The organism is Novosphingobium sp. UBA1939 (assembly GCF_002336885.1).
Classification (GTDB): domain Bacteria; phylum Pseudomonadota; class Alphaproteobacteria; order Sphingomonadales; family Sphingomonadaceae; genus Novosphingobium.
The window spans coordinates 45,190-102,860 of record NZ_DDFB01000034.1 but is presented as its reverse complement, the minus strand read 5'-3'; the positions used below and the strand labels follow the sequence as shown (position 1 = coordinate 102,860).

Annotated in this window: 51 protein-coding genes and 1 pseudogene (2 of these 52 only partly in view); 33 read left to right on the top strand and 19 right to left on the bottom strand. The window is 66.5% G+C overall.

The window, feature by feature from the left end; translation table 11 throughout:
* On the top strand, window positions 1–208 hold the end of the coding sequence (locus B3547_RS05730) for a lysine--tRNA ligase (RefSeq protein ID WP_292961079.1). Its footprint begins 1,418 nt before the window's first position; 208 of the gene's 1,626 nt are visible here — the last part of the coding sequence; its start codon lies beyond the left edge, outside the window; it ends in the stop codon at window positions 206–208.
* Window positions 209–243: 35 nt separating this feature from the next.
* Here B3547_RS05730 and B3547_RS05725 read toward each other — a convergent pair whose 3' ends face one another.
* Together B3547_RS05725 and B3547_RS05720 are read right to left on the bottom strand one after the other, a co-directional pair.
* Window positions 244–2,154 (bottom strand): DUF885 domain-containing protein, encoded by a 1,911-nt coding sequence (locus B3547_RS05725; protein ID WP_292961077.1) that lies wholly within the window; start codon window positions 2,152–2,154, stop codon window positions 244–246.
* The gene (locus B3547_RS05720; RefSeq protein ID WP_292961076.1) at window positions 2,145–2,822 is read right to left on the bottom strand and encodes a prolyl hydroxylase family protein; all 678 of its coding nucleotides are present in this window, start codon (window positions 2,820–2,822) and stop codon (window positions 2,145–2,147) included. Before B3547_RS05720 ends, B3547_RS05725 begins: the two co-directional genes overlap by 10 nt.
* A gap of 327 nt (window positions 2,823–3,149) precedes the next feature.
* Here B3547_RS05720 and B3547_RS05715 point away from each other — a divergent pair, with 327 nt between their 5' ends.
* Window positions 3,150–3,512, top strand: a complete 363-nt coding sequence (locus B3547_RS05715; RefSeq protein ID WP_124807966.1) for a winged helix DNA-binding protein — start codon at window positions 3,150–3,152, stop codon at window positions 3,510–3,512.
* 158 nt (window positions 3,513–3,670) lie between these two features.
* Here the strand turns inward: B3547_RS05715 and B3547_RS05710 are convergent, their stop codons facing one another.
* A complete protein-coding gene (locus tag B3547_RS05710; protein ID WP_292961074.1) occupies window positions 3,671–4,741 on the bottom strand; it encodes an RcnB family protein in 1,071 nt (356 codons plus the stop codon).
* 193 nt (window positions 4,742–4,934) lie between these two features.
* The gene (gene ettA, locus B3547_RS05705) at window positions 4,935–6,608 is read right to left on the bottom strand and encodes an energy-dependent translational throttle protein EttA (RefSeq protein ID WP_292961073.1); all 1,674 of its coding nucleotides are present in this window, start codon (window positions 6,606–6,608) and stop codon (window positions 4,935–4,937) included.
* A gap of 135 nt (window positions 6,609–6,743) precedes the next feature.
* Between ettA and B3547_RS05700 the strand changes: the two genes are divergently transcribed.
* Entirely contained in the window at window positions 6,744–8,081 is a 1,338-nt protein-coding gene (locus tag B3547_RS05700; RefSeq protein ID WP_292961071.1) for a M28 family peptidase, read from the top strand.
* A gap of 120 nt (window positions 8,082–8,201) precedes the next feature.
* Here B3547_RS05700 and B3547_RS05695 read toward each other — a convergent pair whose 3' ends face one another.
* A complete protein-coding gene (locus B3547_RS05695) occupies window positions 8,202–9,449 on the bottom strand; it encodes an acetyl-CoA C-acetyltransferase (RefSeq protein ID WP_124807962.1) in 1,248 nt (415 codons plus the stop codon).
* Between the two features lie 171 nt (window positions 9,450–9,620).
* On the opposite strand from B3547_RS05695, the gene B3547_RS05690 reads away from it, so the two are divergent.
* The 5 genes from B3547_RS05690 to trxB all read left to right on the top strand — a co-directional run bounded on the left by B3547_RS05690 (window position 9,621) and on the right by trxB (window position 13,794).
* Window positions 9,621–10,844, top strand: a complete 1,224-nt coding sequence (locus B3547_RS05690) for a M20 metallopeptidase family protein (RefSeq protein WP_414690500.1) — start codon at window positions 9,621–9,623, stop codon at window positions 10,842–10,844.
* A complete protein-coding gene (locus B3547_RS05685; protein ID WP_124807960.1) occupies window positions 10,841–11,275 on the top strand; it encodes a hotdog fold thioesterase in 435 nt (144 codons plus the stop codon). Before B3547_RS05690 ends, B3547_RS05685 begins: the two co-directional genes overlap by 4 nt.
* 129 nt (window positions 11,276–11,404) lie before the next feature.
* Entirely contained in the window at window positions 11,405–11,824 is a 420-nt protein-coding gene (locus tag B3547_RS05680) for a response regulator (RefSeq protein ID WP_292961068.1), read from the top strand.
* Window positions 11,825–11,904: 80 nt separating this feature from the next.
* Window positions 11,905–12,696, top strand: a complete 792-nt coding sequence (locus B3547_RS05675) for a tyrosine-protein phosphatase (protein WP_292961066.1) — start codon at window positions 11,905–11,907, stop codon at window positions 12,694–12,696.
* Between the two features lie 126 nt (window positions 12,697–12,822).
* A complete protein-coding gene (trxB, locus tag B3547_RS05670) occupies window positions 12,823–13,794 on the top strand; it encodes a thioredoxin-disulfide reductase (protein ID WP_292961064.1) in 972 nt (323 codons plus the stop codon).
* Here the strand turns inward: trxB and B3547_RS05665 are convergent.
* The 4 genes from B3547_RS05665 to B3547_RS05650 form a co-directional block, all read right to left on the bottom strand.
* Window positions 13,791–14,576 carry a hydrolase 1, exosortase A system-associated gene (locus B3547_RS05665; RefSeq protein WP_292961062.1) on the bottom strand — a complete coding sequence of 262 codons (786 nt, stop codon included), beginning with the start codon at window positions 14,574–14,576 and terminating at the stop codon, window positions 13,791–13,793. The genes trxB and B3547_RS05665 overlap by 4 nt on opposite strands.
* Complete coding sequence (locus tag B3547_RS05660; protein ID WP_292961060.1) at window positions 14,573–15,244, bottom strand: hypothetical protein; 672 nt, start codon at window positions 15,242–15,244, stop codon at window positions 14,573–14,575. Before B3547_RS05660 ends, B3547_RS05665 begins: the two co-directional genes overlap by 4 nt.
* A gap of 5 nt (window positions 15,245–15,249) precedes the next feature.
* The gene (locus B3547_RS05655) at window positions 15,250–15,525 is read right to left on the bottom strand and encodes a phosphopantetheine-binding protein (protein WP_124807955.1); all 276 of its coding nucleotides are present in this window, start codon (window positions 15,523–15,525) and stop codon (window positions 15,250–15,252) included.
* A gap of 69 nt (window positions 15,526–15,594) precedes the next feature.
* A complete protein-coding gene (locus B3547_RS05650; RefSeq protein ID WP_292961056.1) occupies window positions 15,595–16,596 on the bottom strand; it encodes a GNAT family N-acetyltransferase in 1,002 nt (333 codons plus the stop codon).
* Between the two features lie 36 nt (window positions 16,597–16,632).
* Between B3547_RS05650 and B3547_RS05645 the strand changes: the two genes are divergently transcribed.
* From B3547_RS05645 to B3547_RS05585, 13 genes are all read left to right on the top strand, one after another.
* The gene (locus B3547_RS05645) at window positions 16,633–18,168 is read left to right on the top strand and encodes an acyl-CoA ligase (AMP-forming), exosortase A system-associated (protein WP_292961054.1); all 1,536 of its coding nucleotides are present in this window, start codon (window positions 16,633–16,635) and stop codon (window positions 18,166–18,168) included.
* Window positions 18,165–19,391, top strand: coding sequence for a pyridoxal-dependent decarboxylase, exosortase A system-associated (locus B3547_RS05640; protein ID WP_292961051.1), 1,227 nt, complete (start codon window positions 18,165–18,167; stop codon window positions 19,389–19,391). Before B3547_RS05645 ends, B3547_RS05640 begins: the two co-directional genes overlap by 4 nt.
* Window positions 19,392–19,601: 210 nt before the next feature.
* Entirely contained in the window at window positions 19,602–20,249 is a 648-nt protein-coding gene (locus B3547_RS05635; protein ID WP_124807951.1) for an XrtA/PEP-CTERM system exopolysaccharide export protein, read from the top strand.
* Between the two features lie 31 nt (window positions 20,250–20,280).
* Window positions 20,281–21,801: an XrtA system polysaccharide chain length determinant gene (locus tag B3547_RS05630; protein WP_194920219.1), complete on the top strand. Its 1,521-nt coding sequence runs from the start codon at window positions 20,281–20,283 to the stop codon at window positions 21,799–21,801.
* 16 nt (window positions 21,802–21,817) lie between these two features.
* Window positions 21,818–22,822, top strand: a complete 1,005-nt coding sequence (locus B3547_RS05625; protein WP_292961045.1) for an AAA family ATPase — start codon at window positions 21,818–21,820, stop codon at window positions 22,820–22,822.
* Between the two features lie 2 nt (window positions 22,823–22,824).
* A complete protein-coding gene (locus B3547_RS05620) occupies window positions 22,825–24,558 on the top strand; it encodes a preprotein translocase subunit YajC (protein WP_292961043.1) in 1,734 nt (577 codons plus the stop codon).
* Between the two features lie 16 nt (window positions 24,559–24,574).
* Window positions 24,575–25,819 (top strand): XrtA/PEP-CTERM system-associated ATPase, encoded by a 1,245-nt coding sequence (locus B3547_RS05615; RefSeq protein ID WP_292961041.1) that lies wholly within the window; start codon window positions 24,575–24,577, stop codon window positions 25,817–25,819.
* 16 nt (window positions 25,820–25,835) lie between these two features.
* On the top strand, window positions 25,836–26,756 hold the full coding sequence (locus B3547_RS05610) for an XrtA system polysaccharide deacetylase (RefSeq protein WP_292961091.1): 921 nt from the start codon (window positions 25,836–25,838) through the stop codon (window positions 26,754–26,756).
* Window positions 26,753–27,814: a FemAB family XrtA/PEP-CTERM system-associated protein gene (locus B3547_RS05605; RefSeq protein ID WP_292961039.1), complete on the top strand. Its 1,062-nt coding sequence runs from the start codon at window positions 26,753–26,755 to the stop codon at window positions 27,812–27,814. Before B3547_RS05610 ends, B3547_RS05605 begins: the two co-directional genes overlap by 4 nt.
* Complete coding sequence (locus tag B3547_RS05600) at window positions 27,748–29,052, top strand: TIGR03087 family PEP-CTERM/XrtA system glycosyltransferase (RefSeq protein ID WP_292961036.1); 1,305 nt, start codon at window positions 27,748–27,750, stop codon at window positions 29,050–29,052. The genes B3547_RS05605 and B3547_RS05600 overlap by 67 nt, the downstream gene beginning before the upstream one ends.
* Entirely contained in the window at window positions 29,042–30,598 is a 1,557-nt protein-coding gene (gene xrtA, locus B3547_RS05595) for an exosortase A (RefSeq protein ID WP_292961034.1), read from the top strand. The genes B3547_RS05600 and xrtA overlap by 11 nt, the downstream gene beginning before the upstream one ends.
* A gap of 10 nt (window positions 30,599–30,608) precedes the next feature.
* Complete coding sequence (locus B3547_RS05590) at window positions 30,609–32,498, top strand: XrtA/PEP-CTERM system amidotransferase (RefSeq protein ID WP_292961032.1); 1,890 nt, start codon at window positions 30,609–30,611, stop codon at window positions 32,496–32,498.
* Between the two features lie 188 nt (window positions 32,499–32,686).
* The gene (locus tag B3547_RS05585; RefSeq protein WP_292961030.1) at window positions 32,687–34,927 is read left to right on the top strand and encodes an EAL domain-containing protein; all 2,241 of its coding nucleotides are present in this window, start codon (window positions 32,687–32,689) and stop codon (window positions 34,925–34,927) included.
* Between the two features lie 145 nt (window positions 34,928–35,072).
* Here B3547_RS05585 and B3547_RS05580 read toward each other — a convergent pair whose 3' ends face one another.
* From B3547_RS05580 to B3547_RS05565, 4 genes are read right to left on the bottom strand one after another with little or no spacing between them, the layout of a single operon-like run.
* Window positions 35,073–35,246, bottom strand: coding sequence for a hypothetical protein (locus B3547_RS05580; protein WP_292961028.1), 174 nt, complete (start codon window positions 35,244–35,246; stop codon window positions 35,073–35,075).
* Between the two features lie 30 nt (window positions 35,247–35,276).
* A complete protein-coding gene (gene zapE, locus B3547_RS05575; RefSeq protein WP_292961026.1) occupies window positions 35,277–36,395 on the bottom strand; it encodes a cell division protein ZapE in 1,119 nt (372 codons plus the stop codon).
* Window positions 36,392–36,847, bottom strand: coding sequence for a PaaI family thioesterase (locus B3547_RS05570; RefSeq protein ID WP_125955054.1), 456 nt, complete (start codon window positions 36,845–36,847; stop codon window positions 36,392–36,394). Before B3547_RS05570 ends, zapE begins: the two co-directional genes overlap by 4 nt.
* A gap of 7 nt (window positions 36,848–36,854) precedes the next feature.
* A complete protein-coding gene (locus tag B3547_RS05565) occupies window positions 36,855–37,637 on the bottom strand; it encodes a succinate dehydrogenase iron-sulfur subunit (protein ID WP_124807940.1) in 783 nt (260 codons plus the stop codon).
* A gap of 237 nt (window positions 37,638–37,874) precedes the next feature.
* Here B3547_RS05565 and B3547_RS05560 point away from each other — a divergent pair, with 237 nt between their 5' ends.
* Window positions 37,875–38,507, top strand: a complete 633-nt coding sequence (locus B3547_RS05560; protein WP_124807939.1) for a class I SAM-dependent methyltransferase — start codon at window positions 37,875–37,877, stop codon at window positions 38,505–38,507.
* 73 nt (window positions 38,508–38,580) lie between these two features.
* On the opposite strand, the gene B3547_RS05555 is transcribed toward B3547_RS05560, so the two are convergent.
* Both B3547_RS05555 and B3547_RS05550 read right to left on the bottom strand, forming a co-directional pair.
* Entirely contained in the window at window positions 38,581–41,325 is a 2,745-nt protein-coding gene (locus B3547_RS05555; RefSeq protein ID WP_292961020.1) for an Rne/Rng family ribonuclease, read from the bottom strand.
* 526 nt (window positions 41,326–41,851) lie between these two features.
* Window positions 41,852–42,064 carry a hypothetical protein gene (locus B3547_RS05550; RefSeq protein ID WP_292961018.1) on the bottom strand — a complete coding sequence of 71 codons (213 nt, stop codon included), beginning with the start codon at window positions 42,062–42,064 and terminating at the stop codon, window positions 41,852–41,854.
* On the opposite strand from B3547_RS05550, the gene B3547_RS05545 reads away from it, so the two are divergent.
* The 6 genes from B3547_RS05545 to B3547_RS05520 all read left to right on the top strand — a co-directional run bounded on the left by B3547_RS05545 (window position 42,054) and on the right by B3547_RS05520 (window position 49,491).
* On the top strand, window positions 42,054–42,857 hold the full coding sequence (locus B3547_RS05545) for an N-acetylmuramoyl-L-alanine amidase family protein (protein ID WP_292961015.1): 804 nt from the start codon (window positions 42,054–42,056) through the stop codon (window positions 42,855–42,857). The genes B3547_RS05550 and B3547_RS05545 overlap by 11 nt on opposite strands.
* Window positions 42,858–42,909: 52 nt before the next feature.
* The gene (locus tag B3547_RS05540) at window positions 42,910–45,423 is read left to right on the top strand and encodes a penicillin-binding protein 1A (protein ID WP_292961012.1); all 2,514 of its coding nucleotides are present in this window, start codon (window positions 42,910–42,912) and stop codon (window positions 45,421–45,423) included.
* 88 nt (window positions 45,424–45,511) lie between these two features.
* Complete coding sequence (locus tag B3547_RS05535; RefSeq protein WP_124807935.1) at window positions 45,512–46,060, top strand: peroxiredoxin; 549 nt, start codon at window positions 45,512–45,514, stop codon at window positions 46,058–46,060.
* 114 nt (window positions 46,061–46,174) lie between these two features.
* Window positions 46,175–47,302 carry a peptide chain release factor 2 gene (prfB, locus tag B3547_RS05530; protein WP_124807934.1) on the top strand — a complete coding sequence of 376 codons (1,128 nt, stop codon included), beginning with the start codon at window positions 46,175–46,177 and terminating at the stop codon, window positions 47,300–47,302.
* Window positions 47,299–48,060: a class I SAM-dependent methyltransferase gene (locus B3547_RS05525; protein ID WP_292961006.1), complete on the top strand. Its 762-nt coding sequence runs from the start codon at window positions 47,299–47,301 to the stop codon at window positions 48,058–48,060. The genes prfB and B3547_RS05525 overlap by 4 nt, the downstream gene beginning before the upstream one ends.
* 9 nt (window positions 48,061–48,069) lie before the next feature.
* A complete protein-coding gene (locus tag B3547_RS05520) occupies window positions 48,070–49,491 on the top strand; it encodes an NAD(P)H-dependent flavin oxidoreductase (protein ID WP_125955059.1) in 1,422 nt (473 codons plus the stop codon).
* 40 nt (window positions 49,492–49,531) lie between these two features.
* On the opposite strand, the gene B3547_RS05515 is transcribed toward B3547_RS05520, so the two are convergent.
* The 3 genes from B3547_RS05515 to B3547_RS05505 form a co-directional block, all read right to left on the bottom strand.
* Window positions 49,532–49,987, bottom strand: a complete 456-nt coding sequence (locus B3547_RS05515; protein ID WP_194920238.1) for a PilZ domain-containing protein — start codon at window positions 49,985–49,987, stop codon at window positions 49,532–49,534.
* Between the two features lie 140 nt (window positions 49,988–50,127).
* Window positions 50,128–51,435, bottom strand: coding sequence for an ammonium transporter (locus B3547_RS05510; RefSeq protein WP_370449657.1), 1,308 nt, complete (start codon window positions 51,433–51,435; stop codon window positions 50,128–50,130).
* Window positions 51,436–51,543: 108 nt separating this feature from the next.
* Complete coding sequence (locus B3547_RS05505) at window positions 51,544–52,587, bottom strand: 2-hydroxyacid dehydrogenase (protein WP_292961001.1); 1,044 nt, start codon at window positions 52,585–52,587, stop codon at window positions 51,544–51,546.
* A gap of 91 nt (window positions 52,588–52,678) precedes the next feature.
* On the opposite strand from B3547_RS05505, the gene B3547_RS05500 reads away from it, so the two are divergent.
* Window positions 52,679–53,182 (top strand): SH3 domain-containing protein, encoded by a 504-nt coding sequence (locus B3547_RS05500; RefSeq protein WP_292960999.1) that lies wholly within the window; start codon window positions 52,679–52,681, stop codon window positions 53,180–53,182.
* A 28-nt stretch (window positions 53,183–53,210) separates the two neighbouring features.
* Here the strand turns inward: B3547_RS05500 and B3547_RS05495 are convergent, their stop codons facing one another.
* Entirely contained in the window at window positions 53,211–54,407 is a 1,197-nt protein-coding gene (locus B3547_RS05495; RefSeq protein ID WP_292960997.1) for an acetyl-CoA C-acyltransferase, read from the bottom strand.
* Window positions 54,408–54,605: 198 nt separating this feature from the next.
* On the opposite strand from B3547_RS05495, the gene B3547_RS05490 reads away from it, so the two are divergent.
* From B3547_RS05490 to B3547_RS05475, 4 genes and pseudogenes are all read left to right on the top strand, one after another.
* Window positions 54,606–55,376: a prepilin peptidase gene (locus B3547_RS05490; protein ID WP_292960995.1), complete on the top strand. Its 771-nt coding sequence runs from the start codon at window positions 54,606–54,608 to the stop codon at window positions 55,374–55,376.
* A 38-nt stretch (window positions 55,377–55,414) separates the two neighbouring features.
* Window positions 55,415–56,845 (top strand): coniferyl aldehyde dehydrogenase, encoded by a 1,431-nt coding sequence (locus tag B3547_RS05485; protein WP_125955063.1) that lies wholly within the window; start codon window positions 55,415–55,417, stop codon window positions 56,843–56,845.
* A 161-nt stretch (window positions 56,846–57,006) separates the two neighbouring features.
* Complete coding sequence (locus tag B3547_RS05480; protein WP_124807926.1) at window positions 57,007–57,381, top strand: NADH-quinone oxidoreductase subunit A; 375 nt, start codon at window positions 57,007–57,009, stop codon at window positions 57,379–57,381.
* Window positions 57,378–57,671, top strand: a pseudogene (locus B3547_RS05475) (NADH-quinone oxidoreductase subunit B); it runs 146 nt beyond the window's last position. The gene B3547_RS05480 and the pseudogene B3547_RS05475 overlap by 4 nt, the downstream one beginning before the upstream one ends.

Genomic DNA, 57,671 nt, shown 5'->3' with positions numbered 1-57,671 from the left:
CGCCGAGACCACGGCCGAGGAACTGCAGAACATCGTCTACGAGATCGGCAAGGACCCGCATTACGGCTTCGAAAGCCTGCGCGACTGGTTCAAGGCGCTTTACGAGACGCTGCTGGGCTCCAGCCAGGGGCCGCGCATGGGCAGCTTCATCGCGCTCTACGGCATCGAGAACACGCGCAAGCTGATTGCCGAGGCGCTGGAAGGCTGAGCGCGCCCTTCGGGGCGGACGCGCCGCCCTCGCGACTATCCCCGCTGCCCCGCGATCCAGCGGTCGACCTTCGCTTCCAGAACCGGCATGGGCAGCGCGCCGCTGCCCAGCACCTGATCGTGAAACGCGCGAATGTCGAAGCGCGGGCCGAGTTCCGCTTCGGCCTTGCGGCGCAGGCGCTGGATGGTGAGCGCGCCGATTTTGTAGGATAGCGCCTGCCCCGGATTGGCGATGTAGCGTTCGACTTCGGCGGTCGCATCGCTGCAACCCATGCCGGAATTGGCGAGCATGTAGTCGATCGCCTGTTCGCGCGTCCACCGCTTGGCGTGGATGCCGGTGTCCACCACCAGCCGCATGGCGCGCAGCATCTCGTCGTCCAGCGTGCCCCAGTGCTGCATCGGGTCCTTGTAGAACCCCATTTCGTAACCCAGCGTCTCGGCATAGAGCGCCCAGCCTTCTACATAGGCGGTATTGCCCCCGAAACGCTGGAAATCGGGCAGGCTGGCGTTCTCCTGGGCCAGGCTGATCTGGAAATGATGCCCCGGCGCGCCTTCGTGGAGGTAAAGCGTGGTGATGCCCGTCAGGAAGCGGCTTTTGAGGTCGTAGGTGTTGTAGAAGAACACGCCCGGCCGGCTGCCGTCCGGCGCGCCCTGGCTATAGCTGCCGCCGGCTTCGTAGCGCGCGCGATAGGCGGGGTAGGGCTGGATCAGCAGCGGCGTGCGCGGCAGGTGCAGGAAATAGCGCGGCGCCTGCGCTTCGACTTTGCGGCCCACGGCGCGAAAGCCCTCGGCAAGCTGCGCGTCGGTCCGCGGATGGTATCGGGGGTTCACCCGCAATTCGTCGAAGAACGCCTTGAGCGGACCGGCATAGCCCAGTTCCGTCTTCACCCCTTCCATCTCGCGCTGGATGCGCGCCACTTCACCAAAGCCCAGATCGTGCACCGCATCGGGATCGAGCGGCAGGGTCGTGTGATTGCGGATGAGCAGCCGATAGAGCCTGTCTCCGCCCTTCATCGCCCACAATCCGGCATCCTCGCGCGCGACAGGGTAGTATTCCTCCGCAAGGAAAGCCCGAAGTTTGTGATAAGCGGGGTACACCGATTGACTGATTGTCTGCCGGAAGGCGGCGGCGATGCGCCGTTTGGCGCCGGTGCCATATCGCGCGGGATACTGCGCGACGGGCGAATAGAACGGGGATCGCTGGACCGGCTGCGCCAGGATCGTATCGATCTGCGCGATCATGTTGCGCACGGTCAGGCGGGATTCGATCGCGCCGCCCGCCATGCCTTCGCGGAACCGGGCGATCGCATGGTCGAAGACCTGCGGCAGCGCCCGGTCACGCGCCAGAAGCGCGTCGAAATCGGCGGGCGTTTCCAGCGGGACAGGCGTTTCGGACGAAGCAAGGCCGGGAAACTCGACGTGAAAGCCGCCGAAGTGGTTGAACGGGCGAACCGCGGTGAGCGCCTCCACCTGCGGAGCCAGCGCATCGCGTTCCTGGAGCTTGGCATCGCGGAACACGTCGTAGGAAATGCGGTGCGCGTCATCGAGCTGATTGCGATCGATCCTGTCCAGCCGGGCCAGCGTGGCAGCGTTGGTTTCGCGCAGGCGATGGACGAGTTCCGGCGTGAACAGCAGCAGGAAGCGGTCGAGCGGAATCTGTTCGCCCTGTTCCAGCGCACCGAGCGGGTCGAGCGCCTGTTCCGCCCGGCTGTCGTCCATGAACAACCGGTCGAGCGCCAGGGCTGCTTCGCTTTGCCGGACGAAGCCGGCCTTCGCGGTGGCTTGCGGGACCGGCCGATCTGCCAGTGAGGAGGTCTGCGGGGCGCTTGCCGCTGCCGTCAACCCCAGGGCAAGGACCAATGCGGTGCCGCGAAGCAGGCGCCAGCTTGCAGCCCCGCTTGCCGGAACCATCGGGTTTGCCGTGCCCGCCCCCCGGATCAGCCCCATGCGCGTGTCCGGTACCACTTGGTGAGGACGTACTTGGTGCCTTTGACGACCGGCCGGCCGGCATGAAGGCTGTTGGGGTTGGGAGTGCCATCCACGGCCATGTTGTTCCACACCAGCAACGCGCCGCGTTGGGGGGGAATCGACAGGTCGACCTTTGGGAAATCGGTTGAACCGCCTTCCTCGACGGCGTTGAGATAGGCCATGGCGGTCCAGCTTCGCTGACCCCCACGCCCCATCTCCCGATCCCAGAACGGCTGGTCCGGATTAAAATGGTCAAAATGGGGACAAAATTCCTGTCCGGGGGTGTAACGCTGCCCCTGAATGGTCTCTCCGGTGTCGGGATCGAGCCCCACCAGGTCATCGATTCTGCGCTGCAACATCAGGGTGAACGGGTCCCACGGATCGACGTCGCCGGAGTAGCTCGTGCGGCCCCCGCTGCGGTTGCCATCGTAGGTAAGCGATGGGCGCGCGACGTCGTCAATGGTCGCGATCAGCCGCTGGCATTCCGCTTCGGAAAGGAAGTTGGAAACTCCATATATTTCAAGACCTTCAACCGGAAGGCGATAGGCCGCGGGATCGGCATCCAGACGGGCGCGAACGGTCTGGCCGATACGCTTGAGAAGGGCGGCGTCCGGATGCGGACGGGACTTGCGAGACAGGGAGATCATGGGCGCCGCTTTCATGACCCAAGGCGGGACGGGGAGCAAGAGGCGTGGGCGCCTTGTGACGGATGTCACACCCCGCGTTCAGGGGCGATTTAAGGTTAATGCGGTTTTGATCCGATCCGGTGGCGAGCCGTTGCCAGTCAGGGCAAATACTGTGAATATTGGCGTAGGAAGAAGTCGTTAAATAAATACCGGGAAGTAGGAATCGAAGTCCTAACTTTGCGGAAGGGTCGAATTGGAATGCTATGCCTAATAGCGGGCAAGGAATTCTATGTTCTTCTTTCGCTAATTTGGGATGACCTACTTTTGATATAGGGAGGTCGTATTCCATTGGAAGCCCTGATCGATACTGAGGCCGAAGCTTATCGGCTCGCTCAAGCCCTGTATAACTTGCGCCGTAAGCGCGATTCCGCCCTGGGGCCAAGGCGGATTTTCGGCGAGCCGGCGTGGGATATACTTCTGGACCTGTACATCGCCAGCAAACGCGGCATGGAAATCCAGGTTTCCAGCGTGTGCATCGAGGCCGGTGTCCCTTCCACCACCATCCTGCGGTGGATTGCCCGGCTGGAAAAGGAAGGCCTGCTTTACCGCAAGGCTGACCGGGGAGATGCGCGCCGCCGCTTCGTGCGCCTGACCGATGAAGGCCATGCCGTGATGCGGCGCGTGTTGCGCGCGATCGGGCCGATCAGCTGAGAAGCGGCGGACCGCGGTGATTCCCGACGGTCGCCGCGAGCCGTCGCTGGCGCGTCCTTGAAGCGTTCGACCCGCCGGTTGGCACGGGCCACCGGCGGGTCGTCGCGTCTTTAGAACCGGCGGTTTCCGGTCTGGATGTCACCAGAAGTATCTGGGCGTTACCAGAAGAAATCGTAGATCACGTCCACGACCTCGCCGGAATAGACATCTACCAGCAGGACGTCGTTGTAGTAGCGAACCCAGCGATAGGGGCCGTACACGTCCGGCAGACGATAGGACCACGGATCGTTGATCCAGTACTGGTTGCCGAAGAACACGCTATCCAGGAAGAAGCCTACCCTGAGGCGGCTGTACGAATACCCGCGATAGGGCGCATAGTAGGGCCGGGACCGGAAAATGCTGCGGTTTTCAGCACGATAGCCGCGCCAATCGTAGCGCCGGTCACGCCGCCAGTCGCTGTTCCAGCCACCGCCATTGTTCCAGCGTCCGCGGTCCCCCCGCCAGCTTTCACCCGAGCGCCAGCCGTCGTTGCCGCGCCAACCATCGTTGCCACGCCAGCGATTGTCCCGCCCGCGATCGTATCCGCGATTGTCGTTCCGCCACTGGCCGTTGCCATAATGGACGCCCACGCCATCGCGATAGGTCGGCCCGGGGCGGGTATTGTCGGGACGCGGGCCATCGGGCCGGCGACCGTCCGGGCGCGGGTTCGGATTGCCGCGCTGCCAGTCGCCATTGCGGCCTCCCTGCCAGCCACCCCCCTGCCAGCCACCCCCCTGCCAGCCACCCCCTTGCCAGCGATCACCGCGGTCCTGCGGCGCCGGACGGACACCACCATCGCCGCCTCCCTGCCAGGAGCGGGGCGCGCGTGGCGCCTGCTGCTGGGGCATGGAGGGTTGTGATTGGGGGCGATTCTGGTTCCAGCCGCCCGGATTGCCGCCACCCCAGTTGCGTTGCGGCTGAGGTTGGGGCTGGGGCTGCGGTTGGGCCTGTTGTGGAGCGGGGCGATTCCAGCCGCCTCCACCGCCGCCGCCTCCACCATTGCCCCCTCCGTTCCAGCCGCCACCCCGGTTGCCACCACGGCCCGGACCGGGCTCAGTCCCACGCGCCTCGCGCCCCGCGCCCCGCCAGTCGCCCTGCTGGGCGAAAGCGGCCGTGGGAAGCGCGGCCACCGTCGAGGCGAGCGCGGCTGCCGCCAGCAGGCTGTTCCTGAAGAATGTGATCCCGGCCATGGCCGCTCTCCGATGCACCTGTGGTCACGGCCCATCCCGTGACGTCATGTGACACAGTGTTACCGGAGTCGCGCTGTCGCGCCGCTGAACCGCTTGCAAGGGCATTCGTTCAGCTTTCCCGAAACGGCACAGCGAAACGGGGCGGGAACCGTGCTCCCGCCCCGCACCGTGTTTCAGGCTCCGCCGATGGAAATCAGCGTGTCAGTTTCTTGTAGGCCAGCGCGGTGGGCCGGTCGGCCGCGTCGCCCAGGCGACGGCGCTTGTCTTCCTCGTAAGCCGCGAAGTTGCCTTCGAACCATTCGACATGGCTGTTGCCCTCGAACGCCAAGATATGCGTGGCCAGACGGTCGAGGAAGAAGCGGTCGTGGCTGATGACCACGGCGCAGCCGGCGAAGTTCTCGATCGCGTCTTCCAGCGCCGCCAGCGTTTCCACGTCGAGGTCGTTGGTTGGTTCGTCGAGCAGCAGCACGTTGCCGCCGGCCTTTAGCATCTTGGCCATGTGCACGCGGTTGCGCTCACCGCCCGAAAGCTTGCCGACGTTCTTCTGCTGGTCCGGACCCTTGAAGTTGAACGCGCCGACGTAGGCGCGCGTCGACATGTCCTGCCCGTTGACCTTCATGTAATCGAGGCCGTCCGAGATTTCCTGCCACACGTTGTTGGCCGGGTTCAGGTCGTCGCGGCTCTGGTCGACATAGCCCAGGTGGACGGTCGAACCGATTTCCACCGAACCGGTGTCTGGCACTTCCTTGCCGGTCAGGATCTTGAACAGCGTGGATTTGCCCGCGCCGTTCGGGCCGATCACGCCGACGATGCCGCCGGGCGGCAGCATGAACGACAGGTCTTCGAACAGCAGCTTGTCGCCATAGGCCTTCGAGATGTTCTTCACCTCGATCACCTTGCCGCCAAGGCGCTCGGGCACCTGGATCACGATCTGCGCCTTGCCGACCGGACGGTTGTCCTGGGCGTTCTGCAGTTCCTCGAACTTGCGGATACGTGCCTTGGACTTGGTCTGGCGCGCGGCCGGGGTCTGGCGGATCCACTCGAGTTCGCGCTGCAGCGCCTTCTGCTTGCCGCTTTCCTCGCGCTCTTCCTGGGCCATGCGCTTGGCCTTGGTTTCGAGGTAGGTCGAGTAGTTGCCCTCGTAGGGGAAGTACTTTCCGCGGTCGAGTTCGAGAATCCAGCCCACCACGTTGTCAAGGAAGTAGCGGTCGTGGGTGATCATCAGCACCGCACCGGCATAGTCCTTGAGGTGGTTTTCCAGCCATTCGACGGATTCGGCGTCGAGGTGGTTGGTCGGCTCGTCGAGCAGCAGGATCGAAGGCTTCTGGATCAGCAGGCGGGTCAGCGCGATGCGGCGCTTTTCACCACCCGAAAGGCTTGCCACCGACCAGTCGCCGGGAGGGCAGCGCAGCGCTTCCATGGCGATTTCGAGCTGGTTGTCGAGCGTCCAGCCATCGACCGCGTCGATCTTGTCCTGAAGCTCGGCCATCTCCGCGCCCAACGCGTCGAAGTCGGCGTCTTCCTCGGCCATTTCCATGCCGATCTGGTTGAAGCGCTCGACCATGTCCGCCGTCGCGCGCGCACCGTCCTTGACGTTTTCGAGCACGGTCTTGCTCTCGTCGAGCTGCGGCTCCTGCTCGAGATAGCCGACGGTGATGTTCTCGCCCGGCCATGCTTCGCCGGTGAAGTCCTTGTCGATCCCGGCCATGATCTTGATCAGGGTCGATTTACCGGCGCCGTTCGGGCCGACGATGCCGATCTTGGCGCCCTGATAGAACTGCAGGTTGATATTGTTCAGCACCGGCTTCGGTGCGCCGGGGAAGGTCTTCGTCATGTCCTTCATGACGTAGGCGTATTGGGCGGCCATGATCGTTCCTTGGTGGAATGGCGTGCGAACTCGGCACTTGATGCGGCCTCTAGCCAAGCGGGAAGGGCCGGGCAAGCGGGCGTTTTGGCGGATAGGGTGTTGGCAGGAGAGCACCCCAAAGATAGGAGAGGTTTCATGCGAAACAAGCTCCGCGCGCTCGCGCTCTCCGCCGCCTTCGTTCCCCTCGTTGCCGCGCAGGCGGAACCGCCGAAGGACGATGTCGCGTGGAACATCGTGGCGGGGCTGACCACCGATGTCGGCCCGCGCCTTGCTGGCAGCGAGGCAGAGGCCCGGGCACGGGTATGGGCGTCGGAAAAGCTGAAGGCGCTGGGCTTCCGCAATGTCGCGGTCGAGCCGTTTCCCATCCGCGGCTATGTGCGCGGCGTGGATCGCGCGCGGCTGGTAGCGCCGGTGCCGCAAAATCTGGCCGTGACCGCGCTAGGCTATAGCGGCACCACGCCGGATGCCGGGATCGAGGGCGAACTCGTCTATTTCCCCACACTGGACGCGCTGAAGGCCGCGCCGGACGGCTCGCTCGCCGGCAAGATCGCCTACATCGACCACGCCATGCGCGCGGCGCAGGATGGCAGCGGCTACGGCCCCTATGGCAATGCCCGGCGGCAGGGCCCGGCCATTGCAGCGCGCAAGGGCGCGATCGGCGTCGTGATCCGCTCGATCGGTACCGACAGCCACCGCAACCCGCATACCGGCGCCACCAACTGGCCCGACGGCGTGAAGCCGATCCCGGCCGGGGCGGTTTCGAATCCCGATGCCGATCTGATCGCGCGCACGGTGGCCGGCGGCAAGGCGGTGCGCATCGCGCTCACGCTAACCGGCAAGACGGCAGACAACCTGCCGTCCGGCAACGTGATCGGCGAACTGCCGGGCAGCGATCCATCGCTGCCGCCGATCCTGGTCGGCTGCCATCTCGATAGCTGGGATCTCGGCACCGGGGCCATCGACGATGCCGCCGGCTGCGCGATCGTGACGGCCGCCGCGCTGAAGGCGCAGGAAGGGGGCAAGCCCTTGCGCACGATCCGCGTGCTGTGGGCGGGGAGCGAGGAACTGGGCGGCTTCGGCGGCAAGGCCTATGCGGACAAGCATGGGGAACCGCACGCGCTGGCGATGGAAAGCGATTTTGGCGCGGATCGGGTGTGGCGCGTGATCACGAAGTTCGCCGCGGGCAACAAGGCGCTGGGCGATCGCATCGCCATCGCACTTGCGCCGATGGGCATCGTCGCCGGCCATGGCGAGGTTGAGGGCGGAACCGACGTGGGCTTCGTGATCGCCAGGCAGAAGCTGGCCGTGGTCGATCTCAACCAGGACGGCACGCACTATTTCGACCTGCACCACACGCCCGACGATACGCTCGACAAGGTCGATCCGCAGGCGCTGGCGCAGAACGTGGCGGCGTGGACGGCGGTGCTCAAGGTCGTGGCCAACGCGGCGGAGCCGATCCAGCCGGTCGAATGACGCGGGTGGCATGAAGCCCGTCGACCCCGCGAAGGCGGGGATCTCGTGAGGTCGGGCGGTGCCTTGTTCCCCTGTAAAGGCCTGAGGCCCCCGCTTTCGCGGGGGCGACGGTGTACTGTATCAGATTCGTTCGATGATGATCGCGGGCGCCATGCCGCCGGCGGCGCACATGGTGACGAGGCCATAGCGGCCGCCGGTGCGCTCCAGTTCGTCGAGCGCGGTGCCGATCAGGATCGAACCCGTGGCGCCGATCGGATGGCCCAGCGCCATCGCACCGCCGTTAGGGTTCACCTTCGAACGGTCGAGATCGAGATCGCGGATGAACTTTTCGGCGACCACGGCGAAGGCTTCGTTGATTTCCCAGACGTCGATGTCGTCCTTGGTCAGTCCGGCCTTGGCGAGCACCTTCTTCGCCGCCGGAACCGGGGCGTTGAGCATCAGCGTGGGATCGTCACCCTGGTTGGCGTAAGCAACGATGCGGGCGCGGGGCTTGAGCCCGTGCTTGTCGGCATAGTCCTTCGACGTGACGAGGATGGCGGCGGCGCCGTCCACCACGCCCGAGGAGTTGCCAGCATGGTGGAAATGCTGGATTTCCACGTCGGGATAACGGCGGTTGATCTGCTTGCGGAAGGTGGTTCCGCCAAGGTCGAAATCGGCCAGCCCGGCGAAGCTGGGCTTGAGCGCGGCGAGGCCCTCGGCGGTCGTTTCGGGGCGGGGGAACTCCTCGCGATCGAGCGCGACCGAGCCGTCCTCGTTATAGACCGGCACGACCGATTTGGCGAAGCGGCCTTCCTTGATCGCCACGTCCGCCCGCTGCTGGCTGACGAGCGCGAGCGCATCGAGCGCCTCGCGGCTGATGCCCTCGATCGAGGCAATCGCATCGCCGCACACGCCCTGGTGCGATTGCGGGTGGATGGCGTCAAGCGCCGCGTTGCCCGAACCCATGCCCAGCGGCTTGATGCCGGCATTGGCCTGTTCCGCGCCGTGGGCGGCCGTGAAGCTCATCATTTCGGTGCCCCCGGCGATCACGCAGTCTTCCATGCCCGACATGACCGAGGCGCAGGCGAGGTTCACCGAGGTAATGCCACCGCCGCAGAACCGGTCGAGCGTGGTGCCGCTGGCGGTGATGTCGTAGCCGGCGGCCAGCGCCGACATGCGGCCAAGGTCGCCACCCTGTTTGCCGACCTGCGACGAGGTGGACCAGATGATGTCGTCCACGGTGGAGGTGTCGAGGTGGTTGCGGTCCTTGATCGCCTTCAGCACGGTGGCGGCAAGGTGCTGCGGATGCAGGTGCGAAAGCGCGCCCTTGCCGGGCTTGCCCACGCCGCGCGGCGTGCGGACGGCGTCGATGATATAGGCTTCGGCCATGGTCAGTCTCTCCCTGTGGCGGTGCCGGGCAACGGTGTCCGGCGGCTCGCTGGATGAAGTATTTAATCGATCGATTAATACGTGTGAGCGGTCTCTGCAAGTCCAATTCGCCGGGCGCAACCATGCGGCATCCGCATCCGCCCCTCTCGACACCGTTTCGGCGGCGTGCCTATGATGTCCGTCATGCTCACCGACCAACTGCTCGATCAGGCGCGTGGACTGTCCGAACGGATCGTCTCCTTGCGCCGCGCGATTCACGCCGAACCGGAACTGGGTCTGCAGACGCCGAAGACGCGCGACAAGGTGCGCGCCGCGCTGGCCCATCTGCCGCTCGAATGGCGGGAAGGGCCGTCCACCACCGGCCTTGTTGCCACGTTGAAGGGCGGCGCGGGGGAAGGGCGCACCGTACTGCTGCGGGGCGACATGGATGCCCTGCCGATGCCCGAGGAAACCGGGCTGTCCTATGCCTCGACCATTCCCGGCGCGATGCACGCCTGCGGGCATGACACGCATACCGCGATGCTGGCCGGCGCCGTCGAGTTGCTGGCCGCGCGGCGGGAAAGCTGGGCGGGCGAGGTCCGTTTCATGTTCCAGCCGGGCGAGGAAGGCTGGCATGGCGCGCGCTTCATGCTTGAAGACGGTCTGCTGGGCGGTGATGATCGCCCGCTGCCCGAAGCGGCGTTCGCGCTGCACATCATGCCCAACAGCCCGCATGGCCTTGTCGCCGGGCGCGCCGGCCCGCTGATGGCCTCGGCCGACCAGTTCGAGATCGTGGTGCGCGGCAGTGGCGGCCATGCCTCCATGCCGCATTACACGCTCGATCCCGTGCCCGTGGCCTGCGAGATCGTGACGGCGCTGCAGGCCATGGTCACGCGCAAATTCCCGGTCGCCGATCCCGTCGTCGCCACCGTGGCCAAAGTGGAAGCGGGCACGGCGCACAACGTGATCGCCGACACTGCGACGCTGGGGGGCACGCTGCGCACGCTTTCGCCCACCAACCGCGAGGCGCTGCGCGAGGGGCTGCGCACGCTGGCAACGCATATTGCCGCCGCGCACGGCATGACGGCGGAGGTTACCCTGACGCCCGGTTTCCCGGTCACGGTCTGCGATGCCCGCGCAGTCGATCTCGGCGAAAAGGTGGCGCGGCAATTGCGCGGACCGGACGCGTTCCACCGCCTGGCCGATCCGATCATGGGTGCGGAGGACTTCTCCTACGTGCTCGAAAAGGTGCCGGGCGCGATGTTCTTCCTGGGCGTTGCGCACGAGGGAACCGACTGGCGCCACGCCTGCGGCATCCATTCGACGCGGATGGTTGTGGATGAGGCTGTTCTTCCATTGGGAACGGCATTGCTGGCGGGATGTGCCGAAGCGTTTCTGGCGGAAGGTTTCGCATGATCTGGTGGAATGGGGAGATGCCCTCGCTCGAGCGGCTGACGCGCATGGGCACGAAGGCCATGCCCGCGCTGCTGGGTATCGAGTTCGACGATTGCGGGCCGGACTGGATCCGGGCGCGAATGCCGGTGGACGAACGCACGCACCAGCCGTTCGGGCGGCTGCATGGCGGCGCTTCGGTGGCACTGGCGGAAACAGTCGGCTCGATGGCGGCGGCGATGACCGTCGATCCGGACAAGTTTGTCGGGGTCGGGATGGAGATCAACGCCAACCACGTCCGTCCCGTCCGCGATGGATGGGTCTATGCGACAGCCCGGCCGGAGGCGCTGGGCCGCACCACGCACGTCTGGTCGATTCGCATCGAGGACGGGGAAGGCCGGCTGGTGTGCGTTTCACGCCTGACCGTGGCGATCATTCCACTCGACCGGAAGTAACGTGCCGCCAACTATCAACACGGTCGCTGTCAAAATTTACCGTGTGCTGGAACCATCCGGCGGGAAAAGCATTGTGGGCGGTATCGAAGACCAGCGGCAATGCGGCCGCGCCCGGGACAAATCGGTTTGGTGACGCAGGACAACAGCTATTCGGGCATGACCGGTGCCGGTGACCATGAAAGTCCCAAGCGGATTCTGGTTCTGGACGACGAGCCGTTGATTCTGCTGGATCTGGAATGTGCCGTCGCCGATGCCGGGTGTGTGCCGCTGACCGCCCTTGAACCTGACGAAGCTCTTCAAATCCTTGATATCGAGCCGGTCTGCGCGGCCATTCTCGATGTGTCGCTGGGGCAGGGCAAGACCTGCGAGCCGGTCGCGCGGGCGCTCGCCGCGCGCGGCGTGCCCTATGTGCTGCATACCGGGGATGTCGAGCGGCTGGACATGGCGGTGCGCGATCTGGGCGGGATTCTCGTGCCCAAACCGACGCCGGCCTCCGTCGTGGTGACGCGTGCCCTGCAATGCGCTTGCGGTGACGCCCGGCAGATATGAACCACCCGCGTTAACCGTCACTGTCTTGCAATCGGCCTGCCGCAGGGCAACAAGGCATCCCGAACGAGGAGCCTGACTAGATGATCGATGCGGACACCCGCGTCCTGCCCATGCAGGGTATTCACAACTTTCGGGACTACGGCGGGTATCGCGCGCGCGGCGGTGCCATCCGCCAGGGCGTGCTGTGGCGATCGGGCCAGCATGGCGATGCCACGGCGGACGATCTCGATGCGGTGCATCGGCTGGGCATCGCCACCGTGATCGACTTGCGCGGCGATAGCGAGCGCGAAGCCTGTCCGTGCCTGCGCCATCCCGAATTCGAAGGGCATGTCCTGTTCCACCCGGGCGAGACTGCCAGCGCTCATGGCCGCGCGGCGCACGAGGAAGCGGCCGAGCAAGTCCGCACTGCCGCCGACGCGCACGCCGCGATGACCCGGCTCTACGAAACCCTGCCGTTCCGCCCCGTGCTGGTCGGCACCTATCGCCTCTATCTGCGCGCGCTGGTCGATCGGGACGGGGCAGGCCTGCTGCATTGCCTGGCCGGCAAGGACCGGACGGGCGTGGCCGCCGCGTTGGTGCATCACCTGCTGGGGGTCCATCCCGACGATATCGTGGAAGATTACCTGCTGACCAACACGGCGGGCAACGCCGAGGCACGTATCGCGGCCGGCGCGCGCCACGTGCGCGCCGGGTTCGGCCGGCACATGGATGATGCGGCGGTGCGGGTGCTGATGTCGGTCCATGCTGATTACCTCGACACGAGCCTTACCGCGATTCGCGAACAACATGGCTCGGTAGAGGCCTATGCCGATGCGGTACTGGGCTTCGGCAAAGCCGATATCGCGGCGCTGGAGCGGCGCCTGATAGTCTGACCTCGCCGATCACAAGGCGAATTTGCCGGATAACCGGACCGCGCGGACTCGCATTCCGCGCCCCGGTTTCCTATGTCGCGTGCCCAGTTTCGGCATCCGTTGCCAAGGCCCCGACCGGAGTTCACCATGGCCACCACGCACAAGACCCGCATGCTCATCATAGGTTCCGGCCCTGCCGGGCTCACCGCCGCGATCTATGGCGCGCGAGCGGGTATGGAGCCGATCGTGGTGCAGGGGCTGCAGCCGGGCGGCCAGTTGACCATCACCACCGATGTCGAGAACTATCCCGGTTTCCGCGAAGCCGTGCAGGGGCCGTGGCTGGTGCAGGAAATGCAGGCCCAGGCCGAGCACGTCGGCACGCGGATGCTGTGGGACACGATCACCGAGGTCAGCCTGGAAGGCCCGCCGTTCCGCGCCGTGGGCGATAGCGGCGACATCTACGAAGGCGATACGCTGGTGATCGCCACGGGCGCGCAGGCCAAGTGGCTGGGCGTGCCGGGTGAAGTCGAGTTCGGTGGCAAGGGCGTTTCCGCCTGCGCCACTTGCGACGGGTTCTTCTATCGCGGCAAGAAGGTCGTGGTCATCGGCGGCGGCAACACGGCTGTCGAGGAAGCGCTCTACCTCACCAACCATTCGCAGGACGTGACGATCATCCACCGCCGCGATTCCTTCCGCGCCGAAAAGATCCTGCAGGACCGCCTGTTCGCGCATCCCCATGTGAAGGTGCTGTGGAACAAGAAGGTCGACCGTTTCGTGGGCGAACCCGGCAAGGGCCTGACCGGCGTGGCAGTGATCGATACCGAAACGGGCGAACAGTCGGTGGTGGAGACGGACGGCGCCTTCGTCGCGATCGGCCACGCCCCGGCCACCGAACTGTTCAAGGGCAAGCTGGAACTGGACGAGAGCGGCTATATCGTCGTCCAGCCCGGCACGCCCAAGACCGCGATCCCCGGCGTGTTCGCGGCCGGCGACGTGATGGACCACACCTATCGCCAGGCGGTGACGGCGGCCGGCACCGGTTGCATGGCGGCGCTGGATGCGGAACGGTTCGTGGCCGAACTGGATTTCGCCGCGACCAAGACGGAAGCGGTCGGCTAATCCAGAACGTCCAGCAGGCGCGCGAACAGCCATTCGCGGGCCGCATCGTCGGAAAAGCTGTGCGATGCGCTGGCGATCCGCTGGACGCGCGCATCGTCTTTGGGCCACGCCGCCTCGAACAGTTGCGCGGTGCGGTCGCCGCTGGCGATCAGGATGGTGAGCGGCCCGGCGAATGCGTCGGCCCCCGCGCGTAACGCGTCCACCAGGGAGGAGGGCGCGGCCGCCGGCGCGGCGGCGCTGCGCAGGCCCCGGAACAGCTTGGCGAGGTTTACGCCGCCCGTCAGCAGGCGCAGCACTTCGCGCGGGTTCTTCAGCTTGGCGAGATAGCGTTGGCGGATCGCGGTGGCGGGCATCGCTGCGGGCGCTTCCTCGCCATCGATCGTCCACGGGTTCGCCAGCACCAGCGCATCGATGCCCAGCCCGGCGTGGTGCAGCAGCAGCGCCGCGGCGGCATCGCAATTGCCGAAAGCGACCACACGGCGGACTTGCGGCGCCGCCTTGCGGAACGCGGCGAGCGCGGCGGCCAGATCATCGCGGCTGGAGCGGAACCCGCCGTTGGCGCCTTCGCTGTCCCCCACGCCGCGCCGGTCGAAGCGGAACACGGGAACGCCATGGCGCGCGAGCCGGGCCGCGAGTTGCGCCTGTCCGGCCCACGCTCCGGCGCGTATCTCGTTGCCGCCTGAGAGGATGAGCAGGCCCGTGGTCCCCGTGGCGGCGGCCATGTCCAGCGTGCCCGCCAGCGCCGCGCCTTCGCACGGGAAGGTCAGGTGCAGGCGGTTCACGCGGCGATCTCGCGCGCGATCATGGCGGCCAGGGCATCCGACTGCGCAGCATCCTCGCCCGGTTCGGCGCGCAGCCACAGCGCGCTGCCGCCAAGCTCAGCCTGCCGGATCGTGCGCTGCCCCTCGTCCGCTGGCAGGGCCGTCTCCAGCCCCGCGATCAGCGAGGCGCCGCAGCGGTATCCGGCGAGGTCCAGCCCTTCGGCGCGGCCGTGCTCCAGCAGCGTCGCGCTGTCCTCATCACGCCCGGCCTCGCGCGCGGAGAGCGTGCGGGCGCGGAGCATCTGGCGCAGGACCGTGGCGCCCTTGACCGGCTCCAGCACCCAGCCCGGCAGCGAGGTGGGAAAGACCAGCGCCCCGCCACGCACCGCCAGCACATGCGATACGGCGAAGTGCGCCGCCGCCTGTATCATGGCGGTGCGCCAGGCGTGGAGGCTCTGGGCGGCAAAGTCCTGCGGGCTTTCGTTGCAGCCGGGCAGGTCGGGCAGGAAGCTGTCGATCCCGGCGGCGTCGAGCCGGCGCATGGTTTCGACCAGGAAGCGCCGCGTGCGGTTCGCTTCCTCGAACAGCGCGGGCACGATCAGCAGGCGGTGCGCGCGGTCACGGTCGAACGCGAGCGCCTGTTCGCTGGCGGGGCCTTCCGGGCCGGGGCAGGGCCAGTCGGCGAACACCGCGATCAGGCGGCCGCGCGCTTGGCCTGCGCGAAGGCGAGCAGGTTGCCGTAGGTTTCCAGCAACTCGCCATCGACTTCGTCATCATCGATCACGATGTCGAAGCGGTCTTCCATTTCGGTGAGCAGGCCGGCCACGGCCATCGAATCGAGTTCGGGCAGCGCGCCGAACAGCCCGGTATCCGCATCGAACGCGGCAACGCGGTCCGCCGCGAGACCCAGAACGTCGCGCAGGATCGCGCGGAGCAGCGTGTCGGTTTCGTCGTTGGCCAGACCGGTCACTATCGAACCTTCCCTGATATCATGGTTTTCGCGGCGTCTAGCCAGCGCGGGAGTCCGGAGCAAGGGGCGTTACGTCCGCCCGCCGCGCACGAGCGCCTTGGCGATGGCCGGCCAGCGGCGCGGAGCGAGCGGACGGTAGAACGCCACCTGCCAGCGCGTGCGGGTGCTTTCCATCCAGTCGCGCTTGTAGGGATCGTCACCGGTGCCGAAGTCCACTTCGCGCACGCGGTCGCGATCGATCACGTGTTCGAACAGCGCGGCGGTCAGCAGCGTGCCCGGCGAATGGGCCTTGGCGCTTTCATCGTGCGCCAGCTTGTGAATGAAGGCGGTGCCGCCTTCCACCGTCCAGAACTGCGCTGCCACAGGCTTGCCGTCGATCGTGGCGATGCCCAGCCGCAGATTGCCGGCCGCGCTTTCGGCTTCGGCGAAGCGGCGCAGGAAGGCGGGGCTGCCTTCTTCCGGCTTCCAGCTCAGCCGATAGATCGTTTCATAGGCGGCCCAGTCCGCTTCGTTGAACGCGGTGGCGATGCGCAGATCGACCACCCCCTTCTTGCCCTTGCGGCGCACGGTTTCGCGCAGGCGGCCGGGGCGGGCGGCCCAGTATTCGGCAAAGCTGCGGCCATCGACCGGCAGGATATGGTTGGTATCGTACGGGGTGGCGAACGCCAGCCAGCCCGCCTTGCGGAACGCGGCGGTCAGCGGCGCCACGTCTTCCTCGGGCAGCGGTGACAGCACGATCCCGTCGTGCGTGCGTGACAGGTCGCGCGCGATGCCTTCGAGCAGCGCGGCGCCCTGATCGGTCCAGCGCGCGCGGGTGAAGAAGCTGTACCAGTTGCCGAGCGGTTCCAGCGTGCCCGGCGCGGTCTGGCGCACCGGCAGCACCGCGCGTTCGTCCCCATCGCGGGCGGTCGCCAGGAAGCAGCGCGCGGGATCGAGGCATTCGCGTGCCAGCAGCGCGTACCAGTCCAGCCGGTCGAACGGCGCGTGCTGCATCTCGCGCCCGAGCAGGCGCGAAAGCGCGGCGTCTTCTTGCGCTTCGTTAAGACTGGCGTGATAGACGATGGCGCCCAAGAACCGAATTCCCCGTTGCGAAGGTCCGAAAGCCGCGTGTCCGCCGATCCCGATCCTACCGTTCATCCGCTGGACCATCTGCCGTTGCGCGGCGCGCCGGAAGCCCCGGCGCTGGTCCTGCGGAACGAGACCCTTAGCTTCGAGGCGTTAAATGACCGTGTAGGCCGGCTTGCTGCATGGCTCGCCCGGCAGGTGCCGGAAAAGGGCGCGCGAGTGGCGACATGGCTGGCCAAGACCGAACTGGCGTGCCTGATGCCGCTGGCGGCGGTGCGCGCCGGGCTGGTGCATGTTCCTGTGAACCCGCTGCTCAAGCGGGCGCAGGTGGCGCATATCCTGGCCGACAGCGGCGCGCGGCTGATGATTTCCAACACGGCGCGGCTCGATACGCTGGAGCCGGGCGATGCCGGGCAGGCCGCGCTGTGCGAGGAAGCCGGCGTGCGCGCGGGTCTTGCCGGGGAGGCCGATCCGCTGCCACCGAGCCAGTCCATGTCCGACGATCTGGCGGCGATTCTCTACACCAGCGGATCGACCGGCCGGCCCAAGGGCGTGGTGCTCAGCCATGCGAACCTGTGGCTGGGGGCGGTCAGCGTGGCGTATTACCTGAAGGTGACGGCGGCGGACCGCGTGCTGGCGGTGCTGCCCTTCGCGTTCGATTACGGCCAGAACCAGCTGCTTTCGACGTGGTACGCCGGGGGCGCGGTGGTGCCGCTCGATTACCTGACCCCGCGCGATGTGGTGAAGGCCGTGGCGCGCGATGGCGTGACCAGCATTGCCGCGGTTCCGCCGCTGTGGCTGCAACTGGTGGAGCAGGACTGGCCCGAAGACGCCGCCCGGCAACTGCGCCGGCTGACCAACAGCGGTGGCGCGCTGACGCCCTCGCTGGTGCGCGCCTTGCGCGCGAAGTTTCCCGAAGCCCGGCTCTATCCGATGTACGGGCTGACCGAGGCGTTCCGTTCCACCTATCTCGATCCCGATCTGGTCGATCGCCACCCCACCTCGATCGGCCGGGCGATTCCCTTTGCCGAGATCATGGTCGTGGCCGACAGCGGCGCCGAAGCCGCGCCGGATGAGGAAGGCGAACTGGTGCACGCCGGGCCGTTGGTGGCGCAGGGCTATTGGCAGGACACCGTACGCACCGCCGAACGCTTTCGCCCCGCGCCGGCGTTCTCCGCGCTTGGCGGCATGGCGGTCTGGTCGGGCGACCGCGTGCGGCGCGACGCCGAAGGGCTGCTGCATTTCGTGGGGCGGCGCGATGCCATGATCAAGACCTCGGGCAACCGTGTCAGCCCGCAGGAAGTGGAGGAAGCGGCGGTGGCCACTGGCCTGGTCGCCGAAGCCGTCGCGCTGGGCCTGCCCGATCCGCACCTGGGGCACGCGATCCATCTTGTCGCCCGGCCCGCCGTGGCGCCGGAGAAAGCCGAGGCGGAACTGCTGCCCGCGCTGACCCGCGCGCTGCCCAATTTCATGGTGCCGCGCCTCGTCCACTGGCGGGCGGACATGCCGGTCAGCCCCAACGGCAAGCTGGACCGCGTGGCGCTGGCCGCCGAACTCGCGGGCGGAGATAACGCATGAAGCCGCTCGGCCCCATCCCGCCCGGTTTCGCCGCGATCGACGGGGAACTGGCCATCGCTGGTCGCAAGGCGAGCGATCTTGCGGCGGACGCGGGGAATACCCCGCTGTTCGTCTATGCGCGCGAATTGCTCGACCGGAAGATGGCCGGGTTGCGCGCCGCGATGCCGGAGCGGTTGGCGATCCACTATGCGGTGAAGGCCAATCCGTTCGGGCCGCTGCTCGCGCACATGGCCGGGCTGGTCGACGGATTCGATATCGCGTCGGGCGGCGAACAGGCGATAGTGGAAGCCGCCGGTATCGATCCGGCGCTGGTGAGCTTCGCCGGGCCGGGCAAGCGCGATGCAGAGCTGGAAGCGGCGATTGCGAGGGGCGTGACGCTCAATCTCGAATCGGAAGGCGAGGCGGAGCGCGCCCTGGCCATCGCCGAACGGCTGGGGCGGACGCCGCGTCTTGCCATCCGCGTCAATCCCGATTTCGATCTCAAGGGATCGGGCATGAAGATGGGCGGCGGGGCCAAGCCGTTCGGGATCGATGCGGCGAGAGTGCCGGCGCTGGCGCGCCGCCTGATCGCGGCGGGCGCGGAATGGCGCGGTTTCCATATTTTCGCGGGAAGTCAGGCGCTTGATGCGGCCGCCATCGCCGATACGCAGGCACAGACGCTGCAACTGGCGGCGCGGCTGGCGGAAGAAAGCGGCGCGCCGCTGCCCAAGTGCAACCTGGGCGGCGGCATGGGCATTCCCTATTTCCCCGGCGACGAGGCGGTGGACGTCGCGGCCGTGGGCGCGGCTCTTGCCGAACGCTTCGCGGACCTGCCGGCGGTGCTCGCCGACACGCACTTCTGCATCGAGCTGGGCCGTTATCTGGTGGGCGAAGCGGGCGTCTATCTGACCCGGATCGTCGATCGCAAGGAAAGCCACGGCGAGATCTACCTCGTTACCGATGGCGGTCTGCATCACCAGCTTGCCGCCAGCGGCAACTTCGGCACGGTGGTGCGGCGCAACTATCCCAGCGCCATCGCCACGCGGTTCGGTGCCCCGGTGGAGGAAGAGGCGAGCATCGTCGGCTGCCTCTGTACCCCGCTGGACCGGCTGGCCGACAAGGGCGGCTTTCCGCGCGCCCATCCCGGCGATCTGGTGGCGATCTTCTGTGCCGGGGCCTATGGCGCCAGCGCCAGCCCGGCGATGTTCCTGGGGCAGGGGCCGGCGGCCGAAATCCTCGTATGAATCCGTAACGGAGCGGATTTTCATACTGTCCGCCCGATCCGTGCCGTTTCGGGACTGGCCGCAAATTCCCGCTGTTTCGCGGGCGCGGTTCAGTGAAGGCTAACGGTATCTTCACCCTTTTTGGCGATAGCCGACACTGAATAGCGGTGCCTTTCGCGTCCCTTGGCGGGACGGCGGAAGCGATGCCGCTGGCTCGGAAAAGGACAGTCCATGCCGATCGATACGCGTCTGACCCGCCTGCTTGCCGGCACCGCCATGGCAAGCCTTGCCCTGACGGGCTGCGCGGGTTCGGGCGGCAAGCCGCAGCTTCCGCCGGCCTCGTTCGTCTCGCTGCAGGAAGGGCCGGGCGAGGAATACGTGATCGGTCCGCTCGACGAACTGACGATCTTCGTGTGGCGCAACCCCGAACTCGGCGCCAGCGTGCAGGTGCGGCCCGACGGGCGCATCACCACGCCGCTGATCACCGACATGCCGGCGGTGGGCAAGACGCCGTCGATGCTGGCGGAAGACCTCAAGCTCCAGTTGTCGCAGTACATCCAGGAGCCGATCGTCTCGGTCATCGTCAACAAGTTCGCCGGCACGTTCAGCCAGCAGGTGCGCATCGTCGGGGCCACGGAAAAGCCGGCCTCGATCCCCTATCGCGCCAACATGACGCTGCTGGACGCGATGATCGCGGTCGGTGGCCTCTCGGAATACGCCGCCGGCAATCGCGCCCGCCTGATCCGCTTCGACAAGCAGACCGGCAAGCAGAAGGAATACGCGGTCAAGCTGGGCGATCTGCTGCGCAAGGGGGACAGCAAGGCCAACGTCCTGCTCATGCCCGGGGATGTGATCATCATCCCCGAGAGCACGTTCTGAGCGGCGGCGGGACGAGGGGGCCTTTCCGGCGATGACCAACATCTATGAAGAAGTGCGCATCGCGCTTTACGGCATCTGGCACCGGCGCTGGCTGGCGCTGGGTATCGCCTGGCTGGTCTGCCTTGTCGGGTGGGTCTTCGTGGCGATGGTGCCGAACAGCTACGAATCGAAAGCGCGCATCTTCGTCCAGACCGACAATGTGCTGTCCGACCAGATCGGCGTGGGCAACGACGGCAAGCGCGATATCGAGCGCGTGCGCCAGACGCTGACCAGCTCGGTCAATCTCGAGAAGGTCATCCGCGCGACGCGGCTGGGCGACAAGATCACCAGCGACAAGCAGATGGAATCGGCGGTCCAGGGCCTGGGCGCGCGGATCAAGGTGGTCAGCCAGCAGGACAACCTGTTCGAGATTTCGGCCAGCTCCGGTAGCGGCGGCTATACCGACGTGCAGAACGCCAAGCTGGCGCAGGACATCGTGCAGAAGATGATCGACATCTTCCGCGAGGAGAACCTGGCCGGCGGCCGTGGCGAGATGAGCAGCACGCTGGCCTTCATGGACCAGCAGCTGGCCGATCGGCAGAAGGACCTCGAAACCGCGGAGCAGAAGCGCCAGGAATTCGAGGCGAAGAACACCGATCTCATTCCCGGCAGCGGATCGCTGGGCGCGAAGCTGGAAAGCGCGCGTTCCGAACTGCGCGGCGTCGAATCCGATCTGCTGGCGGCTCAGAGCGCGCTCGCCTCGATCAACGGCCAGCTTTCGGGCACGCCGCAGACGATCATGGTGCCCGGCGTATCGGGCGGCGCGAAGGGGGCGCTGGCACAGGCGCAGTCCGATCTCGCTTCGATGCGCGCGCGCGGCCTTACCGACAGCCACCCCGACGTGATCGCGCTCAAGAGCCAGATCGCCAGCCTTTCCCGGCAGGCGGCATCGGAAACGGGGCATGTCGGCGGTACGCCCAACCCGGCCTATTCCTCGCTCCAGTCGATCAAGGCGGATCGCGAGGCAAGCGTGGTGGCGCTGCAATCCCGCAAGGCATCGCTCCAGGGCGAAATCGGCCAGCTTACCGGCAAGCAATACAGCGAACCGGCGGTCGCCGCCGAAGCGGCGCGGATCAATCGCGATTATGACGTGCTGAAGGAACAGTACGACAAGCTGCTGCGCGATCGCGAACAGCTTCGCCTGCGCGGGCAGGTGGAATCCGAACACGATGCGGTGAAGTTCGACGTGATCGATCCGCCGTCCACGCCGCGCGCGCCGACGGCCCCGGATCGGCCCTTGCTGCTCATGCTGGTGCTGATCGTGGGCCTTGGAGCGGGCTGCGGCGCGGCTTTCGCGGTGGCGCAACTGCGATCGACCTATACCACCACCGGCCAGCTTGAACGGGCCTCCGGGATGCCGGTGCTGGGTTCCGTGTCGCTGACGCTGACGCGCCAGGCGCGCGCGTTGCGCAACCGGCACCTCAAATGGTTTGCCGGCGCGAGCGCGGGCCTTGTGGCCGTGCTGGTGCTGCTGCTGGCGGTCGAGTTCATGAAGCGCGGCATGGTGGCGTGAGGAAGCGGGGTTGAAGATGACCGACCAGAGCAAGATTCCGCTGCCGCCTTCCGGCCCATCGCTGATCGAGCGGGCTGCGGGGACGTTCGATTTCCGCAAGGTGTTGCAGGCTCCCGTGCCCGCCGCGCCTGGCGCGCCGGCTGCGGATACGCCTGCGCCTCCGCCCATTGCCGCGCCCGTTTCGCCCCTCGCGCCCGTGCCACCACTGCCGGCGGCCGTGGATCGTCCTGCTCCGGTGGACGCGCAGCCCGTGCTCGACGGTATCCCGGCGGAGCAGGTCTTCAAGGGCAAGCTGCATCCCATCGACCGCCTGCACTTGCGCGAACAGTGCCTGATTGAACCCGATGGCGCGGTGACGGAGCTGCTGGAGGAATTCCGCATCGTCAAGCGCCAGCTGCTGCTGACGGCGGCGGATTCGCGCGCGGGGCGTGGTGCCCCGCATGGCGAGCGCATTCTCGTCTGCTCCGCCCATCCGGGCGAGGGCAAGACGTTCTGCGCCACCAATCTGGCGCTGTCGATCGCGGCGGAAAAGGACAACGAGGTCCTGCTGGTCGATGCCGATTTCGCCAAGCCCAGCGTGTTGTCCGCGCTCGGCCTGCCCGGCGGCCCCGGCCTGATGGACGCGCTGGCCGATCCGTCCGTACGAGTAGAGGACTGCATCCTCGGCACGGACATTCCGGGCCTGTTCGTGCTGCCGGCCGGCAATTCGACCGGGTCTGACACCGAATTCCTGGCGTCCGCGCGCACCCGTACGGTGCTGGACCGGCTGACGGCGCACGCACCCAATCGCATCGTCATCTTCGATAGCCCGCCCGCGCTGGCGGCCTCTCCGGCTTCGGAGCTGGCCATGCACGTGGGGCAGGCGATGATGGTCGTTCGCGCGGACCAGACCGGCGAAGCCGAGCTGCGCGACGCCGTGAACATCCTTTCCGGCTGCGAGAACATCCGGCTGCTGCTCAACTGCACCCGCTTTTCGCCCACGGGCCGGCGGTTCGGTTCTTATTACGGGTACAAGGAATGATAATGGCCCGCTTTTCCTCGCGCCGGGGGGCGCAATCCGCGCTGTACGGTGCCGTCGCGCTGCTGGCGCTTCATGGTGCGCCCGCGCTTGCGCAGCAGCTTGACTACGGCAACGTCGATGATGCCTCGCGCGGAAGCGCCACGGGCGGCGATGCCGGCGCGAAAGGACGCAGCGGGCACTCGATCCGTTCCGCCGGTGGCGGGGCGCGGACCACCATCCAGCCCTATCTCGAGGTGTCGCAGAACCTGCTGGCCGAACTGAAGCCCGGCGACGATGTGCTGACTTATACCGCGATTGCGGCCGGGGTCGATGTCGCGCTCAACGGGCGCAACACGCAAGGGGCGGTGTCGTTCCGCTATGAACGGCGCATCACCGAAAAGGGCAATACCGCCAACGGCGACACGATCTCGGGCCTCGCTCGCGTGAAGCATGATCTGATCCCCCGCACGCTGTCGGTGGAAGCCGGTGGCCTGGCGACGCGGACCCGCGTGGATGCCACCGGGGCGGGCAGCCTCAACCCCGTGGCCACCAGCAGCGCGACCACCCAGATCTATTCGGCCTATGCCGGGCCGGCGCTGGCAACCCATGTCGGCGACGTGGCGGTCAACGGCTCCTACATGGTGGGCTACACCAAGGTGGATACCAAGAACGGCGTGACCGCCGTTGCCGGGCAGCCCAGTTCCAACATCTTCGATCATTCGCTTTCGCAATCGGCGCAGCTTTCGGCAGGCGTACGCCCCGGCGTGATCGCGCCGGTGGGCGTGACCGCCAGCGGCCGTTATGCGCAGGAAGACATTTCCAACCTCGACCAGCGCTATCGCGAACTGAACGCCGGCGTGCAGGTGACCCTGCCGGTGACGCAGGACCTCGCGCTGGTGGGCGATGTCGGGTATCAGGACGTGCAGGTTTCGGCCCGCGATGCGGTCTATGATGTCAACGGCGTGCCGGTGATCGGCAGCAACGGCCGCTTCGTTACCGACAAGTCCAAGCCGCGCGCCATCGCCTATGATTTCAGCGGCCTCAGCTGGGATGCCGGCGTGATGTGGCGGCCCAGCCGGCGCACATCGCTTTCGGCCTTCGTCGGCCGCCGGTATGACAGCACGACCTATTACGGCAGCTTCAGCTATGCGCCCAACGCGCGCAGCGCGCTGGGTATCTCGGTCTATGACGGCATTTCGGGCTTCGGCTCCTCGCTCGGCAATGCGCTGCGCGACGTGCCGACCGACTTCGAGGTCGGCCGTGATCCGTTCAACGGCAACATCAGCGGTTGCGGCATCGGTTCGACTGGCGGCGGCTGCGTCAACGGCGCGCTGGCCTCGCTGTCGTCGTCGGTGTTCCGCGCACGCGGCGTCAACGCGACCTACGGCATGACCGTGGGCCGTCTGCGCGCGGGGATCGGCGCCGGCTATGTACGTCGCAAGTTCATTGCCGCGCGCGGGACCGTGCTGGGCCTTGCGGATGGCACGGTGGACGAAAGCTGGTATGTCGATGGCAGCGTGTCCGGCCGGCTCGACCGACGATCCAGTTTCGCCGTGGCCGTGTACAGCGCCTGGTACAACAGCGGTTCGGCTGGCAATGCCAAGAGCAACGCGGTGGGCGCGAACGCTTCCTACTTCCGCAACCTGACCGATCGTCTGGTCGGCAGCGCGGCGGTGGGGATCGATGGCTTCAGCCGCAAGGCGGCGCCGGATGAACTCGTCGCATCGGGCCGGATCGCCCTGCGCTACAATTTCTAACCCCCGGGGGGCTTCGATGTACGATACGTTCTATGGGCTGACAGGACGTCCCTTCCAGCTCACGCCGGACCCGGATTTCTATTTCGAGAGCACGACGCACCGCAAGGCGCTGTCGTACCTCGGTTATGGTCTGGCGCAGGGCGAAGGCTTCATCGTCATCACTGGCGAAGTCGGCGCGGGCAAATCCACGCTGGCCGCGCACCTGATGGCGACGATCGACCGCCAGCGGCTGACCGCCGGCCAGATCGTCACCAGCAAGCTCGACGGCGAGGAACTGATCCACGTGGCCGCGCGCGCGTTCGGGCTGCATGTGCCGGGGCACGACAAAGCGTCCGCGCTCGCGGCGATCGAGTTGTTCCTGCACGAAGAGGCCCGCGCCGGCCGCCGCTGTCTGCTGGTGGTGGACGAGGCGCAGAACCTTTCGATCGGCGCACTCGAAGAATTGCGGATGCTGTCGAACTTCCAGCTTGGCGCGCATCCGCTGCTGCAGATGCTCCTGCTGGGACAGCCGGAATTTCGTACGCTGCTGCAGACATCGCCCGAACTGGAACAGTTGCGCCAGCGCGTGATCGCCTCGCACCATCTCGATGCCATGGAAGCGGGCGAGGTGGGGCCGTATATCGAACATCGCCTCGCGCGTGTGGGCTGGACGGGCAATCCCGCGTTCGAGCCGCGCGTCTATGCCGATCTGGCGCGGGCAAGCGGTGGCGTGCCGCGCCGGATCAACCAGATCGTCAGCCGCCTGCTGCTGATGGGAGCAATCGAGCAGTCCCCGCGCATTGACAGCGCCATGCTGAAGGACGTGCTGACCGACCTGGATCGCGATGCGGCGGGCGGTGCCGTTGCCGCGCGGCCGGCCCCCGCGGCCGAACCGGCGCTGGCCGATGCGCTGCCCGTCATGGATTCCTTCGCCGCGCCCGAACCAGCGCTGGAGCACGGTGTTCAGTCAGTTGGCGAAGCCGAGCCCCAGGCGCATGCCCAGCCGGCGTTCGACCTGTCGATGATCCAGCAGGCGCTGGCCAGCCGCGACGAACAGATCGCCGAACTGCAGCAGGCCGTGATCGAACTTGCCGAACTGCGCCCGGCCGCAACGACGGAAGACCCGGCCCGCGATGAACTCGCCGCCGCTTTGGCGGATGCCAACGGTCGCGTCGCTGCGCTGGAAATGCGGCTGGCCGAGCAGGAACAGGCGATCCGCCATGTCCTGACCATGCTGATCGAATGGCTGGAAAGCGAACAGAAGCCGCGCCTCGCGGCTTGAGGAGGGCAGCGTGCCGATGACCTGGCCCAGATCAGGGCTCAGCACAGGGTTCGCCCAGGCGCCGCTCAACGGCCTTTCGGTCGATGTCGAGGACTGGTTCCAGGTCGGCGCCTTCGAAACCGTGATCGATCGCGGGGACTGGGATGGCCTTTCCTGCCGTGTCGAGCGCAATTGCGACGTGATTCTGCGCATGTTCGCCGATGCCGGGGTGAAGGGCACGTTCTTCACGCTGGGTTGGGTGGCGCAACGCTATCCCGCGATGATCCGCCGTATCGCCGATGAAGGGCACGAGATCGCCAGCCACGGCTGGGACCATGCCCGCGTGTTCACGCTGGGCGCCAAGGCCTTTGCCGAGGATATCGCGCGGGCGCGGGCGGTGCTGGAAGATGCCGGCGGCCAGCGCGTGACCGGCTATCGCGCGCCCAGCTTCTCGATCGATGCGCGCACGCCCTGGGCGCACGAGGTGCTGGCCGAGCAGGGCTATACCTATTCTTCCAGCGTCGCGCCGATCGTGCACGATCACTACGGCTGGCGCGAGGCGCCGCGTTTCGCCTTCCGTCCGGTCGCGGGTGCGGACCTCATCGAGATCCCGGTAACGACGGCAGAAGTGGTCGGTCGGCGCATGGCGGCGGGCGGCGGCGGCTTCTTCCGCCTGCTGCCCTATACCGTTTCACGCTGGGCGATCCGGCAGGTCAACACCGTCGACGGCCGGCCGGCCGTGTTCTATTTCCATCCGTGGGAAATCGATCCGGAACAGCCACGCGTCGCTTCCGCGCCGCTGCGCTCGAAGGTGCGGCACTATACCAACCTCGCGGTCATGGCGGCCAAGCTGGACCGGCTGATCCGCGATTTCCGTTGGGGGCGCATGGACGAGGTGGCCGCAGGCCAGATGGCCCTGGCTCTGCCGGCGCAACCCGTACTGGGGAAGGCGGCATGAACGCGCCGTTCCGCTTCCTGGCGGCCCGCGTGCGCCTTGCCGATCCGGGTGACCGCCCGGCTATGGCGCGGTTCCTGGCCGAAGACCCCGCCGCTACGGCCTTCCACCGCCTGGAATGGATCGACGCCGTGGAGCGCGCCACCGGGCACCGCGCGCACCTGCTGCTGGCCGAGCGTGATGGCGCGATTACCGCGATGCTGCCGTTGCACGCGGCGCACTCCCCGCTTTTCGGTCGCGCGCTGGTCTCGACCGGGTTCGCAGTGGGCGGCGGGCTGATCGGCGATGCGGGCGAAGCCACGGCGCTGTTCGATGCCGCGCGCGAACTGGCCCGCCGCCTGTCCACGCCCACGATCGAGCTGCGCGGCGGCCTGATGCCCGAAGGCACGGGCTGGCACATCAAGCAGGATAGCCACGCTGGCTTTGTCCTGCCGCTGGCTGCCGACGACGAGGCGCAGTTGCTTGCCGTTCCGCGCAAACAGCGCGCGGAAGTGCGCAAGGGATTGGGCAACGATCTGGAAGTGCGGGTCGGCCGGTCCGGGGCGGATCGCGCGATGCACTACGCGGTCTATGCCGAATCCGTGCGCAACCTGGGCACGCCGGTATTCCCCAAGCGGCTGTTCGATGCGGTGATGGACCTCTTCGGTGCGGATGCGGATATCCTGACGGTGCTGCACCAGGGCAAGCCGGTTGCCAGCGTGCTGAGCCTGTACCATCGCGGCGCGGTCATGCCCTATTGGGGCGGTGGCGTGTTCGCGGCGCGCGCACTGCGCGCCAACGACGTGATGTACTACGCGCTGATGAACCACGCGCGCGGCCGGGGCTGCGACCGGTTCGATTTTGGCCGGTCCAAGACCGACAGCGGCGCCTATCATTTCAAGCGCAACTGGGGCTTCGCGCCCGAGCCGCTGTCCTACGCGGTGTGGTCGGCGGACGGTGTTCCCCCGCGCGACGTCAATCCGCTCAGCCCGCGCTATCGCGCGAAGATCGCCGCGTGGCAGAAACTGCCTCTGCCGATCGCGAACCGGCTTGGTCCGCTGATCGCGACCGGGCTGGCGTGACGGGCGCGGCCATGGGCGAAATCCTGTTTCTGGCGCACCGGATGCCGTTTCCGCCCGATCGCGGCGACAAGATCCGCTCGTGTCACATGCTGCGCCGGATCAGCGCGCTGGCGCCGGTTCATGTCGCGTGCTTTGCCGATGACGACGCGGACTGGTCGCACGAACCGGAACTGGCGGCGATTTCGGCCAGCCTGTGCCTTGTCGCGCGGACCAAGTCGGTTCCCGTAGCCGCCGCGCAGGCGCTGGCAACGGGCAAGCCCGTCAGCCTGACCGCGTTTTCCTCGCCGGCCATCCGCCGCTTCGTGCGCGAAACGCTGGCCACCCGGCCAATCTCGGCGATCTTCGTGTTCTCCGGGCAGATGGCGCAATACATTCCGGAGGATTTCACCGGGCCGGTGGTGATGGACTTTGTGGATGTCGATTCCGCCAAGTTCGAAGCCTATGCGCGCGCAGGCAATCCAGCGGTGCGGGTGATGTACCGGCGCGAGGCGAACCTCCTGCGCCGGTTCGAGGAAAAGATCGCGCATCGCGCCACCGCCAGCGTGTTGGTGACCGATGAGGAAGCCACGCTGTTCCGCGATCGCCTGCAGCATCGGCGCGGTACGCGGGTGATGGCACTGCCCAACGGCATCGACTGGCGGTTCTATGATCCATCCGGCATTGCACCCGCGCCAGACATGCTGCGCGCCGGGCCGCAGATCGTCTTCACCGGGCAGATGGACTATCCGCCGAACGTGGCGGCGGTGGAATTCTTTGCGCGCCAGGTCATGCCGCGCGTGCGCGAACGCTTTGCGCAGGCGGAATTCAACGTGGTCGGTCGCGCGCCCGTTGCCGAGGTGCAGGGGCTACACGGGCGCAACGGATGCCGCGTGACCGGCACGGTGCCCGATGTCCGTCCGTGGCTGGCCGGGGCCGATCTGGTGGTCGCGCCGCTGCTGATCGCGCGCGGGGTGCAGAACAAGGTGCTGGAGGCGATGGCCATGGCGCGCCCCGTGCTGGCGACGCGAGCGGCGGCCACTGGTATTCCCGCGCGCGTGGGGCAGGACCTCGCGGTCGCGGACGGGCCGGAGGATTTCGCCACGCACACGATGACGCTGCTTGCGGATACGGCGCTGGCGCGCAGCATGGGCGCGGCGGGGCGGCGCTTCGTGGTCGACCGGTGCGGCTGGGACCGCGCGCTCGACCCGCTGCCGGCCCTGCTGGGCGCGGACCGCAGGGGGGATCGCCATGCGGCCTGATGCCGCGCCCTTGTCCTCAATCCAGCGTTTCGTTTTGGCCGTGCCGGAAAGCTGGCGGCGGCCGTTGCTGTTCGTTGCCACGGCATGGCTCGGCGTGTTCGCGCTGTTTGCCGGCGATTGGCGCGACATGGCGCTGCAATGGTGGGACAGTTCGACCTACAACCACGCGCTGCTCATCCCGCTGATACTCGGCTGGCTGGTCTGGCTGCGGACGGACGGATTGCTGCGCCTCGTGCCGTCCGCCTGGTGGCCGGCGCTGCTGCCGTTCGGCGGGGCGTGCTTCCTGTGGATGCTGGGCGATTTCTCCGGCTTTTCGCTGGCGCGGCAACTGGCGGTGGTGGTCATGTTGCAGGCGAGCGTGCTGACGCTGCTGGGGCCGCGCGTGGGCGTGGCGCTGGCGTTTCCGCTGTTCTACATGCTGTTTCTGGTGCCCGCCGGGGATGAGATGATCCCGACGCTGCAGACCGTGACGGCTAGGATCACGATGCTGCTGCTGTCCGTGGCCGGTGGCCCGGCCACCATCGACGGCGTATTCATCACCGCGCCGGGCGGCTACTTCGAAGTGGCCGAAGCCTGTTCGGGCGTGAAATTCCTGATCGCGATGGTGGCCTATGGCACGCTGGTCGCCAACGTCTGCTTCCGCAGCTGGCCGCGCCGTGCGGCGTTCATGGCGATGGCGCTGGTGGTGCCGATCCTCGCCAACGGCGTGCGCGCGTGGGGCACGGTGTTCATCGCCGGAAAGGTCGGCATCGGCTTCGCCGCCGGGTTCGACCATGTGTTCTATGGCTGGGTGTTCTTCGCCATCGTGATGGCGCTGGTCATGGCCGCCGGCTGGAAGTTCTTCGACCGCGCGATCGATGATCCGATGATCGATGCGGATGCGATCGCGGCCTCTCCGTTGCTGGGCCGGCTGGCCCGCTTGCGCTGGCCCGAAGGCCGGGCGCTGGGCGCGCTGGCGGGAACCGCCGCGCTGTTCATGGGCTGGGGGGCGATGGCCAACCGGCTGGAAGCGCCCGTCCCTGCGCAAATACTGCTGCCCGACGTGCCGGGCTGGCACCGGGTAGACATGGCGCCTGCCGCGCCCTGGCAGCCGTTGCACACGGGCGCCGAGCATCGCTTGCTGGGCAGTTACGCCGATGCGAAAGGCTATCGGGTGGAGGTGTCCTACGCGCTCTATGCCGGGCAGGCCGAAGGCAAGGAGGCTGGCGGCTTCGGGCAGGGCGCCTTGCCGCTGGGCAGCAGCTGGGCCTGGGAAAAGCCGGGTCTGGCGCTGGAAGGTGCGAAGTCCGATGTGATCCAGGCGCCGGGGCCGGTCCACCGCCTCGCGCTCACCTGGTATCGCACCGGCGATCTGCTGACCGGCAGCAACGCGCGGCTCAAGCTGGCCAACATCGCTGACCGGCTGCTGTTGCGTCGCCGGCCCACAGCCGCGTTGATCGTGTCGTCCGAAGGCAGCGATGGGCAGACGGAAGCCGCCGTTCGCGCGTTCCTGGGTGCTACCGGTCCGGTAGCGACCTGGATGGACCGCACCGGCAACATGCGATAGGCGCGGAGGCATGTGCGGCATCGCGGGCATTTTCCACACGGAGGGCATGAAGCCGGTCGATCCGGCGCGGCTGGAGCGGATGTGCGATGCCATCGCGCATCGCGGGCCAGACGGGCAGGGGATATGGACTGCTCCCGGCGTGGCGCTGGGGCACCGCCGGCTGGCGATCATCGATCTGGCGGGATCGCCTCAACCGATGGCCGCCACCGACGGTTCGGCGATGCTCGTCTTCAACGGCGAGATTTACAATTTCCGTGAATTGCGCCGCGAATTGCAGGCCGATGGCGCGCAGTTCCACACTGACGGCGACAGCGAGGTAATTCTGGCTGCGTGGCAGCGCTGGGGTGTCGATTGCCTGCCGCGCCTGCACGGCATGTTCGCCTTCGCGCTCTATGACCTGCGGCAGCGGACGCTGCTGCTGGCGCGCGACCGGCTGGGCGTGAAACCGCTGTTCACCGCGCAACTGGCCGATGGCAGCGTGATCTTCGGTTCGGAGCTGAAGGCCCTGCTGGCCCATCCCATGCTGCGGCGGGATATCGATCCGCTGGCGATCGAGGACTACCTCGCCTGGGGTTACGTGCCGGATCACCGGTCCATCCTGAAGGGCGTGGAAAAGCTGCCGGCGGGCCATTACCGCCTGCTGCGGCACGATGCCCCGCCGGCCGCCCCGGTGCAGTGGTGGGACATCTCCTTTGCCGACCGGGAGCCGGGCAATGCCGCCGATCTGGGCGCGCACCTGCTGCATCGCCTGCGCGAGGCGGTTACCTCGCGCATGATGGCCGATGTGCCGCTGGGTGCCTTCCTTTCGGGCGGCGTCGACAGTTCCAGCGTCGTGGCGCTGATGGCGGAAGCCAGCACCGATCCGGTGAAGACCTGCAGCATCGGCTTCGACGTGCAGGCGCTGGACGAGACGGCCTATGCCGACAAGGTGGCCGCGCTGTTTGGCACAGACCACCGCAAGCGGGTGGTGGCGTCGGACGATTTCGCGCTCATCGACCGGCTGGCGGGCATGTTCGACGAGCCTTTCGCCGATGCCTCCGCCCTGCCGACGTTCCGGGTCTGCGAACTTGCGCGCGAGCATGTGACCGTGGCGCTTTCAGGCGATGGCGCGGACGAAGCTTTCGCCGGATACCGCCGGCAGGTGTTCCAGCATCGCGAGGAATCCGTGCGGGCGCTGCTGCCGCAAGGCTTGCGAACGCCGGTGTTCGGCACGCTGGGGCGGCTCTGGCCCAAGGCGGACTGGGCGCCACGCCCGCTGCGGGCCAAGGCAACCTTCCTCAATCTCGCGCGGAGCGGAGAGGAGGGCTATGCCCGATCGCTCTCCGTCACGCCGGTCGAACTGCGGGAACGCCTGTATGGCGAGGATTTCCTGCGGCTGCGGGGCGATTATCGCGCGGAACAGCCTTTTGTGGAGATGATGCGCCGGGCGCCGGGGCGTTCCGGGCTGGACCGGGCGCAATACGCCGATCTCAAGTTCTATCTGCCCGGCGACATTCTGACCAAGGTGGACCGGACGAGCATGTCGGTCAGCCTTGAAGCGCGCGAGCCGCTGCTCGATCATCGCTTGCTGGAATTCGGCGCGCGACTGCCAGAGGCCATGCGGGTGCGCGGCGCGACGGGCAAATGGCTGATGAAGGACGTGATGCGCCGTTATCTGCCCGAAGACGTGCTGTTTCGCCCCAAGATGGGTTTCGTCACCCCGATCGCCGCATGGCTGCGCGGACCGCTGGCCGGAGAGGCCAGGGCGGTGGCAGAAGGTGGCGAGCTGGCGCGAACGGGCTGGTTCCGTGCTCCTGCGCTGCGCGATATCGCCGAGGCTCATATCGCGGGCCGCGCCGACCATTCCCGCCTGCTGTGGCAAGTGCTGATGCTGGATCGCAGCCTGGCCCTGCTATCCTGATCCGCCCCGCGGCGGGAGGGCGTGGGCTTCCGTGCTATCGCCGGGAGCGTGCTTCACCGCCTGTTCAATTTGGTTGATGGGCGGTAACCATGGTAATGTCATATAAACCATTTCGGATTAGACGCCGATCGTAACCTTTTTCGTGACGGTCCATGCGAAACTTTCTGCGATCGCCAGTTTCAATCTCGGTGCTCATTGGGCTGATATGCAGCCTGGTGTTCATTGCCGAGCCGTTGGACCAGATCTACTGGAACGTTCGCTATCGCCTCTCAAGCCACGCGATCTCGCAGCCGGTTATCGTTATCCCGCTGGATAACCAGGGTTCGGGATCGACGAAGAGCAGCGGCTGGACCACGATGGAACAGGCCCGGTTGCTCGAACTGGTGCGACGGCAGGTTCCGCGCAAGGTCGTGCTCGACGCGCGCGTCGATACCGGTCAGTCGATCTGGGGCGATCGCGCGCTGGCGCGTGCCATCGGTGAACTGGGGGACGATTTCTCGCTGGTTCTGCGCAACAACAGCGTGGATGCGGATTCGCACGGCGAGTTCCTGTTCCCTGCCTCCTCCGTGGTGCCGCGTTCGCGCATCGCCATTTCCAAATGGAATGCGAACTTCATCGATTTCGCCACGACCGCGCCCTATGCGGTGCGGATCGATGGCAAGTCCTATCCCACGGTCGGCCCGGCGGTTGCCGGTATCCGCGGGCGTGAGGGCGGGGTCTATGTTCCCGATTTCTCGCTCGATCCGGATTCGGTGCCGCAGCTTCCTGTCAGCAAGCTGCTCAACGGCAAGTTCGCGCCGGGCCTGCTGACCGGCCGCACTGTCGTCATCAGCGATTTTGGAACGGCAGGCCGACCGATCGGATACTTCGGGCACGGTCGCACGCCCGACATCGCGCTGGCCTTCGCCGGATCGGAGGGTTTGCGGCGTCCTTTCGCCATCGTGCTGCCGCGCCTTGTGCTGCTGGGCCTGCTGGCGGTCTGCCTCGCGCTGGCGGCGAATGCCCGATCGCGTCGGGAAAAGGCGCTGTTCTATATCGCCGCCTGCGCCGTCACGTTCGTGCTGCCCGCCATTCTCGTCGAATTTGGCATCCTCAGCTTCACCGATCAGCTTCTCGCCACGATGGCGATCTATGGCAGCATCCGCCTGTGGCAGAAGTGGCGCCGTCGCGTGCAGCACACGAGCGCGTCGGGCCTGCCCAATCTTCTGTCGCTCACCTCGAAGCAAATCGAGGTCGGGCGCGACGTGGTGGTCGCGGTGATCGCGCGCTATGAGGAAATCCTCGCGACGCTGCCCAAGGAACTCCATGGGGAATGCGCGCGGCAGATCGCGCGCCGCCTGTCCGTCGGCTCGGGACGCAGCGAGATCTACAACGGCGATGGCGGTCATTTCGCCTGGACCGAGGAAGCGCGGCCGCTGGAAATGCAGCTCAACCACCTTGAAGGGTTGCGCGCGCTGTTTTCGGCTCCGCTGCAGATCGGCGAGCACACGTTCGACACCAACATCCATTTCGGTCTCGACCGCAACGAGGGCGTGGATGCCCTTGCGCGCGTCAATTCCGCGCTCGCGAGCGCCAACGAGGCGTTGACCAGCGGCCGGTCGATCGAACTGTTCGAAGCGGCTCGCCTTGCCGAAGCGCCGTGGGAACTTTCGCTTCATGCGCGCATCGATGAAGGCCTGCGCAACGGCGATATCTGGCTGGCCTTTCAGCCGCAGTGGGACTTTGCCGAAAAGCGCTTCTGCGGCGCGGAAGCCCTGATCCGCTGGAACCACCCCACGCGCGGGCCGATTGCGCCCGATGCCTTCATCCTGCAGGCGGAGCGGGCAGGGCGGATCGACGCGCTGACCTTCTGGGTTCTGGAAGAGGCGATTACGGCCGCGCTGGAAATCAACGCCCTGGGGCCGCGTTTCCAGATGAGCATCAACCTTTCGGCACAGATGGTCGACAAGCCGAACCTGGTGTCGAACATCGCCGAGGTGGTGCAGCGGCGCGGGATCGATCCCTCGCTCCTGACCATCGAGGTCACCGAAACCTCCAGCGTCCACAACCGCCCGGCGGCACGTCACAATCTTTCGCAATTGCGCGCACTGGGCTTCCGCCTTTCGATCGACGATTTCGGCACCGGCGAGGCGAGCCTTTCCTACCTGGCCGAATTGCCGAGCGATGAGTTGAAAATCGACCGCCGGTTCGTTTCGCGAATCACCACGGCAGAGCGCGAACGCGCGATCGTGGCCTATACGATCGCCTTGGCGCACGATCTTCACCAGGAAGTGGTGGCCGAGGGGATCGAGGACGAGGCGACGCTTCAGCTTCTGATGGAGCTGGGCTGCGACTACGCGCAGGGGTATTACCTCGGCAAACCGCAATCCTTCGCGGACTTCATCCAGACCTACCGCAGATCGGCCGACATCCAGATCGGAATCGTTTAGGGATTGTTAACCCTCGACGTTAATGATAATTTTTGCTTCCAACCGTGGATGGAGGCAAAAGCTATGTCGATTTGGCGTTGGCTGCTTCAGCTGATCTGAAGCACTGAAAATACGGGCATTTCCGCAAGGAAGTGCCCGTTTTCTGTCATTCCTGGGTTTTCTGATTTCCACGGATTTTGGTGGAGCCCGGGTTATTGATTTTGAGTTTTTTGGTTAACCCGTGCGGTTTTGCGCGGGTTTTTTTGTTGGGTGATTCGCGCCAGCGGATTGGTGGATCGGGTCGCTGGGGGCGCAAAAGTGCGGCAGCCGCTGTCTGCATGAGCCAGGCAGGTTCGCCAAGTAGGCGTTGTCAGTTCTCGCCGTGTCCCAGCGCGAGATAGTCCTGGCTTTGCATTTCCATCAGGCGGCTGATGGTGCGATCAAACTCGAAGCGACCATCGCCGCTTTCGTAAAGATCCGCCGGTTCCGCATCTGCGGCTGCGATCAGCTTTACCTTGTGTTCGTAGAGCGCGTCGATCAGCGTGACGAAGCGCGCGGCCTCGTTGCGGTTTTCCGGCCCCAGGCGCGGGATGCCGACGATGATCACGGTGTGGTACTTGCGGGCAATGGCCAGATAGTCCGCCGCGCCGCGCGCTTCGGCGCAGAGCCGCTTGAAACTGAACACGGCCACGCCCTTCAGGCTCTTGGGCACATGCAGCATTCTCCCGCCGCCCACGTCGATGTCCGCGGAAGGAACGTGCAGGCTGTCTTCGGGGGGATAGTCGGTCAGCCGGAAAAACGCTTCGCGCGTGGCCTCCGTGGCGGCCGGTCCGTTGGGCACATGCCAGGTGCCGACACCGCGCATCCGCTCCAGCCGGTAATCGGTGGGGCCGTTGAGCGTCAGCACGTCCAGCCGGCTTTCGACCAGCGCGATGAACGGCAGGAAGTGCTCGCGGTTCAACCCGTCTTTGTACAGTTCCGACGGCGCGCGGTTGGATGTGGTCACCACGGTAACGGCATGGTCCACGATCAGCGCGGTGAACAGCCGGCTCATGATCATGGCGTCGGCACTGTTGTTCACGACCATCTCGTCGAAACACAGCACGCGCGTTTCCTGCCCGATCGCGGCGGCGACCGGCAGGATCGGATCGCCGCTTTCCTTCTTGCGCTCCTCACGCAGGCGCGCGTGCACGTCGAGCATGAATTCGTGGAAGTGCGAGCGGCGCTTGGCGGTGATGGCAAGGTTGTCGTGGAACAGGTCCATCAGCATGGACTTGCCGCGCCCCACGCCGCCCCACATGTACAATCCGCGCGGCTGGTCTTGCGCCTTGCGGCCCAGCAGCTTGCCGAAAAAGCCGGGCGTGTGCGCTGGTGTTTCCAGTTCCTGCTGGAGTCGGTCGAGCCTGGCGGCGGCGGCGGCCTGTTCCGGATCGGGCCGCAGTTCTCCCGCCGCGACCAGTTCGGCATAGCGTTCCGAAACGCGGGTCATTTACGCGAAGGTTTGCGGACCGTGCCGGTAAAAGACGCGACGGTTTCGTCTTCCTGCACCACCAGGCCGCGCAGGAACACGAGCCGGCCGGTTTCGCGCAGGACTTCGCACACCGAATCAAGCGGCTGGCCGATCCGGCCGGCGCCGATGAACTGCGTCGCGAGGTCGAGCGTGACGGAACCCGCCGCATCGCCGTTCAGCAGCAGGCGCATCGCGGAAAACAGCGAGATGTCGATCAGCGCCAGCGTGACCCCACCGTGGACCGCATCCAGCAGGTTACTGTGGCGGCGTTCGGGAAACATGCGCAGGCGAACCTGCCGCTTGCCGCCCGGCGCCTCTTCCTCGCGCACCACAAGGTCGCCCATCGTCTGGGCGTTGAACCGGGTCGGGTCCGCGAGGTTCCAGGTAAACCAGCCGGGATGCTGGTCCGAAGGCCCGTAGCTGAAGGCCATCTGCGGGTCAGACCGCCCGCTCGGCCTGCATCTTCTTGATTTCGGCGATCGCGCGCGCCGGCGACAGGCCCTTGGGGCAGACGTTGGCGCAGTTCATGATCGTGTGGCAGCGATAGAGGCGGAAGGGGTCTTCCAGCTCGTCCAGCCGTTCACCGGTCATTTCATCGCGGCTGTCGGCCAGCCAGCGGTAGGCCTGAAGCAGGATCGCCGGGCCAAGGAACTTGTCCGAATTCCACCAGTAGCTCGGGCAGGAGGTGGAGCAGCACGCGCACAGGATGCATTCGTAAAGGCCATCCAGCTTTTCGCGCTGTTCCGGCGACTGCAGGCGCTCCTTGCCCGAAGGCGTGGGCGAAACCGTCTGCAGCCAGGGACGGATCGAGGCGTACTGCGCGTAGAAGTGCGTGAAATCGGGAACAAGGTCCTTGATCACTTCCATGTGCGGCAGCGGGGTGATGCGGATATCGCCCTTGAGATCCTCGATCGCCGTGGTGCAGGCCAGGCCGTTGCGGCCGTTGAGGTTCATCGCGCACGAACCGCAGATGCCCTCGCGGCAGGACCGGCGGAACGTCAGCGTCGGATCCTGCTCGCTCTTCATCTTGATCAGCGCGTCGAGCACCATCGGGCCGCACTGGTCCAGATCGATCTCGAACGTGTCGTAGCGGGGGTTCTCGCCGCTGTCGGGGTCGTAGCGATAGACCTTGAACTTCCGGATCCGCCCCTGGGTCGCCGCCGCGTGATGACGGGACTTTCCGGTGATCTTGGAATTCTTCGGAAGCGAGAAGGTCGCCATCAAAATGTCCCCGTTGCGCGTGGTTGGCTCCAATTCGAGTCGGTCATTAGCGAAACCGGCGCGCGGGGCAAGGGGGACAGACGGGTAATGCCCCTTGCGGCGCACAATTGGTTGGGGCGGCTTGCCGTCGCTCTGGCGGAACCATGCTGCGGAACGCGCGGTGTTTCCGGCTTGTCGAACATTGCGGGCATGCGCACTCTGCGACTGAAGCGTGAAAGGCGAGCGAGAGGGAGAGGGATGGGTATCAGACAATGGTATGAGGACAAGATCCTGCCACGGATGATCCGATGCGCGTGCAGCGCCGATGCGATCATGGAATTGCGGGCCGGCGTGGTGCCCAAGGCGCGCGGCCGCGTGTTCGAGCTCGGCTGCGGCGGGGGCATAAACCAGCAGTTCTACGATGCCGATGCGGTAACCGCGTTCGCCGGGCTGGACCCTTCGGGCAAGCTGCTGGACTATGCCCGCGCGGAAGCCGAAAGGAAGGGCTGGCAGGCCGATATCCGCGAAGGCGTGGGCGAGGCCATTCCGTTCGCGGACGACAGTTTCGATACGGTTGTCTGCACTTACACGCTGTGCTCGGTGGGGGATTCCGCGCAGGTCCTGCGCGAAATGCGGCGCATCCTGAAGCCGGGCGGGCGGTTGCTGTTCCTCGAACACGGGCAGGCGCCCGATCCCGGCGTGCAGCGCTGGCAGCGCCGGCTGGAGCCGCTCTGGGTTCCATTGATGGGGGGATGCCATCTGACGCGGCCGGTGATTGCGTCCGTCCGGCAGGCGGGCTTTGCCGTGGAAGACAGCGGCCAGCGGTACATGCCCAAGATGCCGCGCTGGGCGTCCTGGATGGAATGGGGCAGCGCGCTCAAGACAGCGTAATGCGCCGGCCTGCACGAAAAAGCCCTCCCCGGCTGTCCGGGGAGGGCTTTTTGTTGTCCAATGACGGGTGCCGTCAGGCGCCGAACGTGCGCTGCCACCAGCCGCGACGCGATGCGCCGCCTTCGGCTTCGGCATTTTCGGCGTCGGCGGCCGGATCGGCGGCAACCGGATCGGCTGCCTCGACGGCCACGGGCGCCTGTTCTGCCGCTTCGTCCGCCGGAGCAGCGTCGGCCTTCTTGCGGCGGGTGCGCTTGGGCTTGGCCGGAGCTTCCTCGGCGGCAGCGGGTTCGGCGGGGGCCGCTTCCGCAGCGGGCGCTTCCTCGACCACCGGAGCAGCGTCGGCCTTCTTGCGGCGGGTGCGCTTGGGCTTGGCCGGAGCTTCCTCGGCGGCAGCCGGTTCAGCGGGGGCCGTTTCCGCAGCCGGCGCTTCCTCGACCACCGGAACGGCCTCGGCCTTCTTGCGGCGGGTGCGCTTGGGCTTGGCCGGAGCCTCGTCCGCAGGCGCGGCTTCGGCAGTGACCGTCTCAGCCGGAGCTTCGGCAACCGTTTCTTCCGGCGTTTCTTCCGGAGCAGCCGCTTCTTCCGCCGCGCTCAGCTCTTCACCGCCTTCGGTGCCATCCGTTTCACGACCGCCGCCACGGCGGCGACGGCTGCGCCGGCGACGCTTGCGGGGGCCGCGGTCACCCTCGGCATCCTCGCCAGCGGCAACGGTGCTTTCGGTTTCCTCGGCATCGTCTGCCGTTTCAGCATCAGGCGCTTCGGTTTCGCCATCGCCGTCGCCATCGCCGTCGCTGGCCGAACGGCCGTCCTCGGTCTGCGCCGTTTCGTCGTCGCGCCGGCCACGGCCGCGACGGCGCTTGCGCCGCTTGCGGCGGCCATTGCCATCGCCGTTGTCGCGGTCGTCGCCGCGCGCCTCGGCTTCTTCTTCCTCGTCCTCGTCGTCGAACGCCTCGTCGGCGAGGTCGTCTTCCTCCGGTTCGACGATGGGTTCGAAGCGCGGCTGGAACTCAGGCTTCGGCCCGCGCGAGGCAACGCGCATCTTGGCGCCTTCGTTCTCGCCTTCGGGGATCACTTCCACCGTCACGCCATAGCGGGCCTCGATCTCGGCAAGATCGGCGCGCTTGGTGTTGAGGACGTAAATCGTCGCTTCCTGGCTGGCGTAGAGCGTGATGACGCTGCCACGGCCCTTGGCGGCTTCGTCCTCGATCATGCGCAGCGCCGAAAGGCCGGCGGACGAGGCGGTGCGGACCAGGCCCGAACCATCGCAGTGCGGACAGGCGCGGGTGGTCGCTTCCAGCACGCCGGTGCGCAGGCGCTGGCGGCTCATTTCCATCAGGCCGAAGCCGGAAATGCGGCCCACCTGGATGCGCGCGCGGTCGTTCTTCAGCGCGTCCTTCATCGCCTTCTCGACCTTGCGGATGTTCGATCCGTATTCCATGTCGATGAAGTCGATGACCACAAGGCCGGCCATGTCGCGCAGGCGAAGCTGGCGGGCGATTTCGCGGGCCGCTTCCAGGTTGGTGGAAAGCGCGGTCGCCTCGATGCCGTGCTCCTTGGTGGAGCGGCCCGAGTTGATGTCGATCGAAACGAGCGCTTCGGTCGGGTTGATGACGAGATAGCCGCCCGACTTCAGCTGGACCACCGGATCGTACATCGCGGTAAGCTGGTCTTCCGCGCCGTACCGCTGGAACAGCGGCACCGGATCGGCATAGTGCTTCACCCGCTTGGCGTGGCTGGGCATCAGCAGCTTCATGAAGTCCTTGCCGGCACGGTATCCGGCTTCGCCTTCGACGATCACTTCCTCGATGTCGCGGTTGTAGATGTCGCGGATCGCGCGCTTGATCAGGTCGCTGTCCGAATGGATCAGCGCCGGCGCGCTGGAATGCAGCGTGCGCTCGCGGATTTCGTCCCACAGGCGGGCGAGATAATCGAAGTCGCGCTTGATCTCGGGTTTGGTGCGCTGCAGCCCGGCAGTGCGGACGATGCAGCTCATCGACTTGGGCAGTTCCAGTTCGCCGATGATCGACTTCAGCCGCTTGCGGTCCGAAGCGCTGGAAATCTTGCGGCTGATGCCGCCGCCATGGCTGGAATTGGGCATGAGCACGCAATAGCGGCCCGCAAGGCTCAGGTAGGTGGTCAGTGCCGCACCCTTGTTGCCGCGCTCTTCCTTGACGACCTGGACCAGCAGCACCTGCCGGCGCTGGATCACGTCCTGGATCTTGTAGCGGCGGCGCAGCGCCATGCGCTTGGCGCGCAATTCGTCGGCTTCCTTGGCCTGGCCGCGGCCCTGCCGGCGTCCGCGCCGCGGGCGGCGACCGCCGTTATCGGCAGAGGCGTCTTCCGCCTCGGCGTCCTGTTCGGCCTCTTCGTTTTCCCCTTCGACCACGCCGCCTTCGATCGTGGCGACATCGTCCTTTTCCGAAGTGTCGACTTCGGTCACGCCTTCTTCATCGCCGAAGGCATCGCCTTCATCGCCAAAGCCGTCGTCCGCGTCTTCCTCGGCCGCGCGCAGGGCGGCTTCTTCCTCGGCATGCGCGGCTTCTTCCGCCAGCAGCGCCTCGCGATCCTCCTTGGGGATCTGATAGTAATCCGGATGGATTTCGCTGAAGGCCAGGAACCCGTGACGGTTGCCGCCGAAATCGACGAACGCCGCCTGCAGCGACGGTTCGACGCGGGTTACCTTGGCGAGATAGATGTTGCCCTTGATCTGCTTGTGATCAGCCGATTCAAAGTCGAATTCTTCAATACGGTTGCCCTTGAGCACCGCCACCCGGGTTTCTTCCTGGTGGCGCGCATCGATTAGCATGCGCGTGGTCATTATGGAATCTCCAGCCGCGCCGCCACGGGATTGTATCCGGGTACCGGGCGCGGTTCTTTGGTGAAGCGCGAACGCCGGACAGCCGGGCGACGGCCCGGCCATGACGTATCGCGAATGCGGAAATGCCGGTTCGGAGCGCCTGAACCTCGGTCCTGTCGCGCTCTCCGCCCGGCGGCGGTTGGTTTGCGTCTGCAGTGCTGACAATGCGCGGCGAAATGCGCGCGCCGGCTTCCGTCAGGCTTCGGCCTGTCGGAAGCGGTATCGACCAAGCGCGAGCGGCCCTTCCGGGGCGCTTCTGCTCAATCGAAACTCGGCTCATCATCACAGCATCAACCTTCACGGCGCGGGTGAGTGAGCGTTTCTGCTTCGTCATCCCCGCGTTCCGGATTTTTGCCAGCGGCTCCACATTGCCTGGTTCCGCCGTCCTGTCCGGTCAAATGGGGGCAGGGAGGGCATATTCAAGGCTGGCGCCGGTGCTGGCTTGCCCCGGTGGAAGGGTGCTAGCATTACAAATCCAAACCAGCAATTAAAACAATGGCGATGATTTCCCCGGAGCAATTTCCGGCGGCATTTTTCGATGCGTGTCGGGCGGGCGGGAAGTGCCGTCCACGATTCCGGCTGGACCGACCGAAACCGGACCTGCATAGCGGATGGCGATGTTGCGGCGGGTCGGGATCATCGCGGGGTTTGTGCTGCCTTTGGCGGCCTTGCTGTCGTGGGGATATTTCGTGCTGCGCATCGGCAATCCCGGCGATGGATACGTCCTGCGGCTGACGCTGCCTGATGGATCGCGCGGGATTGGCCTGCCACCCGTCGAAGGGCCGGCGGATGCCAGCCGGCCGCTGGTGGTGATCGATGCCGGTCACGGTGGTCACGATCCGGGCGCGAGCGGCGAGGGCACGTTGCGCGAAAAGAACGTCACGCTGGCCCTGGCCAAGGCGCTGCGCGAAGCGCTGCTCGCCGATGGCCGCGTGCGCGTGGCAATGACGCGCGACAGCGACCGGTTTCTCGTGCTGGAGGAACGCGCCGGCATAGCCCGACAGTTGAAGGCCGACCTGTTCGTGTCGATTCACGCGGATGCGGCGGAAAAGCCGGACGCAAACGGCGCAACGGTTTATACTCTGTCGGATCGCGGTTCCGATGCGGTCGCCGATCTGGTGGCGCAACGCGAAAACCGCGCCGATGATGTCAACGGCGTGGCGCTGGGCGGAAAGTCCAATGCGGTCGCGACCATTCTGGTCGATCTTTCGCGGCGCGAGATGCGGGAGCGGTCGCAGCGCTTCTCCGATCTGGTGGTGCGGGAAGGGCAGGGGGTGGTCACGTTTCATGCCAATCCGCAGCGGCAGGCCGCTTTCGTCGTGCTGAAATCGTTGGATCTTCCTTCGGTGCTGGTGGAGGCGGGCTATATCAGCAGCCCCGACGACGCCCGGCGCCTGATCGATCCCGCCTGGCGTAAGCAGTTTGCGGGGCGCGTGGCGCAGGCCGTGGAGATTTTCCTGGCCCGGCAGGAGGCGGCGGGGATTGCTCCATGATGCGCGCGCCTACTGGCTTATGACGGAAAGGGCGTGCTAGAGGGCGCGCACGATGGCCGAAGATACGCCCCAGAAGAGCATCAGCTACCGCATCCGCCGCGAGGCATCGGGGCTGTTTGCATGGTTCCGCCAAACCTGGCGCGAAAGGAAGTGGTTCCGTTTCGGGGGTTATGCCCTTGGCGCGCTGGTCGCGCTCTATTTCCTTGTCTGGGTGTTCGTGGCGCGGGGGCTGCCCTCGGCCGACAAGCTGCTGACCTATCAGCCGCCGCTGCCCACGATGGTGCGCGGCGCGGATGGCGAGATTGCGTCGTCCTATGCGCGCGAACGGCGCGTGCAGTTGCGCTTCGTCGATTTTCCCGAGCCGCTGATCAACGCCTTCCTTTCGGCAGAGGACAAGACGTTCTGGACGCACGGCGGCATCGATTACACCGGCTTCGTCGGCGCGGTGTTCGATTATGCCACCAAGTTCGGCTCCGGCCAGCGCGCGCGGGGCGGGTCCACGATCACCCAGCAGGTCGCCAAGAACATCCTGCTGGGCGACGAATACTCGATCACGCGCAAGCTCAAGGAACTGATCCTGGCCCGGCGCATCGAGGGCGTGCTGACCAAGCAGCAGATCCTTGAGCTCTATCTCAACGAAATCCCGCTGGGCCGCCAGAGCTTCGGCGTGCAGGCGGCGTCGCGGGCCTATTTCGACAAGGATGTGGGCGATCTGAAGCTGCACGAGGTGGCGTTCCTCGCCATCCTGCCCAAGGCGCCGGAGAAGTATGGCCGCACCAAGTTCCATGACGAGGCGGTGGCGCGCCGCAACTGGGTGCTGGACCAGATGGTCCGCAACGGCTGGGCCACGCAGGCGCAGGCGGACGAGGCCAAGGCGCAACCGCTGGGCCTGGTGGCGCGGCGGGCGGAGAACTACACCGCCGATGCCGGCTATTTCCTGGAGGAAGTGCGCCGCCAGCTGATCGACAAGTTCGGCGAAAAGGCCGAGGATGGCCCCAACAGCGTCTATGCCGGCGGGCTGTGGGTGCGGACCTCGCTCGATACCCAGTTGCAGACGGCGGCACAGGACGCGTTGCGCGCGGGCCTGCTGCGCTATTCGGGCGGGCGGCCGTGGCACGGACCGGTAGCGACGATCGACCTCTCCGATGGTAACTGGCAGACCCAGCTCATCACCAGCAACCTCTCGATCCGCTATCTCGACTGGCGCGTCGGCGTGGTGCTTTCGCGCAGGGGCGATAGCGGCCAGATCGGCTTTGCCGATGGCACCACGGGGCCGCTCTATGGCATGCCGCAGGCGATGAAGCCGGGCGATGTGATCACGGTGGCGCCCAACGGCAATGCCTGGGCGGTGCGGACCGTGCCGGAAGTCTCGGGCGGCATGGTGGTCGAAGACCCGCAGAGCGGGCGCGTGCTGGCCATGCAGGGCGGTTTCGATGCGCGGCTGGGCTCGTTCAACCGCGCTACGCAGGCACAGCGCCAGCCCGGCTCCACGATCAAGCCTTTCGTCTATGCCACTGGCCTCGATAACGGGATGACACCGGCCTCCATGGTCGTCGACGGCACGTTCTGCGTCTATCAGGGCGCGGCGCTGGGCCAGAAGTGCTTCCGCAACTTCGGTGGCGAAGGCGGTTCGGGCAGCCACACGATGCGCTGGGGCCTCGAACAGTCGCGCAACCTGATGACCGTGCGCATTGCCAACGATACCGGCATGGATCGCGTGGTGAAGACGATCCGCGATGTTGGCATCGGCGATTACAAGCCGTTCCTGTCGATGGCGCTGGGCGCTGGAGACACCACGGTGCTGCGCATGGTCAACGCTTATTCGGCGCTGGCCAACCATGGGCGCCAGCACGATCCGTCGGTGATCGATTTCGTGCAGGACCGCAACGGCAAGGTCGTGTGGCGCGCCGACAACCGGCCGTGCGACGGGTGCAACATGGCGCGGTGGGACGGCAAGCCCATGCCCCGCCTGAAGCCGTCGGGCCGTCAGGTGATGGATGCGCGCACCGCCTACCAGGTCGTCCACATGCTCGAAGGTGTGGTCATTCGCGGCACGGCGGTGACGCTGCGCGATCTCAACCTGCCACTGTTCGGCAAGACCGGCACGACGTCCGGGCCGACGAACGTATGGTTCGTGGGCGGTTCGCCCGACATCATCGCCGGTGTGTACATGGGCTACGACCAGCCGCGCAGCCTGGGCGGCTATGCGCAGGGCGGTCGCATCGCCGCGCCGATCTTCAAGCAGTTCGTCCAGTCCACCCGCGCGCGCTGGGCCGATGTGCCGTTCCCGGTGCCCGAAGGCGTGCGTATGGTGCGCATCGATCGCGTCTCGGGCAAGCGCGTGTTCGGCGGCATGCCGAACAACGATGAACCCAAGGCGTCGGTTATCTGGGAGGCGTTCAAGCCCGATACCGAGCCACGGCGCACGATCCACCAGGAAGAACTGACGACCAAGGAAGCCGTGCTCGATGCGCTACGCCGCGCCCGCGCCGCGCGCCACGGGGCGGCGGCCGCGCCCGAAGGCGGGGAGGAAGGCTTCGTGGAGGAACAGGGCGGGATCTACTGACCCGGCCCTGTTCCCGCTTCGTCGCCCTATCGGGCAGCCCGCGTTTTGGCATCTCCCCGCGTGGCGCGGAGCCTGCTATATTAGAGGGATGATCCCACGCTCCATCAAGGCTGCCGCCGCGGCCATCGCCCTTGTCCTCCCGTTCGCCGCGCAGGCGGAATTGCCGCAAGGGGCGCGCGCGCCCGATTTCGCGGCGCAAGGCGCGCTGGGCGGGCGGACGTTCCAGTTCAACCTGCGCCAGGCGCTGCGCCGTGGCCCGGTCGTGCTCTATTTCTACCCCAAGGCTTTCACCCAGGGCTGCACGCTGGAAGCGCACGCCTTTGCCGAGGCGACGGACCAGTTCCGTGCCGCCGGGGCCACCGTGGTCGGGATGTCGGCCGATGACCTGCCGACGCTCCAGAAGTTTTCGCGCGAAGCCTGCCGCGACAAGTTCGCCGTGGCCGCCGCCACGCCGCAGGTGATCGCGGCCTATGACGTCGATCTCAAGCGCGATGGCACGTCCACCGGGCTGACCAAGCGCACCAGCTACGTGATCGGGCGCGATGGCCGGGTCGTGCTGGTGCATTCGGACATGGACTATCGCGATCACGTCCGCCTGACGCTGGAAGCGGTGCAGCGCCTGCGCGCGCGCCGCTAGGCCCCTTTTCGAGCGCCATAACCCGCATAGGCGGGCGCCGGGCAATGATAACCGGCCTTTACTTGGCGCGCCGCTTCGCTAAGCGGTTCCGCTCATTTACGGAGTTCAGGTGTCATGCGGGCCGAAGGTCAGGCTCATATCGATCGCATCGAAGCGTCGCTGGCGTTGGTGCGCAAGTTCCTCGATTGGGATCGCGCCGTCCGCCGGCTCGATGAACTCAACGCGCGCGTCGAAGACCCGAAGCTGTGGGACGATCCCAAGAAGGCCGAGGAAGTGATGCGCGAGCGTCGCCGGCTGGAAGCCGCGATCGGCACAGTCAACCAGATCGGCCAGGAAATGGCCGACGCGATCGAGTTCGTCGAACTGGGCGAGATGGAGGACGACGAAGCTACCATCAACGAAGGGCTGGCGACGCTGGCGGCGCTGGCCGAACGGGCGGACAACGACAAGGTGCAGGCATTGCTGGCCGGCGAGGCCGACGCCAACAACGCCTATCTCGAAGTCCACGCCGGCGCCGGCGGCACCGAAAGCCAGGACTGGGCGGAAATGCTCCAGCGCATGTACACGCGCTGGGCCGAACGGCATGGCTACAAGGTCGATCTGGTCGACTATCACGCGGGCGAAGCCGCCGGCATCAAGTCAGCCACGCTGCTGATCAAGGGCGAGAATGCCTATGGTTATGCGAAGACGGAAAGCGGCGTCCACCGCCTCGTCCGCATCAGCCCCTATGACAGCTCGGCGCGGCGGCACACCTCGTTCAGCTCGGTCTGGGTCTATCCCGAAATCGACGACAACATCGAGGTCGATATCAATCCGGCCGACCTGAAGATCGATACCTACCGTGCATCGGGCGCGGGCGGGCAGCACGTCAACACGACCGATTCGGCGGTGCGCATCACCCACGTGCCGACCGGCATCATCGTCGCCAGCCAGAACGACCGTTCGCAGCACAAGAACCGCGCGACCGCGATGAACATGCTGAAGGCGCGGATCTACGAAGCCGAACTGGCCAAGCGCGAGGCGGCGGCGAGCGGCGAATATGCCGCCAAGACCGAGATCGGCTGGGGCCACCAGATCCGTTCCTACGTGTTGCAGCCCTACCAGCAGGTGAAGGACCTGCGCACCGGTGTGGTTTCGACCAATCCCACGGACGTGCTGGATGGCGCGCTCGATCCGTTCATGGCGGCGGCGCTCTCGCAAAAGGTGACCGGCGAAAAGGTCGCCGTGGAAGACGACGATTGAGCAGGCGGGCTGCCCTGGGCCTGCGGGCGGGCCTGATCGGGGTGGCCTGCGTGGCGCTGGCGTCGTGCCAGCGGCCGTCCGACGAGGATCGGGCTCCGACTGCGCGGGCGTTCCCGCGTGCGGACAGGCCCGTATCGGGACCGGGCGGCAGTGGCTTCACCACCGAGGCGGAGCGCGACAACCGCAAGGAAGCGCAGACGGTCATGGACCTGGCCGCGATCCAGCCGGGCATGACCGTGGCCGATATCGGCGCGGGCGAGGGCTATTACACCGTCCGCCTGGCGGCCCGTGTCGGCGCCAAGGGGCGCGTATTGGCGCAGGACATCGACGAGGCGGCGCTGCGCAAGCTGGGCGCGCGCGTCGAGCATGACCGGCTCGACAACGTGTCGATCAAGCCCGGCGCGGTCGACGATCCACGCATTCCGGAACACAGTTTCGACCGCGTGTTCCTGATCCACATGTATCACGAAGTGGGGGAACCCTATGCGTTCCTGTGGCGCCTCTGGCCCGCGCTGCGGCCGGGCGGACGCGTGATCGTGGTCGATCTGGACCGGCCGACCGAACAGCACGGAACGCCGCCGGCGCTTCTGTTCTGCGAATTTGAGGCGGTGGGCTTCCGCTTGAGTGAATTTCAACGTAAGCCCGAAATAGCGGGCTATTATGCACAGTTCGAAGCCGCGCCCAGGCGGCCCGAACCCGGTAAGATAAAGCCGTGTCGGCTGGAAGCCGGGCAGGTCACGCGCGCGAAGGGTCGTTGAGAGGGGTTTATGTCTGCGTTCAAGGGGTTGAAGCCGATTCTGTATGGCGGCCGTGAAGTCTGGCCGCTGGTTGAAGGCGGCAAGGGCGTGGCGGCCACCAATCATGCCAGTTCGGGGGCATGGGCGGCTGCGGGCGGAATCGGTACGGTCAGCGCCGTCAACGCCGATAGCTATGACGCCGAAGGCAAGATCATTCCGCAGATTTACAACGCCATGACTCGCCGTGAGCGGCACGAGGAACTGATCCGCTACGCGATCGACGGCGCGGTCGAGCAGGTGCGGCGCGCCTATGATATCGCCAGCGGCCCCAACGGCATGCGTGGCGCGATCAACATCAACGTGTTGTGGGAAATGGGCGGTGCGCAGCAGGTGCTGGAAGGCGTGCTGGAAAAGACGCGCGGCCTTGTTACCGGCGTGACCTGCGGCGCGGGGATGCCCTACAAGCTTTCGGAAATCGCGGCGCGGTTCAACGTCAACTATCTGCCGATCGTCTCATCCGCGCGCGCCTTTCGCGCGCTGTGGAAGCGGGCCTACCACAAGGTTTCCGATCTGATGGCCGCCGTGGTCTACGAAGACCCGTGGCTGGCGGGCGGCCATAATGGCCTGTCGAATGCGGAAAACCCGCTGACGCCGGAAGATCCCTATCCCCGCGTTGCCGCGCTGCGCGATACGATGCGCAAGGAAGGCGTTTCGGACGACGTGCCGATCGTGATGGCCGGCGGTGTATGGTTCCTGCGCGAATGGAACGACTGGATCGACAATCCGGAACTCGGCAGCATCGCCTTCCAGTTCGGCACGCGGCCGCTGCTGACGCACGAAAGCCCCATTCCGCAGGCGTGGAAGGACCATCTGCGCACGCTGGAACCGGGCGACGTGCTGCTGCACCGCTTTTCCCCCACGGGGTTCTACAGCTCGGCCGTGCGCAATCCCTTCCTGCGCAATCTCGAAGCGCGTTCGGAACGCCAGATTCCCTATTCCAAGGTCGCGGCGGGCGAACACACCGTGCAACTCGATGTCGGGGTGAAGGGCAAGAACTTCTGGGTCACGCCAGCCGATCTCGATCGCGCGCGCAACTGGTTTGGTGCGGGCTATACCGATGCACTGCGCACGCCGGACGATACCATCGTGTTCGTGACGCCCGCCGAGCGTGAGGAAATCCGCAAGGATCAGGCCGATTGCATGGGCTGTCTTTCCCACTGTGGCTTTTCGTCCTGGAAGGATCATGACGACTATACCACCGGCCGGCTCGCCGATCCGCGCAGCTTCTGCATCCAGAAGACGTTGCAGGACATCGCGCACGGCGGCCCGGTGGATCAGAACCTCATGTTCGCCGGCCACGCGGCCTATCGTTTCAAGCAGGACCCGTTCTATTCGAACAACTTCACGCCCAGCGTGAAGCAATTGGTCGATCGTATCCTGACGGGGGACTGACGCCGAAGACCTTGCGCGGGTAAGTGGTGCGGCCGCGCCTTCAGCCCCAGAGGCTGAAGGCGACGATGATCGGCAGCCATGCCAGCAAGGCAAGGCCGATCCAGATCGCCAACTTCGCGCGGGGCGAGAACACTTCCTGCGATCGCTGGTCCGCCGGGATCGTCACCTGGCCATGCAGCGCGGGCGAACGCAGCAGCAGCGCGCTGACGGTGGCGCGGCTGATCGGCGTAACGAATTCGCAGCCGTGGCGCGTGCCCGCTGTCCACACGACGACCGCCTCGGTGGCCGAGGCCGTTTCGGGCAGACCGATGTCTACCACATCGCCTTCGTCCAGCGCGGTATCGCTTTCGAGCAGGAAGCCGCGTTCCGACAAGTCGAGCAGCCTGGCGTCGACGGGCGTACCCGCTGCGGTGACATTGGCTTCTACCGACAGCGTCAGGCGGCGTCGATGCGCGGTCCTCGCCTCAAGGGCGTCCGCCAATTTGTGCTGGACCATCACATCACTCCTTCGGAGATGACGTATCAATGGCCGGTAAAAGAATCGTTATCGATCAGCAGGGTATGAAGCAACATCGGCATCGGCGGTGATTTCGGGACGATGACCCGAACGTCTGGGGAAGGCCGGGTCGCCCGCCGTCAGTCCATTTCCCACGCCCGTTCGCCGTGGCTGGTCAGGTCCAGACCGTCCCGTTCCTCGTCTTCGGTGACGCGCATCGGTATCACCATCGAGACCATCAGGGCGGCGATGGTGGTGGCAAAGGCGCTCCAGATCGCCACGATGCCCACGCCGCCGACCTGCCCGACGATCTGGCGCGCCATGCCCATGCCATCGGCATAGCCGGTGCCGCCCAGCGACGGCGAGACGAACACCGCGAGCAGGATCGACCCGAGCATGCCGCCCACGCCATGCACTGCGAAAACGTCAAGCGAATCATCGATATGGAGCTTGTGCTTCACAAGCAGGATCATCGGATAGCATACCGCCGCGGCGGCAACGCCGAGCAGCATCGCCGCACCCGGCGCGATGAAGCCGGCGGCCGGCGTCACCGTGGCTAGGCCGGCGATCGCGCCGGTGGCGAAGCCCACCGAGGTGGGTTTGCCCACGGTCAGCTTTTCGATCAGCAGCCAGGCCAGCGCCGCCGCGCTGGCGGCGGCGTGGGTGTTGATGATGGCGGAGGCCGCGTCGTCGTTGGCGGCCAGCGCCGAGCCGCCGTTGAAGCCGAACCAGCCCACCCACAGCAGCGCCGCGCCGGCCAACGTCAGCGCCGGGCTGTGCGGCAGCATCAGAGACTTGGGAAAGCCGTTGCGCTTGCCCAGCAGCATGGCGACGACCAGCGCCGAGACGCCGGCGGTGGTGTGGACCACGATGCCGCCGGCGAAATCCAGCGTGCCGAGCTTGGTCGCCAGCCAGCCGCCGCCCCAGATCCAGTGCGCGACGGGCGCATAGACGATCAGGCTCCACAACGCCGAAAAGGCGACGACCCAGCCGAACCGCGCGCGATCGACCCAGGCGCCGACCATCAGCGCGGGGGTGATCAGCGCGAAGCACATCTGGAACAGGGCGAACGCGCTTTCGGGCACGCCGTAGCTGCCGCGCACATTGCCGAGATTGAGCAGCATCCAGGCATTGCCGGCGCCAATCCAGCCATTGGTCACTTCGCCGAAGGCCAGCGTATAGCCAGCGGCGATCCACAGCAGCGAGGCAACGGCGATGATTGCGCCGGTCTGCACCATCACCGCCAGGAAGCCCTTGGCGCGCACCAGGCCGCCGTAGAACAGGGTAAGGCCCGGCGCGGCCATCATCAGCACCAGCGCCGAAGCCGCGAGAAGCCAGGCGGTATCGCCGCTGTCGGCGGAATCGAGCGTAGTGGCGGTCTGGGCCTGCGCCAGTGCCGGAATGGCCGATGTCGCGGCCATCGCGGCCGTTGCCAGAAACTTGCGCACTCTTGCCCCTCCGTCCGCGCTTGCGGTTATGCGGTGTCCGTTCAAGCCCCTAGGCGAAGCGCTTGGCCCTGTACAGGCAGAGGAGGCGATGGCGCCGGATCGGCGGCGTCAGACCCAGCCTTCCAGCACCTGATCGGGCGGGCGATGTCCGTCGGCCCAGAAGCGGATGTTGGCCATGACCTTTTCGCCCGATGCGATGCGGCCCTCGAACGTGGCGCTGCCCATGTGCGGCAGGATCGCTACGTTGTGGTGCGCCAGGAGGCGCGGATCGACCTGCGGCTCGTGCTCGAACACGTCGAGTCCCGCGCCACCGATACGCCCTGCCACGAGCGCTTCGATCAGCGCCTGTTCGTCCACGATCTGCCCGCGCGCGGTATTGATGAGGTAGGCTTCGGGCTTCATCAGCGCGATCCGCCTGGCATCGAGCAGGTGGTGCGTTTCGGGCGAGGCGGGGCAGTGCAGCGACAGGATGTCCGCATCGCCAATCAGGGTGTCGAGATCGGCGACGTAGCGTGCGCCCAGCATGGTTTCGAGCGCTTCGGGCAGGCGGTGCCGGTTGTGATAGGCGACCTGCAGGCCGAAGGCGCGGGCGCGGTGCGCCACGGCCTGCCCGATCCGGCCCATGCCAATGATGCCCAGCGTCTTGCCGTTGAGCCGGTGGCCAAGCAGCGTGGATGGCGCCCAGCCTTGCCACTTGCCGGCGCGCAGGATGCGGCCGCCATGGTTGAGCCGCCGCGCGACGGAAATGATCAGCGCCAGCGTCATGTCCGCCGTATCGTCGGTGAAGACGCCGGGCGTGTTGGTCACGATGATCTTGCGGGCGCGGGCGGCGGCCAGGTCGATATGTTCGATGCCGGCGCCGAAATTGGCGATCAGGCCCAGCCGGTCGCCCGCTTCGGCAATCATCCCGGCGTCGATCGTGTCGGTCACGGTCGGCACCAGCACATTGCAGGATTGCATCGCGGCGACGAGTTCGTCGCGCGTCATCGCCCGGTCATCGGCGTTCAGTGTCACGTCGAACAGTTCGCGCATCCGCTGTTCGGTTTCCGGCAGCAGGCGGCGGGTGACGATGACCGAGGGTTTCCCCTCGATCCGGCGTTTGACGGCTTCGTGCGCGGTGCGCGCGCCGGCGGCGCTCTGGTGCGTTGGCATGATCGTATCGCTATGCCTGCGGGACAGGGATGGTCAAGCGCGTGGTTGCCCTGTCGTGCCAATGCTGTATCGCATGGCGGGCAAGTTTTTGTTGGATTTGGTCTGGGGTTTCCGTGTCGTGCGTGCCGTGAAGTATGTCCTGCCCTGCGTCCTTGCCGTGTCCGCCGGTCTTTCCAGCCACGCCGTGCGCGCGGAGGATGGCGGCGCGCCATACTGGGTTTCGCTGCGCAAGGATGAATCGAACATGCGCGTCGGCCCCGGCCGGGAATACCGGATCAACTGGACCTACGTGCGCAAGGGGTTGCCGATGAAGGTGCTGCGCGTGATGGGCGGCTGGCGGCTGGTGGAGGACCCGGACGGTTCGCGCGGGTGGATGCTCGCCCAGTTCCTGGCGCGCGCCCATACCGGCATGGTCAAGGGCGGCGTCGCGGAGATGCGCGAAAAGGCCGACGGCTCGGGCCGGCTGCTGTGGCGGCTGGCGCCCGGCGTGGTGGGCACGATCGGCGATTGCGGCGCCGGCTGGTGCCAGTTCGATGTTAATGGCCGCAAGGGCTATGCCCAGCAAGCGGCCATCTGGGGGGCAGGGGCACCGTAACGCCGGCGCCCCGCCATTTTCTTGCGGGTCAGACCAGCTCTATCGCCAGCGCGGTGGCTTCGCCGCCGCCGATGCACAGGCTGGCCACGCCCTTGGTCTTGCCGTGGCGCTTCAGCGCGCCGATCAGCGTGGTGACGATGCGCGTGCCGCTGGCGCCGATCGGATGGCCCAGCGCCGTGGCGCCGCCGTGCACGTTGATCTTCTCGTGCGGGATGCCCAGATCGTGCATCGCGAACATCGCGACGCAGGCGAAAGCTTCGTTCACTTCGAACAGATCGACATCGGCGATCGACCAGCCGGCCCGTTCCAGCACCTTGTTGATCGCGCCGACCGGGGCGACCGTGAAGTCCTTCGGTTCCTGCGCGTGCGCGGCCAGCGCGACAACCTTCGCCACCGGCTTCAGGCCTTCCGCATCGGCAACGCTCTGGCGAGTGATCACCACGGCGGCGGCGCCGTCGGAAATCGAGCTGGAGGTGGCGGCCGTGATCGTGCCGTCCTTGGCGAAGGCGGGCTTGAGCGTCGGAATTTTGTCCGGGCGGCCCTTGCCGGGCTGTTCGTCGGTATCGACCACGACATCGCCGCCGCGCGACTTCACGGTCACCGGCGCGATTTCGTCCACGAACGCCCCTTCCGCGATCGCGGTCTGCGCGCGGCGCAGCGATTCGATCGTGTAGCCATCCTGCGCTTCGCGGGTCAGCTGGTATTCGTTGGCGGTATCCTGCGCGAACGTGCCCATCGCGCGGCCCGGCTCGTAGGCGTCTTCCAGGCCATCGAGGAACATGTGATCGTAGGCGGTATCATGCCCGATGCGCGCGCCCGAACGGTGCTTCTTGAGCAGGTATGGCGCGTTGGTCATGCTTTCCATGCCGCCGGCCACGATCACGTCGACGCTGCCGGAAGCCAGCGCCTCGGCGCCCATGATCACGGTCTGCATGCCGGAGCCGCAGACCTTGTTGACGGTGGTTGCCTGCACGGACTTGGGCAGGCCGGCCTTGATCGCGGCCTGGCGCGCCGGCGCCTGGCCGAGACCGGCGGGCAGCACGCAGCCCATGTAGACGCGGTCGATCTTGTCACCCGCCACGCCGGCACGCTCGACGGCGGCCTTGACGGCGGTGGCGCCGAGGTCGGTGGCGGCGGCATCGGACAGCGCGCCTTGCATCGAACCCATCGGAGTGCGCGCGTAAGACAGGATGACGACCGGGTCTGCGGCGGAAAACTGGGCCATGGCGATCACACTCCTTCAATGGTCGGGTCAGGAAAGACCCGGATATGGGGTCGGTCCGGGCGGGCGGCAACCATCTGACGATCCGTTGCGGTTCGTTGGCGGTTCCTGTGGCCACGATCGCGCCGGGGCTGGACTTGGCGGGGCCATACTGCCACGCCGCGCTCATGGCAATCGAGCCGACGGGGGAGTCACGAACGCGTGGCATATGCCAGCCTGCCGCTGATCTGGTCCGCGTCGGCGATGCTGGGCGCGATCGTCGGGAGCTTCCTGGGCGCGGCGCTGGCGCGGTTGCCGGAGGAACGGTCGGTCGTGACAGGGCGGTCGGCCTGCGATCATTGCGGGCGGACGCTTGGCCCGCTGGAGCTTGTGCCGGTGTTGTCCTGGCTCGTGCAGCGGGGGCGCTGCCGGACCTGCGGCGGTGCGATCGGTGGCTGGCAGCTTGGCTGCGAACTGGGCGGCGCGACGGTGGCGCTGGTTTCCGTCATCGCCATGCCCGATCGCACCGCGCTGGCTGCAATGATACTGGGCTGGCAACTGCTGTTGCTGGCGTTGCTCGATCTGCGGCACTTCTGGCTACCCTTGCCGCTGGTGGGCACGCTCGCCGGTTCGGGAGGCGCGCTCGCGCTGCTGCGCGGGGCGGTGGAGCAAGATAGCGGTCCGGTCCTGTGGGCCGGCGCGGGCGCGCTGACAGGCTTCGGCATGCTCTGGCTGATCGCCGCCTACTATCGCCGGGTGCGCGGCCGCGAAGGCATGGGGGGAGGGGACCCGCTGCTGCTGGGCGCGATCGGCCTGTGGTTGGGGCCGGTGGGGACGGTCGCCACCCTGCTGGGAGGCAGCGTGATCGGGCTTCTCGCAACGGTTGCTTTGCTGGCGGGAGGCCGTAAGGTCTCGCGCCAAACGGCCCTGCCGCTCGGAACCTGTCTCGCCGCCGCCGGCTGGCCGGTCTTCCTGTTCCAGGGCTTCGGATAAATCGGACCGGCACAAGCGGTTCGGGGACGGGGATTGTGATGAACGAGACGAATCGCACGGACATGCTGGCCGTTCTGGAACGCCAGCGCACGGCCTTCACGGCGGCGCGCCCCGAAGCGCTTTCGGTGCGGCACGACCGGCTGGAGCGTTGCGCCACCATGCTCAAGGAGCATGGCGAGGCGTTCGCCAAGGCGATGAGCGCCGATTTCGGCCACCGCAGCCACGAACAGTCCATGCTGACCGACATCATGCCCTCGGTCAGCATCGTGCGCTATTCGCAGAAGCGGATGAAGCGCTGGTCGCGTCCCGAAAAGCGCCACGTCAACTTCCCGCTGAACTTGCTCGGTGCGCGGGCGGAAGTGCGCTACGAACCCAAGGGCGTGATCGGCATCGTCGCGCCGTGGAACTTCCCGGTCGGGCTGACCATGGCCCCGCTGGCCCAGGCTTTCGCCGCCGGCAACCGCGCGATGCTCAAGCCTTCGGAGTTTACCGAGCGCACGTCCGAACTGATGCAGGAACTGTTCCCGCGTTATTTCGCGGAAGAGGAAGTGGCCGTCATCACGGGCGGGCCGGAAACCGGGCAGGCGTTTTGCGGGCTGCCGTTCGACCATCTGCTGTTCACCGGGGCGACGCCGATCGGCCGCCACGTGCTCCATGCCGCCGCCGATCACCTCGTGCCGGTCACGCTGGAACTGGGCGGCAAGTCGCCCACGATCTTCGGCCGCAGCGCCGATCTCCAGCGCAGCGCAGAGCGTGTGGCGCTGGGCAAGATGATGAACGCGGGGCAGATATGCCTCGCGCCCGACTACATGATGGTGCCCGAGGAACTGGAGGATCGCGCCATCGCCGCGGTCGCCGCCGGAGTCAGCTCGATGTATCCGACGCTGCTCGCCAACGACGACTACACCTCGGTCATCAACCGCCGCCACCGCGATCGTCTGGCGGGGCTTGTGGAGGATGCGCGAGAGAAAGGCGCCGAGGCGATCGTCGTCAATCCGGGCGGCGAGGACTTCGCCGGCACCAACGGCAACAAGATGCCGCTGACCATCCTGCGCAACGTCAACGACGACATGCGCGTGATGCAGGAGGAAATCTTCGGTCCGGTCCTGCCGGTGAAAACCTATCGCGCGATCGACGAGGTGATCGATTACGTCAACGCGCACGATCGTCCGCTGGGGCTGTACTACTTCGGCCAGGACAAGGCCGAGGCGGAGAAGGTACTGACCCGCACCATCTCGGGCGGCGTTACCGTCAACGACGTGATCTTCCACGTTTCGGCCGATGACCTGCCGTTCGGCGGAATCGGGCCTTCGGGAATGGGCAGTTATCATGGCGTGGAAGGTTTCCGCACGTTCAGCCATGCGCGCGCGGTCTATCGTCAGCCGAAGGTCGATCTTGCGAAGCTGGCAGGGTTGCGGCCGCCCTATGGTGCCGCGACGCAGCGCACCCTGAAGATGCAACTTAAGTAAGCCCCGCATACGATCGCGGGAGGCCCGGAAACGGGGCTGTAATCGGCACGGGAAGGCCAAAAGGGTGGAGAAACTGCCCTTGCGGGCGCTGCACGGCACTTGCGCGCGGGCGGCGTCGGGACTAGGGCGCGGAGCGAACACCAGCTAGGCGAGTCAGCCCCTTGGTCGATCTGTCACAATATCTGCCGATCCTGATCTTCCTCGGGATCGCTCTCGCGCTTTCCAGTGCCTTTGTGTTCCTGCCGATGGGCGTTTCCCGCTTGACGGGAACCTACAATCCCAACGCGGAGAAGCTCAGCGAGTACGAATGCGGCTTCCCCGCGTTCGAGGACCCGCGCAGCCAGTTCGACGTCCGGTTCTACCTGGTCGCGATCCTGTTCATCATCTTCGATCTGGAAGCGGCGTTCCTGTTTCCCTGGGCGGTCAGCCTGAAGGAAACGGGCTGGGCCGGCTGGTTCACGATGATGCTGTTCCTGGCGGAACTGGTCGTCGGGTTTGCCTACGCCTGGAAAAAGGGAGCGCTGGATTGGGAATGAGCAACATGGTCACCGCTCCGACTGCAACCGGCGCTGCCGCCGGCTCTGCCATCACCGCGCCCGATCAGGCGTTTTTCGAAAGCCTCAATGCCGAGGTTTCGGACAAGGGTTTCCTCGTCACCTCGACCGAGGAACTGTTCCAGTGGGCGCGCACCGGTTCGCTGTGGTGGATGACGTTCGGCCTGGCCTGCTGCGCGGTCGAGATGATCCACGTGAACATGCCGCGCTACGACATGGAGCGCTTCGGCGTCGCGCCGCGCGCATCCCCGCGCCAGTCGGACGTGATGATC

Coding starts and splice junctions, on each gene's coding strand:
- B3547_RS05555 (WP_292961020.1), bottom strand. CDS start 41,325: ATGACCACGCGCATGCTAATCGATGCGCGCCACCAGGAAGAAACCCGG.
- B3547_RS05495 (WP_292960997.1), bottom strand. CDS start 54,407: ATGGCCCAGTTTTCCGCCGCAGACCCGGTCGTCATCCTGTCTTACGCG.
- B3547_RS05570 (WP_125955054.1), bottom strand. CDS start 36,847: ATGGCCTTCAGCTACGGGCCTTCGGACCAGCATCCCGGCTGGTTTACC.
- B3547_RS05725 (WP_292961077.1), bottom strand. CDS start 2,154: ATGGGGCTGATCCGGGGGGCGGGCACGGCAAACCCGATGGTTCCGGCA.
- B3547_RS05485 (WP_125955063.1), top strand. CDS start 55,415: ATGAACGAGACGAATCGCACGGACATGCTGGCCGTTCTGGAACGCCAG.
- B3547_RS05560 (WP_124807939.1), top strand. CDS start 37,875: ATGGGTATCAGACAATGGTATGAGGACAAGATCCTGCCACGGATGATC.
- B3547_RS05580 (WP_292961028.1), bottom strand. CDS start 35,246: ATGCAGACAGCGGCTGCCGCACTTTTGCGCCCCCAGCGACCCGATCCA.
- B3547_RS05640 (WP_292961051.1), top strand. CDS start 18,165: ATGAAGCCGCTCGGCCCCATCCCGCCCGGTTTCGCCGCGATCGACGGG.
- B3547_RS05620 (WP_292961043.1), top strand. CDS start 22,825: ATGGCCCGCTTTTCCTCGCGCCGGGGGGCGCAATCCGCGCTGTACGGT.
- B3547_RS05550 (WP_292961018.1), bottom strand. CDS start 42,064: ATGCGCAGCACGAAATATCCCCACGACAGCAAGGCCGCCAAAGGCAGC.
- B3547_RS05625 (WP_292961045.1), top strand. CDS start 21,818: ATGACCGACCAGAGCAAGATTCCGCTGCCGCCTTCCGGCCCATCGCTG.
- B3547_RS05535 (WP_124807935.1), top strand. CDS start 45,512: ATGATCCCACGCTCCATCAAGGCTGCCGCCGCGGCCATCGCCCTTGTC.
- B3547_RS05605 (WP_292961039.1), top strand. CDS start 26,753: ATGAACGCGCCGTTCCGCTTCCTGGCGGCCCGCGTGCGCCTTGCCGAT.
- zapE (WP_292961026.1), bottom strand. CDS start 36,395: ATGACCCGCGTTTCGGAACGCTATGCCGAACTGGTCGCGGCGGGAGAA.
- B3547_RS05690 (WP_414690500.1), top strand. CDS start 9,621: ATGATGTCCGTCATGCTCACCGACCAACTGCTCGATCAGGCGCGTGGA.
- ettA (WP_292961073.1), bottom strand. CDS start 6,608: ATGGCCGCCCAATACGCCTACGTCATGAAGGACATGACGAAGACCTTC.
- B3547_RS05615 (WP_292961041.1), top strand. CDS start 24,575: ATGTACGATACGTTCTATGGGCTGACAGGACGTCCCTTCCAGCTCACG.
- trxB (WP_292961064.1), top strand. CDS start 12,823: ATGGCCACCACGCACAAGACCCGCATGCTCATCATAGGTTCCGGCCCT.
- B3547_RS05505 (WP_292961001.1), bottom strand. CDS start 52,587: ATGCCAACGCACCAGAGCGCCGCCGGCGCGCGCACCGCGCACGAAGCC.
- B3547_RS05610 (WP_292961091.1), top strand. CDS start 25,836: ATGACCTGGCCCAGATCAGGGCTCAGCACAGGGTTCGCCCAGGCGCCG.
- B3547_RS05675 (WP_292961066.1), top strand. CDS start 11,905: ATGATCGATGCGGACACCCGCGTCCTGCCCATGCAGGGTATTCACAAC.
- B3547_RS05720 (WP_292961076.1), bottom strand. CDS start 2,822: ATGATCTCCCTGTCTCGCAAGTCCCGTCCGCATCCGGACGCCGCCCTT.
- B3547_RS05565 (WP_124807940.1), bottom strand. CDS start 37,637: ATGGCGACCTTCTCGCTTCCGAAGAATTCCAAGATCACCGGAAAGTCC.
- B3547_RS05695 (WP_124807962.1), bottom strand. CDS start 9,449: ATGGCCGAAGCCTATATCATCGACGCCGTCCGCACGCCGCGCGGCGTG.
- B3547_RS05700 (WP_292961071.1), top strand. CDS start 6,744: ATGCGAAACAAGCTCCGCGCGCTCGCGCTCTCCGCCGCCTTCGTTCCC.
- B3547_RS05630 (WP_194920219.1), top strand. CDS start 20,281: ATGACCAACATCTATGAAGAAGTGCGCATCGCGCTTTACGGCATCTGG.
- B3547_RS05515 (WP_194920238.1), bottom strand. CDS start 49,987: ATGGTCCAGCACAAATTGGCGGACGCCCTTGAGGCGAGGACCGCGCAT.
- B3547_RS05540 (WP_292961012.1), top strand. CDS start 42,910: ATGGCCGAAGATACGCCCCAGAAGAGCATCAGCTACCGCATCCGCCGC.
- B3547_RS05590 (WP_292961032.1), top strand. CDS start 30,609: ATGTGCGGCATCGCGGGCATTTTCCACACGGAGGGCATGAAGCCGGTC.
- prfB (WP_124807934.1), top strand. CDS start 46,175: ATGCGGGCCGAAGGTCAGGCTCATATCGATCGCATCGAAGCGTCGCTG.
- B3547_RS05520 (WP_125955059.1), top strand. CDS start 48,070: ATGTCTGCGTTCAAGGGGTTGAAGCCGATTCTGTATGGCGGCCGTGAA.
- B3547_RS05685 (WP_124807960.1), top strand. CDS start 10,841: ATGATCTGGTGGAATGGGGAGATGCCCTCGCTCGAGCGGCTGACGCGC.
- B3547_RS05635 (WP_124807951.1), top strand. CDS start 19,602: ATGCCGATCGATACGCGTCTGACCCGCCTGCTTGCCGGCACCGCCATG.
- xrtA (WP_292961034.1), top strand. CDS start 29,042: ATGCGGCCTGATGCCGCGCCCTTGTCCTCAATCCAGCGTTTCGTTTTG.
- B3547_RS05710 (WP_292961074.1), bottom strand. CDS start 4,741: ATGGCCGGGATCACATTCTTCAGGAACAGCCTGCTGGCGGCAGCCGCG.